The organism is Anaeromassilibacillus sp. Marseille-P3371, assembly GCF_900169665.1.
Taxonomy (GTDB): Bacteria; Bacillota; Clostridia; order Oscillospirales; family Acutalibacteraceae; genus Anaeromassilibacillus.
In genome coordinates, this window is record NZ_LT835157.1 from 167,786 (window position 1) to 225,456 (window position 57,671).

Sequence of the window (57,671 nt, forward strand, 5' to 3'; positions counted from 1 at the left end):
CGAAATAAGAGGGAAGGTTTCTTCCTGATAAACAAAGGACCTAATCCTGGGGATTCCCAGGATTAGGTCCTTCTATGTTTGATTCATCTATTTTACGCTATGGCAAGTTAGTGATGCCGGCCACTGTGAAGGCTTCTGCTTGCTCCTGTAGGACTTCCCCTGTGGAGCGGAGAGCAAACTCTTTGCAGTCTGCTTTCGTAGGGACGCGAAAGGCGCTGTGCGTCACCGTGCTAGAATACAGGCGTCTACATGACGCTGCCGGGCCAGAAAGTGGTGAAACACTGTACAGTAACGGTAGCATAAGGCCTCTGAAAAAAGAATATGGAATGACTCTGACGGATAGCTTTTCTACATGCAAATATAAACGTATATCCTAATCGCATGTAGATGATTTGCCCCTATAGGAGCGAACCCATAGGAAAGCTAAAGCAGAGATATTCCACCCATATGACCCAGTAGGGGAGTTCGCAAACGAGAATGCGAATAACTCCTACTGGGTCAAACTTTTTACAAGCATAGGAATGCATCGTATGATGACGATTCATGTAGTAGCGGTTGGAAGAACGTGGGTAACCTCTTGGAGATGGTATAAAGTTTGTTCCCACCGTAGAAATCCGGTAATAATCGATAAATACCGGAATCATATTGTACAAAGAGTGAAAGTAGCTCGTATCCGATCAGGGCCTGGCAGTCAATGGCAGGGAACTTCCGTAGACGTCAGCCATTCGATTTTAAGTAACCGCTGCTGGAAGAAAGACCGTGTAGGAAACACCGTAGGAGTGAAAGATGCTGTGTGTCTACTGGGTTAGAACATGGGCGTTTACACGATGCTGTCGGGGCAAAATGCGGTGAAACACTGACGGTGACCATTGGTTAAATGTCGGATACTTGCGAGAAACATAAGCCATTCGATCAAGCAACCGCTGCTGGAAGAGAACCAGCGTAGGAAACACCGAAGGCGCGAAAGGCGCTGCACCTGTGCGTCCACCGGGCCAGAGCACGGGTGTCTATACGGCACTGTCTGGTCAGAATGGGGCGAAACACTACACGATAACCGTTGGTTGAATATCGGGCACTAGCGAAGGGTATAAGCCATGTGATCAAGGAATCACGGATGGAAGAGAGCCAGCGTAGGAAATGCCGAAGGCGCGAAAGACGTTATATGTCCCAAATGGATAGGAAAACATTGAAATCGTGTTACGGAAAGAATGAAGGTAGCTCGCATTCGATCAGGTGTCTTGTACCCGATAACAGGGAATTTTCGTAGGAGGTACTTAAGATGTGAAAGATACAATGTGTTTGCCTATGATAGGAGAACATCGAAATCATTTGTGGAAGGAGCAAAAACAGCTGGTATCCAATCGAGTATCCGGTAACCGATAACAGGAAACTTACGTAGGGAATACCATAAGCACGAAAGATACTGTGCGTCCACCGGGCCAGAGCACAGGTGTCTATACGGCACTGCCTGGTCAGAATGGGGTGAAACACTGCACGGTGACTATTGGTTGAATATCGGACACTAGTGAAGGGTATAAGCCATGTGATCAAGAAATCACGGATGAAAGAGAGCCAGCATAGGAAACACCGAAGGCACAAAAAACGCTGTGCGCCCGACAAATGCCTTGTTGGTGGTAATCATATGAATGGATGAGAACAGAATAAAAAATACCTCTTTCGCAAAATAAAGGTCCCCACCCGGATAATTCCGAGTGGGGACCTTGCCCTTACAAGTTTTTGTAAAAATAGCCGCCAGAGATTCTATTAAGAGGTCTTTTAAAATGTAGTATGCTGAGTGGCATAGGAATAAGCCTCATAGAATAATAGAAAAAAGAACCGTATATTCAACCGGTTTATAAAAAGTTTGTTCATAAGGAAATACATACCGGTAGATGCCATACAAAGATTTTTCATGTGGTATTTAACATAATATTGATTGATTTGAGTGGTTGCCGATATGTTCTGAAGGTCTAATACAATGGATAGGCCCATATAATTTTAAAGATACACGAATTACATAAAGTGTACAAAACAGAATAAAAAATAATCAATTTGTATGATTTTATAAGAAAAATTCTCATATATCGACAAAATATTAATTAAAACTTTCTTTTAATATATATATATATATAAATTGTAATATATCAATAAAAAATAAATATTCATTAGATTTTAAATATTGATTTTTTATATTTTTATGATATACTAAAATCAAATCGCTGCAAGGGGGAGGAGCCTTGCATCAAAAATGCTTTTCAAAAAGAAAAGGAGGATATGTTATGCAAAAGACAAAAAAGAGTAGAGTCGTTTTGTCAGGAGTATCTGTATTAGTGGTATTAAGTTTATTAGCCGGAATGACGATGGCCTGGTTCACAGATACGGAAAAGGTCAGTGGGGATTTCGCTGCCGGCGTGCTGGACATCAGTGTAAAGCCAGGAGAGACAGGCGTGCAGGACCTTACATTTGAGAATTTACGCCCGATGCAGTTTGAAAATTTTGAAAAGGAACTGGCGGGCAACGGTAGCGGAAAATGGACCAACGACGTTACACAAGGGAATACAACGGGGTTACACGGGAGCGATTATATTCCTATTCCAGCCTATTTTAAGCCGGTAGTTATTAAAAACGAGGGTACACTTCCTACAAAAGTGCAGATTTCTCTGAATATGGTCAATGTCGACGATTTGGAACCTGTTTTGACCGAGGATGGTATTACCATCACGCAGGGCAAGACGGAGAAGTGTAAAAATGGCCTTCAGGATGTTCTGAAAGTATTTGTTTACAAGAATAAAAACAACTTAAATAGCGGCACTTGGAATCAGGTGAAAGATGTCAACCTGAACACCGAATATGATGCCGACATCGCTGGAACTGCAGACGAAAGCCAGGATACATATATGACGGTGATGATCCCAGCAGGTGAGAGTGTGCGCTATATGGTCGCGGGCTATCTGCCGGAAACAGTTGGAAACCTGTATCAGGGGAAACATTTCCATGCAAAATTGGTCTTGAATGCCTATCAGATGGATGTGACCGATGTCGGTGACCCCGATGGCGAGGAAATCGCGTCTGTAGATCGAGACGATCTGGAAAAGTTATACAATTCACTAAAAGGCCTGGCACAGGCCGGGGAAGGAAACTTCCTTCCGGAAGCTTGGGAGAAATTTGAGGATGCCTTTGATAAGGCAGGTACTATTTTGAACGATGAAGATGCCACCGAAGATGAGATTCTGGACGCTCTTTATGGTTTGATGGACAACGCCCTCAATTTGACAAATTCTGCTGCGTCCCCAACGGACATTTTGGATGCGGTGATCGCAAAAGCCGAAGCAGTCAATAGAGACATTGAAGCAGGTTTGTACCAAGAGACCGGTGTAGAAGCGTTCAAACAGGCTCTTGCCGAGGCGAAGGCGCTTGACAAGTATGCGACCCAGAAGCAAATTCAAGCGGCTGCATTGAAGCTGAATGAAGCCATGGCAAACCTGCGGCTGAAGTCTGTGTCGAATGCGATTATGGCGCCGTCGGCAACCAACAACGATGCGGTGGATGTAGAAATCGCTCTGTTCTTGACACAGTATGTGGCAGAGAGGGATCAGCTGGATACAATGGAAGCAATCGAAGTGTTCTACAGCTTCCTGGGTGAGTAAAGAAACTACACGATCGGTTTGAGATGCAATAACAAAGGGGCCCCGGATTTTTCCGGGGCCCCTTTTGTGCGCTTTGGCGCGGTTCCGGTGGGATAGACGCCGACGCCTTTGGCGGGAAGTTGGGGCGAAAACAGGAAAGTAATATACGGATATTTCAACGATTTTTAGTTGAAATGAACAAAATTAAAACCAATTTTTACCGAAAATATTCATGGTGATTTTGCTAGTTTATTCTTTCAAAGAATAAACCGGGGGGGTAGAATATTATACTATCTATAAGTAAAAATTTCCTATTTACATTCTCGTGTCGCTGTGGGTTGGTGTGAGTGGCCCAAAAGGGGATGTAAAAAAGAAATGGAGGAAAAACAATGAAAGCAAAAAAGAGTAGAGTCGTTCTGTCAAGCGTATCCGTACTGTTGGTACTGAGCTTGTTGGCAGGCATGACCATGGCCTGGTTTACGGATACGGAAAAGGTGAACGCGAATTTCACCGCGGGCGTGTTGGACATCAGCGTGAAGCCGGGTGAAACAGACGTAACGGATCTCACGTTCGAGAATCTGCGCCCGATGTTGTACGACAACTTCTACAAGGAGTTGGAACCCAATGGCAACGAAAAATGGGTCAACGATGTGACCCAGGATAAGACAACGGACCTGGACGACGAGGATTATGCGCCGGTGCCGGCATACTTTAAGCCGGTAACCATCACCAATGAAGGTACACTGCCTACAAAGGTAAAGCTTTCTTTGGAAATTGCACAGGATTATGCCTGCAAAGAGGGCGAAAAACAATTCGTCGCAGAGGATCTGGCCAACGGCACAATGACTGCCTCCCAGCCGGACAGCCCGATTTGTGAAAACAAGCTGGAAAAGGTTCTGAAGGTATTTGTCTATAAGCAGGTGGGCGAAACTTGGACAAAGGTTGAGGACGTCAACCTGAACACAGCGTACGACGAGGCTAAAGCAAATCCGGATGAAGCAGCGTCGGGCAACACAGCGAAAGAGACGAACAATACATACATGACGACGATGCTTCCGGCCCAGGGCACGGCGACTTATGTGATCGCAGGTTATCTGCCGGAGACAGTAGATAACGCCTACCAGGGCAAGCACTATCACAGCAAGCTGGTGCTCAATGCCTATCAGATGGATGACACCGATGCCGGTGTTCCCGATGAGGGCGGGTCAAGTTCGACCGACCCCGAGGAGGCTGTGGCCATCAACTCGGAAGAGGACTTGAAAAAGATCGGCCAGAATATGGACGGCGATTTCGTATTGAATGGCGATATTACGCTTACTTCGGATTGGACGCCTCTGGGTATGGACGGGGATTCGACAAAACCCTTTACGGGGACCTTCGATGGACAGGGCCATACGATTTCTGGTTTGAATGTGTCTAAGAGCGATAAAATTTCAGTCGGCCTGTTTGCCGTCAATAGCGGGACGATTCAAGATGTCAACATTGTGGCAGAGGAAATTTTAGGGAGTTCCTCTGTTGGAGCCGTTGCTGGTTCCAATGAAGCAGCAGGTACCCTTTTGAATGTCCATGTCACCGCTGAGGGCGTTCGCGGGCAGTCGAATGTAGGCGGACTGGTGGGAACAAACAGAGGAAACGTCTCCCGCTGCAGCGCTGATACAACGGTAACGGTCACCGCTACCCAAGGCGTTGGCGGTTTTGCAGGCGACAATTCGGGGGTTATTGAGGAATCTTGGGCTGTTACGGGAATCAATGTCGATCAACAGCAGAGTACGAATCTGGATGTAGGCGGTTTTGTAGGTTCTAACCAAAACAGTGGTACCATCCGCAACTGCTATGTGATTGCACGCGATACGATTGCCGGACTATTCAATGTTGGCGGCTTTGCAAGCCTCAACCAGTATGGCTCGACCATTGAGAACTGCTATGCGGTCACGACCGACAAAATTCAGTGCTCTGACACAGTTTCGGCCGGCGTTGCAGTGAATGAGAATGGAACCATAAAGAATTGTTATGCGGTTTCTACCGCTGCGGTAGGTAGCGGAGAGTTCCAGAAGGTCGAGGAGAGCGCGCTGAAGGGGACGCTCCCGCAGGGCTTTGACGCATCGGTTTGGACGGCCGCGGAAGGGGAATATCCGCAGCTGGCCAATAATCCGCAGGCGTAAAGGTTTGCATTTTTTCGGTTCATCTCATGGCTTTTTCGGAATGACTTCTATGACTTCTGAGGGCTGTACAAAATTGCAAATAGGATCGCGCGGGGTGTGAACCGTTCAGCGATCAAAAAGAGGATGTCTCAAAACGATGGATTTTTTGATTCATGGGAGGGGCGTCCTCTTTCTGTTTCAAAAAAGATCTGAGTTTCTAAAAAGCGAGGGTATCCGGAAGTCTTTTATGGCTTTTGGGATACCCTCGTTTTGTGTATAAGGGGATACAGCAACCTCTAAGAATGATTGCAGAAAATTACGGTTCGTTTAACTTTTCAAAAATCAGCCAGTTAGCCAGACGATGGGGTTGCGTTCGATCAGAAAGCGTAACGGACAAATGATAATCTTTTATAGGATAAGCCTCTAAAAATAGGAATGGACATATAAAATTTATAAAAAATATCTGGTTACTAATAAAAACCGTATAAAATAGTAAATTTATTTTTTCTATTATTAGATGGAGAGAAGAAAAAATGGTATAATGAATCCATAAAGAATGAAAAAATCATTCTTTATGGATCGTGGGCCAATGGAGGCCTAATGGAGGATATACGAAAAAGAAACGGAGGAAAAGCAATGAAGACAAAAAAGAGCAGAGTCGTTTTGTCGAGCGTTTCCGTGTTGCTGGTGCTGAGTCTGCTGGCAGGCATGACGATGGCCTGGTTTACGGACACGGAAAAGGTGAACGCGAATTTCACCGCGGGCGTGCTGGACATCAGTGTAAAGCCGGGTGAAACGGACAAAGGGGAACTCACGTTTGAGAACCTGCGCCCGATGTTGTACGACAACTTCTACAAGGAGTTGGAACCCAATGGCAACGAAAAATGGGTCAACGATGTGACCCAGGATAATACAACGGACCTGGACGACGAGGATTATGCGCCGGTGCCGGCATACTTTAAGCCGGTGGTTATCAAAAATGAAGGCACACTGCCGGCAAAGGTAAAGCTATCTTTGGAAGCAGGAGACGGCTGCGAAGCAGGGGAACCGATCCTGACAGAAGACAACATTACGATCAAGCAGGACCCCGAAAAGATGCAGGATTGTGCAAACCGTTTGGCGCCGGTCCTGAAAGTGTTTGTTTACAAGCTGGTGGGCGAAACCTGGACAAAGGTTGAGGATGTCAACCTGAACACAGCGTACGACGAGGCTAAGGCAAATCCGGACAAAGTAGCGTCGGACAACACAGCGAAAGAGACGAACAATACATACATGACGGCAATGCTTCCGGCCCAGGGCACAGCGACCTATGTGATCGCGGGCTATCTGCCGGAGACCGTGAACAACGCCTATCAGGGCCAGCATTTCCACGGCAAGCTGGTGCTGAATGCCTACCAGATGGACGACACCGGTGCTGGCAAGCCGGACGAGGGCGGTTCCAGCTCGACCGATCCGGAGGACCCGGACCGCTTCGAGGACAACGTGACCATCGAGTGGCGTGAAGGAACTGCGGAAGGTGACCTGGTAAAAAGCCAGAATGAGACGGTAAAGAGCGATACCACCATTGCAGCTGTGAACTATGATGCGCCGAATGGTTATGTGTATAGCCCCGAGGCGGCAGAACAGTCCACCGAGGTGACGGTCAATCATGAGACTGGCGAAGCAACGCCGGGCAAGGTTATTTTCACGGTGGTGCCGGAAGAGGCGAAGGCGATTGAGTATGTGCTGTATTATAGAAATACAGTAGACGGTCAATTGCTTACCCAAACCGAAACGGTTTCACTGGAATATCCAGGGGAATACACCATTGTAGCCCCCAATGCGCCGGCGTCAAGGACCAGGGCGACAGAGAAGGATCGGATTTCCGCTCCGATTCCGGCGGGCTATGTGTTTGATCCGGATACGCAGGCCTATGATGTAGCGGTCAATGCGGAGGGAACAGCCACGCCCACGAGGATTACCTTTGATGTAAAACCGGAGAGTACAGAACCGACCGATCCGGACCCGGAGGAGCATCCGGAAGCGTATCAGGTGCGCGTGGATTTCCGAAATCAGGAAACAGGCGTACTTTTGGATCAAAGTTATTCCAAAACATATAGCGGCCTCACAAAAGGAGTCCACAACTTTACTCCGGTTGGCGAAGCACAAAATGACACCGAGGTTCTACATTATGTAACGGCGCCGGAAGGCTATGAATACGACCCGGCGGGACAGAGCGCAAAATTTGTCACCATTCCGGCGGCGAAGGGACCGCAAGTCATTGAATTTACGGTTCAATACGTGGGTGGCGGAAGCACGGACCCGGAAGAGCCGGATAATCCAAATTGTGATCGTGACGACCATATTATCCGTGACGCAGAAGATCTGTACAACGTACGGCTGCATCCACACTGCAATTTTATTTTCGCCAATGATGTAGACCTCAGCGAGGCCTATCCGAATTGGGAGCCCATTGGAGTATTGGAGCAAAAGTATGATCCGTGGAATGGAACCTATTATGAGCCGTCTGAAAATGTGTTTACCGGGGATATAAACGGAAACGGGCATGTACTCACAGGCCTGAATGTCGGCACATTGAAGAGTTATAATGGCCTGTTCACCTATTCTGCCGGGACAATCCGCAATCTTACGGTGAACGATGCAAAAATCAACGCACACAGCAACTCCGGTATTTTGGTAGGTTGGAACGCCGGAAAAATTCAGAATTGTACGGTGAGCGGCAACGTAACAGCCGGGAATTCATTCGCAGATATTTGGGAAGTTGGGGGTATTACCGGCTGGAACGATACCACCGGTGTCATCAGCGGCTGTGCATCTCTTGCCAATGTCAGTGGAAACCCCGCAAACCTGCCGGTTAGTACTCCTACACATTACTATTACGGTGGGGTTGCAGGGACCAACAGTGGTACGGTGACAAATTGTTATTCGACAGGTACGGTCAAAGGAGCAAAGGCAGGCGGTCTGCTGGGGCGGAACCAGGGAACCATTTCAAATTGCTATACCACGAGCAGAGTGTATGCTTTGACCGACAGTTTCGGCAATGTGGATACTTCCACTCATCCGGTCATTGGATGGATGGAGGGAGGAACGGTTGGGAAGGAAACCATCTTCTTCCGGAAAGGAAACCTCTATCGCGGGGGCCGGCTTTATACAGGCTGGGATACTGATAAAGCCCGTGGCCAGGGGAAAACCGAAGAGGAAATGAAGACGGCTTCGACGTATACGGATGCCGGATGGGACACCGGCGTCTGGAACATTGTAGATGGCACTTATCCAACCCTTCAATAAGAAATGCGCAGGCCGCATGGCAACGGAAGGCCCCCGGTGAAAGCCGGGGCCTTCTCTTGTTTCCTTAAAGTAGCACATAGAAATTGAATTGAAAGGATAAATTTTTTAAAGAAAATATTATTGGAAAAAACAGAAGGAGATAGTAAACAAATTAGATAGATTTTAATCATATAAAAATAAAATTATATACAAATATTAAATATAATTGTCTTTTAGAAACAAATTGAAAGGACAACTATTATAATGTAATAAATAAGGATTTTTCAATAGAATCCTTATTGTCGTGGGCCGAATAGCGGCCTAATTGAGGATGTACGAAAAAGAAACGGAGGAAAAGCAATGAAGACAAAAAAGAGCAGAGTCGTTTTGTCGAGCGTTTCCGTGTTGCTGGTGCTGAGTCTGCTGGCAGGCATGACGATGGCCTGGTTTACGGACACGGAAAAGGTGAACGCGAATTTCACCGCGGGCGTGCTGGACATCAGTGTAAAGCCGGGTGAAACGGACAAAGGGGAACTCACGTTTGAGAACCTGCGCCCGATGTTGTACGACAACTTCTACAAGGAGTTGGAACCCAATGGCAACGAAAAATGGGTCAACGATGTGACCCAGGATAATACAACGGACCTGGACGACGAGGATTATGCGCCGGTGCCGGCATACTTTAAGCCGGTGGTTATCAAAAATGAAGGCACACTGCCGGCAAAGGTAAAGCTATCTTTGGAAGCAGGCGATGGCTGCGAAGCAGGGGAACCGATCCTGACGGAAGACAACATTACGATCAAGCAGGACCCCGAAAAGATGCAGGATTGTGCAAACCGTTTGGCGCCGGTCCTGAAAGTGTTTGTTTACAAGCTGGTGGGCGAAACCTGGACAAAGGTTGAGGATGTCAACCTGAACACAGCGTACGACGAGGCTAAGGCAAATCCGGACAAAGTAGCGTCGGACAACACAGCGAAAGAGACGAACAATACATACATGACGGCAATGCTTCCGGCCCAGGGCACAGCGACCTATGTGATCGCGGGCTATCTGCCGGAGACCGTGAACAACGCCTATCAGGGCCAGCATTTCCACGGCAAGCTGGTGCTGAATGCCTACCAGATGGACGACACCGGTGCTGGCAAGCCGGACGAGGGCGGTTCCAGCTCGACCGATCCGGAGGACCCGGACCGCTTCGAGGACAACGTGACCATCGAGTGGCGTGAAGGAACTGCGGAAGGTGACCTGGTAAAAAGCCAGAATGAGACGGTAAAGAGCGATACCACCATTGCAGCTGTGAACTATGATGCGCCGAATGGTTATGTGTATAGCCCCGAGGCGGCAGAACAGTCCACCGAGGTGACGGTCAATCATGAGACTGGCGAAGCAACGCCGGGCAAGGTTATTTTCACGGTGGTGCCGGAAGAGGCGAAGGCGATTGAGTATGTGCTGTATTATAGAAATACAGTAGACGGTCAATTGCTTACCCAAACCGAAACGGTTTCACTGGAATATCCAGGGGAATACACCATTGTAGCCCCCAATGCGCCGGCGTCAAGGACCAGGGCGACAGAGAAGGATCGGATTTCCGCTCCGATTCCGGCGGGCTATGTGTTTGATCCGGATACGCAGGCCTATGATGTAGCGGTCAATGCGGAGGGAACAGCCACGCCCACGAGGATTACCTTTGATGTAAAACCGGAGAGTACAGAACCGACCGATCCGGACCCGGAGGAGCATCCGGAAGCGTATCAGGTGCGCGTGGATTTCCGAAATCAGGAAACAGGCGTACTTTTGGATCAAAGTTATTCCAAAACATATAGCGGCCTCACAAAAGGAGTCCACAACTTTACTCCGGTTGGCGNTCTCACGTTTGAGAATCTGCGCCCGATGTTGTACGACAACTTCTACAAGGAGTTGGAACCCAATGGCAACGAAAAATGGGTCAACGATGTGACCCAGGATAATACAACGGACCTGGACGACGAGGATTATGCGCCGGTGCCGGCATACTTTAAGCCGGTGGTTATCAAAAATGAAGGCACACTGCCGGCAAAGGTAAAGCTATCTTTGGAAGCAGGAGACGGCTGCGAAGCAGGGGAACCGATCCTGACAGAAGACAACATTACGATCAAGCAGGACCCCGAAAAGATGCAGGATTGTGCAAACCGTTTGGCGCCGGTCCTGAAAGTGTTTGTTTACAAGCTGGTGGGCGAAACCTGGACAAAGGTTGAGGATGTCAACCTGAACACAGCGTACGACGAGGCTAAGGCAAATCCGGACAAAGTAGCGTCGGACAACACAGCGAAAGAGACGAACAATACATACATGACGGCGATGCTTCCGGCCCAGGGCACAGCGACCTATGTGATCGCAGGCTATCTGCCGGAGACCGTGAACAACGCCTATCAGGGGCAGCATTTCCACGGCAAGCTGGTGCTGAATGCCTATCAGATGGACGACACCGGCGCTGGCAAGCCGGACGAGGGCGGTTCCAGCTCGACCGATCCGGAGGACCCGGACCGCTTCGAGGACAACGTGACCATCGAGTGGCGTGAAGGAACTGCGGAAGGTGACCTGGTAAAAAGCCAGAATGAGACGGTAAAGAGCGATACCACCATTGCAGCTGTGAACTATGATGCGCCGGAAGGCTATGTGTACAGCCCCGAGGCGGCAGAACAGTCCACCGAGGTGACGGTCAATGATGAGACTGGCGAAGCGACACCGGGCAAGGTTATTTTCACGGTGGTGCCGGAAGAGGCGAAGGCGATTGAGTATGTGCTGTATTATAGAAATACAGTAGACGGTCAATTGCTTACCCAAACCGAAACGGTTTCACTGGAATATCCAGGGGAATACACCATTGTAGCCCCCAATGCGCCGGCGTCAAGAACCAGGGCGACAGAGAAGGATCGAATTTCCGCTCCGATTCCGGCGGGCTATGTGTTTGATCCGGATACGCAGGCCTATGATGTAGCGGTCAATGCGGAGGGAACAGCCACGCCCACGAGGATTACCTTTGATGTAAAACCGGAGAGTACAGAACCGACCGATCCGGACCCGGAGGAGCATCCGGAAGCGTATCAGGTGCGCGTGGATTTCCGAAATCAGGAAACAGGCGTACTTTTGGATCAAAGTTATTCCAAAACATATAGCGGCCTCACAAAAGGAGTCCACAACTTTACTCCGGTTGGCGAAGCACAAAATGACACCGAGGTTCTACATTATGTAACGGCGCCGGAAGGCTATGAATATGACCCGGCGGGACAGAGCGCAAAATTTGTCACCATTCCGGCGGCGAAGGGACCGCAAGTCATTGAATTTACGGTTCAATACGTGGGTGGCGGAAGCACGGACCCGGAAGAGCCGGATAATCCAAATTGTGATCGTGACGACCATATTATCCGTGACGCAGAAGATCTGTACAACGTACGGCTGCATCCACACTGCAATTTTATTTTCGCCAATGATGTAGACCTCAGCGAGGCCTATCCGAATTGGGAGCCCATTGGAGTATTGGAGCAAAAGTATGATCCGTGGAATGGAACCTATTATGAGCCGTCTGAAAATGTGTTTACCGGGGATATAAACGGAAACGGGCATGTACTCACAGGCCTGAATGTCGGCACATTGAAGAGTTATAATGGCCTGTTCACCTATTCTGCCGGGACAATCCGCAATCTTACGGTGAACGATGCAAAAATCAACGCACACAGCAACTCCGGTATTTTGGTAGGTTGGAACGCCGGAAAAATTCAGAATTGTACGGTGAGCGGCAACGTAACAGCCGGGAATTCATTCGCAGATATTTGGGAAGTTGGGGGTATTACCGGCTGGAACGATACCACCGGTGTCATCAGCGGCTGTGCATCTCTTGCCAATGTCAGTGGAAACCCCGCAAACCTGCCGGTTAGTACTCCTACACATTACTATTACGGTGGGGTTGCAGGGACCAACAGTGGTACGGTGACAAATTGTTATTCGACAGGTACGGTCAAAGGAGCAAAGGCAGGCGGTCTGCTGGGGCGGAACCAGGGAACCATTTCAAATTGCTATACCACGAGCAGAGTGTATGCTTTGACCGACAGTTTCGGCAATGTGGATACTTCCACTCATCCGGTCATTGGATGGATGGAGGGAGGAACGGTTGGGAAGGAAACCATCTTCTTCCGGAAAGGAAACCTCTATCGCGGGGGCCGGCTTTATACAGGCTGGGATACTGATAAAGCCCGTGGCCAGGGGAAAACCGAAGAGGAAATGAAGACGGCTTCGACGTATACGGATGCCGGATGGGACACCGGCGTCTGGAACATTGTAGATGGCACTTATCCAACCCTTCAATAAGAAATGCGCAGGCCGCATGGCAACGGAAGGCCCCCGGTGAAAGCCGGGGCCTTCTCTTGTTTCCTTAAAGTAGCACATAGAAATTGAATTGAAAGGATAAATTTTTTAAAGAAAATATTATTGGAAAAAACAGAAGGAGATAGTAAACAAATTAGATAGATTTTAATCATATAAAAATAAAATTATATACAAATATTAAATATAATTGTCTTTTAGAAACAAATTGAAAGGACAACTATTATAATGTAATAAATAAGGATTTTTCAATAGAATCCTTATTGTCGTGGGCCGAATAGCGGCCTAATTGAGGATGTACGAAAAAGAAACGGAGGAAAAGCAATGAAGACAAAAAAGAGCAGAGTCGTTTTGTCGAGCGTTTCCGTGTTGCTGGTGCTGAGTCTGCTGGCAGGCATGACGATGGCCTGGTTTACGGACACGGAAAAGGTGAACGCGAATTTCACCGCGGGCGTGCTGGACATCAGTGTAAAGCCGGGTGAAACGGACAAAGGGGATCTCACGTTTGAGAATCTGCGCCCGATGTTGTACGACAACTTCTACAAGGAGTTGGAACCCAATGGCAACGAAAAATGGGTCAACGATGTGACCCAGGATAATACAACGGGCCTGGACGACGAGGATTATGCGCCGGTGCCGGCATACTTTAAGCCGGTGGTTATCAAAAATGAAGGCACACTGCCGGCAAAGGTAAAGCTTTCTTTGGAAGCAGGCGATGGCTGCGAAGCAGGGGAGCCGATCCTGACGGAAGACAACATTACGATCAAGCAGGACCCCGAAAAGATGCAGGATTGTGCAAACCGTTTGGCGCCGGTCCTGAAAGTGTTTGTTTACAAGCTGGTGGGCGAAACCTGGACAAAGGTTGAGGATGTCAACCTGAACACAGCGTACGACGAGGCTAAGGCAAATCCGGACAAAGTAGCGTCGGACAACACAGCGAAAGAGACGAACAATACATACATGACGGCAATGCTTCCGGCCCAGGGCACAGCGACCTATGTGATCGCGGGCTATCTGCCGGAGACCGTGAACAACGCCTATCAGGGCCAGCATTTCCACGGCAAGCTGGTGCTGAATGCCTACCAGATGGACGACACCGGTGCTGGCAAGCCGGACGAGGGCGGTTCCAGCTCGACCGATCCGGAGGACCCGGACCGCTTCGAGGACAACGTGACCATCGAGTGGCGTGAAGGAACTGCGGAAGGTGACCTGGTAAAAAGCCAGAATGAGACGGTAAAGAGCGATACCACCATTGCAGCTGTGAACTATGATGCGCCGAATGGTTATGTGTATAGCCCCGAGGCGGCAGAACAGTCCACCGAGGTGACGGTCAATCATGAGACTGGCGAAGCAACGCCGGGCAAGGTTATTTTCACGGTGGTGCCGGAAGAGGCGAAGGCGATTGAGTATGTGCTGTATTATAGAAATACAGTAGACGGTCAATTGCTTACCCAAACCGAAACGGTTTCACTGGAATATCCAGGGGAATACACCATTGTAGCCCCCAATGCGCCGGCGTCAAGAACCAGGGCGACAGAGAAGGATCGAATTTCCGCTCCGATTCCGGCGGGCTATGTGTTTGATCCGGATACGCAGGCCTATGATGTAGCGGTCAATGCGGAGGGAACAGCCACGCCCACGAGGATTACCTTTGATGTAAAACCGGAGAGTACAGAACCGACCGATCCGGACCCGGAGGAGCATCCGGAAGCGTATCAGGTGCGCGTGGATTTCCGAAATCAGGAAACAGGCGTACTTTTGGATCAAAGTTATTCCAAAACATATAGCGGCCTCACAAAAGGAGTCCACAACTTTACTCCGGTTGGCGAAGCACAAAATGACACCGAGGTTCTACATTATGTAACGGCGCCGGAAGGCTATGAATATGACCCGGCGGGACAGAGCGCAAAATTTGTCACCATTCCGGCGGCGAAGGGACCGCAAGTCATTGAATTTACGGTTCAATACGTGGGTGGCGGAAGCACGGACCCGGAAGAGCCGGATAATCCAAATTGTGATCGTGACGACCATATTATCCGTGACGCAGAAGATCTGTACAACGTACGGCTGCATCCACACTGCAATTTTATTTTCGCCAATGATGTAGACCTCAGCGAGGCCTATCCGAATTGGGAGCCCATTGGAGTATTGGAGCAAAAGTATGATCCGTGGAATGGAACCTATTATGAGCCGTCTGAAAATGTGTTTACCGGGGATATAAACGGAAACGGGCATGTACTCACAGGCCTGAATGTCGGCACATTGAAGAGTTATAATGGCCTGTTCACCTATTCTGCCGGGACAATCCGCAATCTTACGGTGAACGATGCAAAAATCAACGCACACAGCAACTCCGGTATTTTGGTAGGTTGGAACGCCGGAAAAATTCAGAATTGTACGGTGAGCGGCAACGTAACAGCCGGGAATTCATTCGCAGATATTTGGGAAGTTGGGGGTATTACCGGCTGGAACGATACCACCGGTGTCATCAGCGGCTGTGCATCTCTTGCCAATGTCAGTGGAAACCCCGCAAACCTGCCGGTTAGTACTCCTACACATTACTATTACGGTGGGGTTGCAGGGACCAACAGTGGTACGGTGACAAATTGTTATTCGACAGGTACGGTCAAAGGAGCAAAGGCAGGCGGTCTGCTGGGGCGGAACCAGGGAACCATTTCAAATTGCTATACCACGAGCAGAGTGTATGCTTTGACCGACAGTTTCGGCAATGTGGATACTTCCACTCATCCGGTCATTGGATGGATGGAGGGAGGAACGGTTGGGAAGGAAACCATCTTCTTCCGGAAAGGAAACCTCTATCGCGGGGGCCGGCTTTATACAGGCTGGGATACTGATAAAGCCCGTGGCCAGGGGAAAACCGAAGAGGAAATGAAGACGGCTTCGACGTATACGGATGCCGGATGGGACACCGGCGTCTGGAACATTGTAGATGGCACTTATCCAACCCTTCAATAAGAAATGCGCAGGCCGCATGGCAACGGAAGGCCCCCGGTGAAAGCCGGGGCCTTCTCTTGTTTCCTTAAAGTAGCACATAGAAATTGAATTGAAAGGATAAATTTTTTAAAGAAAATATTATTGGAAAAAACAGAAGGAGATAGTAAACAAATTAGATAGATTTTAATCATATAAAAATAAAATTATATACAAATATTAAATATAATTGTCTTTTAGAAACAAATTGAAAGGACAACTATTATAATGTAATAAATAAGGATTTTTCAATAGAATCCTTATTGTCGTGGGCCGAATAGCGGCCTAATTGAGGATGTACGAAAAAGAAACGGAGGAAAAGCAATGAAGACAAAAAAGAGCAGAGTCGTTTTGTCGAGCGTTTCCGTGTTGCTGGTGCTGAGTCTGCTGGCAGGCATGACGATGGCCTGGTTTACGGACACGGAAAAGGTGAACGCGAATTTCACCGCGGGCGTGCTGGACATCAGTGTAAAGCCGGGTGAAACGGACAAAGGGGAACTCACGTTTGAGAACCTGCGCCCGATGTTGTACGACAACTTCTACAAGGAGTTGGAACCCAATGGCAACGAAAAATGGGTCAACGATGTGACCCAGGATAATACAACGGGCCTGGACGACGAGGATTATGCGCCGGTGCCGGCATACTTTAAGCCGGTGGTTATCAAAAATGAAGGCACACTGCCGGCAAAGGTAAAGCTTTCTTTGGAAGCAGGCGATGGCTGCGAAGCAGGGGAGCCGATCCTGACGGAAGACAACATTACGATCAAGCAGGACCCCGAAAAGATGCAGGATTGTGCAAACCGTTTGGCGCCGGTCCTGAAAGTGTTTGTTTACAAGCTGGTGGGCGAAACCTGGACAAAGGTTGAGGATGTCAACCTGAACACAGCGTACGACGAGGCTAAGGCAAATCCGGACAAAGTAGCGTCGGACAACACAGCGAAAGAGACGAACAATACATACATGACGGCAATGCTTCCGGCCCAGGGCACAGCGACCTATGTGATCGCGGGCTATCTGCCGGAGACCGTGAACAACGCCTATCAGGGCCAGCATTTCCACGGCAAGCTGGTGCTGAATGCCTACCAGATGGACGACACCGGTGCTGGCAAGCCGGACGAGGGCGGTTCCAGCTCGACCGATCCGGAGGACCCGGACCGCTTCGAGGACAACGTGACCATCGAGTGGCGTGAAGGAACTGCGGAAGGTGACCTGGTAAAAAGCCAGAATGAGACGGTAAAGAGCGATACCACCATTGCAGCTGTGAACTATGATGCGCCGGAAGGCTATGTGTACAGCCCCGAGGCGGCAGAACAGTCCACCGAGGTGACGGTCAATGATGAGACTGGCGAAGCGACACCGGGCAAGGTTATTTTCACGGTGGTGCCGGAAGAGGCGAAGGCGATTGAGTATGTGCTGTATTATAGAAATACAGTAGACGGTCAATTGCTTACCCAAACCGAAACGGTTTCACTGGAATATCCAGGGGAATACACCATTGTAGCCCCCAATGCGCCGGCGTCAAGAACCAGGGCGACAGAGAAGGATCGAATTTCCGCTCCGATTCCGGCGGGCTATGTGTTTGATCCGGATACGCAGGCCTATGATGTAGCGGTCAATGCGGAGGGAACAGCCACGCCCACGAGGATTACCTTTGATGTAAAACCGGAGAGTACAGAACCGACCGATCCGGACCCGGAGGAGCATCCGGAAGCGTATCAGGTGCGCGTGGATTTCCGAAATCAGGAAACAGGCGTACTTTTGGATCAAAGTTATTCCAAAACATATAGCGGCCTCACAAAAGGAGTCCACAACTTTACTCCGGTTGGCGAAGCACAAAATGACACCGAGGTTCTACATTATGTAACGGCGCCGGAAGGCTATGAATACGACCCGGCGGGACAGAGCGCAAAATTTGTTACCATTCCGGCGGCGAAGGGACCAGAGGTGATTGAATTCACGGTAAAAGAGGTTGGCGGCGAAGAGCCTGAGCCGGAGGAAAAGGAAGTTGTCATCCAGTGGTGGTGTGTTGACCCAAGCCATGAGTATAATTATAACCCGGATAATCCTGCTGCACATAAGAACGATCATGAAGCAGGCTCTGCCAACTACACTGTGACTCTCAAAGAGGGAGAGACGAAGACGATCTCTACAGCGGATGTTGGGCAGCCGGGAGGTAGATATTATATTGACCCAGATCCGCAAAGCGTCTCTGTGACGCTGAAAGACGGGGTTTTGCTTGATACGGAGACTCAGGAGCCCATTACAGATGTGCGGTTTACGGTAAAAGTAAGACGCGACGCAGATTACCTGTTAGGAGGAGACGGTTCAAGCCTTCATCCGTTTATGGTTTCCAACAGGAGTGAGTTGAGTAGAATTGAGGACCATATGTCTTCCCATTTCCGTTTGGTGAAAGATATCGATTTGAGCGGTTCCAATTGGATGCCGATTCACACGACTGTGAGCACTGGTGGGGTGAGCACTGGCTTCAGTGGGGAGATTGATGGACAAGACCATACGATCAAAAATATGAACGTTATGTTGGATTCTAGAACAGCGGGCGCCGGCCTGGTAGCCTATAATCGGGGCGGAACGATCAAGAATTTGAAACTTACCAATGCTTATGTACAAGCAGGCGCTATAATTGGTACAATTGCTGGACAGAATACCGGACTGATTGAAAATTGCAGTGTAGATACCTATATTTTTGCAACGAGTATAGCAAATACGAATTTTGGACAGGGCGTATTCGCAGGTGGAATCGTCGGGATCAACGGTGGTACCATTCGCGGATGTACAGCGGACGGGGAACTATATGCAAACTATTCCGGCTACACAGGCGATATTGCAGGATGTAATGTAGGAACAATTGTTTAATTACATGGGAAATCTAGGTTACCAGTTCGGGAACGCGCGTTAGTGATTTGACTGAATCTATATTTATGGAGCAAATTACCCCGGCAGGGATTTCCTGCCGGGGTTTTTGTGCTGCTTGAGATTAGGGATTGAGAACATCAACAGTGGAGAAGGAAAGTAAGGGCAGTCATTCTGATTTTTAACTCACCTTTTTGAAGATAAAGATAGGAAACATATGTATTTCCCAAACTTTATGGGAAATAGAGGGCGTTCCTTGTTTTGATGCCGGGCGGCCGGTATCATGGGGCTGGCACCTAAAATAGAAGAGGAGGGGCAGAAGTTTATAAAAAAAAATGGGAACTTTTTATGTTGGGTGATACCTTTAGAGGTTTTTAAAGAGAATTGTGCCTATTGAAGTGGGAGAGGAGATCAAGGGCCTTTTCGTTGGACACGGCCGCTGGATGCCGGATGGGACACCAGCGTCTGGAACATTGTGGACGGCGCTTATCCAACCCTTCGACAAGAAACGCACAGGCCGCATGGCAGCAGAAGGCCCTCGGTGAAAGCCGGGGCCTTCTTTGGTTGATTAAAGCAGCACATAGAAATGGAAAGGATAAGTTTCTTAAAAAATATTGTTAGAAAAAATAGAAGGAGATGATGAACAGGTTCGATAGTTTTCAATCTAGTTGTGTCCAAAAAAGTGGCCGTGAAGAGCGACACCACCATTACGGCGGAAGACTTCGATGCACCAGAGGGAAGCATTTACCAACCAGAGTAGCCCGTTTACCATATCACGGCGGATAGAAAAACAGGCAAAGCGGAATCCGCCGTAATTATTTTCACGGTGCTGCAAGATGTAGAGGTGTATCCGCCTGTTGGATAAGGTACCGGAGTCTGGAACATCGTGGACGGTGCTTATCCAACCCTTCGATAAGAAACGCACAGGCCACATGGCAGCAGAAGGCCCCCGGTGAAAGCCGGGGCCTTCTTGCACCTGGTGGGAAAAGTACGTATAATAAGAAGCATGAATTCAGAACAAAGGAGATTCACAATGCCAGATATGAAAATGGTTGAGGTCCGTCCAGAACAGGTGGACGAGTTGGCTGCATTGGCCAAACCAATCTGGACCGACCACTTTACGCCAATCATTGGCGCGGAACAGACGGCCTATATGATCGAAAAATTCCAGTCCGCACCGGCCATGCGCGCGCAGATGGAGCATGATGGGTATCACTATTACTTTTTCCTGTATGATGGGCAGAAAGCGGGGTATACAGGCATCCGCCGTGATGGGGACAGCCTGTTCCTCAGCAAAATTTATGTCGAAAAGTCCTTCCGCCGCAGGGGGCTTGCTTCTTTAGGAATTGCATTTATGGAGGATTTGTGCCGCCGCGAGGGTTTACGGAAGATTTGGCTTACAGTCAATAAAAACAACGACGGTTCCATTGCTTGTTACCGGGCGCGCGGCTTTGTTACAGCTTACCCGCTTGTGACAGATATTGGAAATGGGTTTGTCATGGACGATTATGTGATGGAAAAATGGATTTCTCCCCGGACGCTTTTGTATGTGGATACTTGTCTAAGGCCCCACAGCCGTACGCGCGAGCTGGCGGACGCTTTCCTGAAAGCCTATCAGAAGGCACACCCGAAGGACACATTGGATATAGTCCGCCTGGCGGAGGCAGACGTCCACTGTGTCCGTGGGGAGGAATTGGAACATCGGGAAGCATTGAAACGTGCGGGCAAGGTGGATGCACCGGAGTTCGCCGAGGCACGCCGGTTTGCGGCAGCCGATGGGATTGTCATTGCCGCGCCGATGTGGGAACTGAGTTTTCCAGCAATGCTCAAAGCGTATATTGAGACGGTCTCCGTACCAGGCGTTACGTTCCGCTATGGAGAAGGCGATACCGGCTGTGCCGGCTGCTGTAAGGCGAGCCGCCTGCTCTACCTGACGACACGTGGAGGAATCTATACCAAGGCGGCCGCCAGTCTGGAACTCGGTGAAAAGGAGCTGAAGGCCCTTTCGCAATTCTTTGGGATACCAGGTTTCGATTGCCTTTTTGTGGAGGGAACGGATCTGCTTCCGAAGGAAGAAGTAGCCGCACGGATGGACCAGGCAAAAAGTATGGCGGCACAGTTAGCGAAAGCGTGGTGAGCCGATGAACTTTGTAAGTGTTCTTTCCGAACAATTTCATCTGAAAAATTGGCAAGTCGAAAAGGTCATCGAACTGATCGACGAGGGAAACACCATCCCGTTTATTGCGCGTTACCGCAAGGAGGCGCACGGTTCCTTAGACGACCAAACGCTGCGAGAGATTGCAGAACGTTTGGACTATCTGCGCGGTTTGGAGAAACGCAGGCAAGAGGTTTCCGACCTCATTGCGACTGCGGGCAGCATGACGGACGAAGTAGCGGCAGCATTGGCAAGTGCGGTGACCCTGTCCGAGATTGAGGATATTTATCGCCCATTCCGGCCCAAACGCAAGACGCGCGCCTCTGTGGCACGACAGAAGGGGTTGGAACCCTTGGCCCAGGAAATCTACAGGCAAGATCCGAACGCCGCCTACCCTATCGACCTGGCGCAAGCTTATATTCACCCGGAGCTCGGTGTGGAGACGCCGGAGGATGCACTCGCTGGGGCGAAAGACATCATTGCGGAATGGGTATCGGATGACGCGGGAATCCGCAAACGCCTGCGTGTTGTGACGCTGGCCCAAGGAGTGCTGGTAAGCAAGGCCGCCAAACCGGATGAGGAATCCGTCTATGAACCGTATTATGATTTCCGACAGCCTGTACGCCAATTGGCCGGGCACCGCATCCTGGCGATGGACCGGGGTGAGCGCGAAGGGTTCCTCAAGGTCAGTGTGGAATTGGACCCATCCCGCGGGTTGAATATTGTCTATTCGGTCAGCGTCAAAGAGGGGTCTGCCTGTACCGACGCGGTGCGGGAGGCGGCGGAAGATGCATACAGCCGTTTGATCTTCCCGGCAATTGAGCGCGAGATCCGCAATACCTTGACGGAAAATGCGGATGAAGCGGCGATCAAGGTTTTTTCAGTCAACCTGCGCCAGTTGTTGATGCAGCCGCCGGTGAAGGGGCGTGTGGCGATGGGATTGGACCCGGGGTACCGCACGGGCTGTAAGGTGGCTGTAGTGGACGAGACAGGCCGCGTGTTGGACACCGGCGTGATCTATCCCACCCATTCCAAGGCGAAGGTGGAGGAGGCCAAACAGGTGGTCTCTGCCCTCATCCGGAAGCATGGGGTCCAGGTAATCGCCATTGGAAATGGGACAGCCAGCAAGGAGACCGAGCTGTTTACGGCAGAGGTCATTCACGAGTTGGGAACAGGCGTTTCCTATATGGTGGTGAGCGAAGCAGGAGCTTCCGTTTATTCGGCTAGCAAGCTGGCGGCCCAGGAGTTTCCGGACTTCGACGTAACCTTGCGCAGTGCGGTTTCGATTGCACGGCGTTTACAGGACCCGCTTGCCGAGTTGGTCAAAATCGATCCAAAGGCGATTGGCGTGGGGCAATACCAGCATGACATGCCGCCCAAACGCCTGAATGAAGCGCTCTCTGGCGTCGTGGAGGACTGTGTGAATACCGTTGGCGTGGATTTAAATACAGCTTCGCCCGCCCTTTTGGAGAAGGTATCCGGTGTTTCGGCGGCGGTATCGAAAAACATTGTCCAGTATCGTGAGGAAAACGGCGCATTTCAGAGCCGGGCAGAACTGAAAAAGGTGCCGAAGCTGGGGCCCAAGGCGTTTGAACAGTGTGCAGGATTTTTGCGCGTGAGTGAGAGTAAAAATGTACTGGACAATACCGCCGTCCACCCGGAAAGCTATGCGGCGGCAAGGGCCTTGTTGGAGCACTGCGGATACAGCCTGCCGGATGTGCGTGCGGGAAAGCTGGGGGGATTGCGCGAAAAGGTATCGGAACTCGGCGAAGAGGCCGTGGCGCAATCTCTGGGAATTGGCGTTCCTACATTGCAGGATATTGTGACAGAATTGCTTCGTCCTGGACGTGATCCGCGCGACGAACTGCCGCCGCCCTTGCTGCGGACGGACGTACTGAGTATGGAGGATCTCAAACCCGGTATGGAGCTGATGGGAACGGTGCGCAATGTGATCGATTTTGGCGCATTTGTGGACGTCGGAGTCCATCAAGATGGGCTGGTACATATCTCACAGATCTGTGACCGCTATATCAAGCATCCGAGTGAGGTACTGAAAGTGGGGGATATCGTGAAAGTATGGGTGCTTTCCGTGGATATGAAAAAGAAACGGATTTCCCTCACGATGCGCCAGGCGGAAAATAGGGTGTGAATTTGACGATGTTGGACCCCTGAAAAGAGCGCTGTAAGAAGTGAAATCGGAACCGTTGTATGTTAGAATAGTGAAAATTCTATGAAAACAAATTAATGCGTTTTTCGGATGAAACCAAAGTTCGTATGATCTGTAGAAGTTTTAAAAGTTTTTTTGCATTTCGTTGCTGTAGTTGACAAATTTGCACAATGGGGGTTCCTTTTTATGACTACACATGGTATAATTATGAACAAATTATGAAAAGGAGTAGTCACCATGGAATTCTTTCAGCCTTATATCAACATGTTCAAAAACTATGCGACTTTTTCTGGTCGTACCCGCCGCAAAGACTTCTGGATGGCCGTCCTCGTGAACTTTCTGATTAGCTTGATTCTGAGCATTCTCACTGGGATTGCTTCGTTCTTTGGCATTATCCAGATGATTTATAGCCTGGCAATTTTGATTCCATTCCTCGCAATGTGGGCAAGAAGATTGCACGATACCAGCAAGAGCGCATGGTTCCTTCTGTTGGCGTTGATCCCCGGCATAGGTGCGATCATTCTTCTGATTTTTGCTTGCATGGACAGCCAGCCCGGCGCAAACCAGTATGGTCCCAACCCGAAGGGAATGTAATGCTTCATACATAAGCAGATAAAAACAAATGCGTCTCGACCCGCCCGCAGGTGGGTTGAGACGCATTTTTGTTTCTGTATGGCGCCGGTTAAGGCTCTTCCTCCGGCTGTGGAGCAGGCTTCGTTACAGTCACCAGCTCAGCAAGGTGCTCTGCAGAGAGACCCTTTTGGAAACGGTCTTGGATGGTCAGCTCGTATTCGTTTTGCTCTTTGCTGAGATCGCCTGCATAAAAGGACAAGGTGAAAAGAGAGAAGTCCCCGGAATCCAGCCGGCTGGTGATTTCTTTGCAGCGCTGCGCAAAGGACTGCGCGCTGCCATCCTGTCCGAGCAGCCGGATATGGATGGACACATAGTCGTAGGGATGGAGCTCCTGGTAACTCTGCGGGATGTCGTTGACAGCTCCATTGAGGGAAACCTGTACCGACAGGGAAGAAATATCTTGGATGTCCCGCAGCTGTTCATAGCATTGGTCGCTGATCTGTTGCGAGATCGAAGCTTCTGCCTCATAGCGCCCCTGCCCATACGCATAGGCCACGGAACCAGTGGAAATCAGCAAACTCCCACCGACAATGCATAGGCNGCAGCATTTCCACGGCAAGCTGGTGCTGAATGCCTATCAGATGGACGACACCGGCGCTGGCAAGCCGGACGAGGGCGGTTCCAGCTCGACCGATCCGGAGGACCCGGACCGCTTCGAGGACAACGTGACCATCGAGTGGCGTGAAGGAACTGCGGAAGGTGACCTGGTAAAAAGCCAGAATGAGACGGTAAAGAGCGATACCACCATTGCAGCTGTGAACTATGATGCGCCGAATGGTTATGTGTATAGCCCCGAGGCGGCAGAACAGTCCACCGAGGTGACGGTCAATCATGAGACTGGCGAAGCAACGCCGGGCAAGGTTATTTTCACGGTGGTGCCGGAAGAGGCGAAGGCGATTGAGTATGTGCTGTATTATAGAAATACAGTAGACGGTCAATTGCTTACCCAAACCGAAACGGTTTCACTGGAATATCCAGGGGAATACACCATTGTAGCCCCCAATGCGCCGGCGTCAAGGACCAGGGCGACAGAGAAGGATCGGATTTCCGCTCCGATTCCGGCGGGCTATGTGTTTGATCCGGATACGCAGGCCTATGATGTAGCGGTCAATGCGGAGGGAACAGCCACGCCCACGAGGATTACCTTTGATGTAAAACCGGAGAGTACAGAACCGACCGATCCGGACCCGGAGGAGCATCCGGAAGCGTATCAGGTGCGCGTGGATTTCCGAAATCAGGAAACAGGCGTACTTTTGGATCAAAGTTATTCCAAAACATATAGCGGCCTCACAAAAGGAGTCCACAACTTTACTCCGGTTGGCGAAGCACAAAATGACACCGAGGTTCTACATTATGTAACGGCGCCGGAAGGCTATGAATATGACCCGGCGGGACAGAGCGCAAAATTTGTCACCATTCCGGCGGCGAAGGGACCGCAAGTCATTGAATTTACGGTTCAATACGTGGGTGGCGGAAGCACGGACCCGGAAGAGCCGGATAATCCAAATTGTGATCGTGACGACCATATTATCCGTGACGCAGAAGATCTGTACAACGTACGGCTGCATCCACACTGCAATTTTATTTTCGCCAATGATGTAGACCTCAGCGAGGCCTATCCGAATTGGGAGCCCATTGGAGTATTGGAGCAAAAGTATGATCCGTGGAATGGAACCTATTATGAGCCGTCTGAAAATGTGTTTACCGGGGATATAAACGGAAACGGGCATGTACTCACAGGCCTGAATGTCGGCACATTGAAGAGTTATAATGGCCTGTTCACCTATTCTGCCGGGACAATCCGCAATCTTACGGTGAACGATGCAAAAATCAACGCACACAGCAACTCCGGTATTTTGGTAGGTTGGAACGCCGGAAAAATTCAGAATTGTACGGTGAGCGGCAACGTAACAGCCGGGAATTCATTCGCAGATATTTGGGAAGTTGGGGGTATTACCGGCTGGAACGATACCACCGGTGTCATCAGCGGCTGTGCATCTCTTGCCAATGTCAGTGGAAACCCCGCAAACCTGCCGGTTAGTACTCCTACACATTACTATTACGGTGGGGTTGCAGGGACCAACAGTGGTACGGTGACAAATTGTTATTCGACAGGTACGGTCAAAGGAGCAAAGGCAGGCGGTCTGCTGGGGCGGAACCAGGGAACCATTTCAAATTGCTATACCACGAGCAGAGTGTATGCTTTGACCGACAGTTTCGGCAATGTGGATACTTCCACTCATCCGGTCATTGGATGGATGGAGGGAGGAACGGTTGGGAAGGAAACCATCTTCTTCCGGAAAGGAAACCTCTATCGCGGGGGCCGGCTTTATACAGGCTGGGATACTGATAAAGCCCGTGGCCAGGGGAAAACCGAAGAGGAAATGAAGACGGCTTCGACGTATACGGATGCCGGATGGGACACCGGCGTCTGGAACATTGTAGATGGCACTTATCCAACCCTTCAATAAGAAATGCGCAGGCCGCATGGCAACGGAAGGCCCCCGGTGAAAGCCGGGGCCTTCTCTTGTTTCCTTAAAGTAGCACATAGAAATTGAATTGAAAGGATAAATTTTTTAAAGAAAATATTATTGGAAAAAACAGAAGGAGATAGTAAACAAATTAGATAGATTTTAATCATATAAAAATAAAATTATATACAAATATTAAATATAATTGTCTTTTAGAAACAAATTGAAAGGACAACTATTATAATGTAATAAATAAGGATTTTTCAATAGAATCCTTATTGTCGTGGGCCGAATAGCGGCCTAATTGAGGATGTACGAAAAAGAAACGGAGGAAAAGCAATGAAGACAAAAAAGAGCAGAGTCGTTTTGTCGAGCGTTTCCGTGTTGCTGGTGCTGAGTCTGCTGGCAGGCATGACGATGGCCTGGTTTACGGACACGGAAAAGGTGAACGCGAATTTCACCGCGGGCGTGCTGGACATCAGTGTAAAGCCGGGTGAAACGGACAAAGGGGAACTCACGTTTGAGAACCTGCGCCCGATGTTGTACGACAACTTCTACAAGGAGTTGGAACCCAATGGCAACGAAAAATGGGTCAACGATGTGACCCAGGATAATACAACGGGCCTGGACGACGAGGATTATGCGCCGGTGCCGGCATACTTTAAGCCGGTGGTTATCAAAAATGAAGGCACACTGCCGGCAAAGGTAAAGCTTTCTTTGGAAGCAGGCGATGGCTGCGAAGCAGGGGAGCCGATCCTGACGGAAGACAACATTACGATCAAGCAGGACCCCGAAAAGATGCAGGATTGTGCAAACCGTTTGGCGCCGGTCCTGAAAGTGTTTGTTTACAAGCTGGTGGGCGAAACCTGGACAAAGGTTGAGGATGTCAACCTGAACACAGCGTACGACGAGGCTAAGGCAAATCCGGACAAAGTAGCGTCGGACAACACAGCGAAAGAGACGAACAATACATACATGACGGCAATGCTTCCGGCCCAGGGCACAGCGACCTATGTGATCGCGGGCTATCTGCCGGAGACCGTGAACAACGCCTATCAGGGCCAGCATTTCCACGGCAAGCTGGTGCTGAATGCCTACCAGATGGACGACACCGGTGCTGGCAAGCCGGACGAGGGCGGTTCCAGCTCGACCGATCCGGAGGACCCGGACCGCTTCGAGGACAACGTGACCATCGAGTGGCGTGAAGGAACTGCGGAAGGTGACCTGGTAAAAAGCCAGAATGAGACGGTAAAGAGCGATACCACCATTGCAGCTGTGAACTATGATGCGCCGAATGGTTATGTGTATAGCCCCGAGGCGGCAGAACAGTCCACCGAGGTGACGGTCAATCATGAGACTGGCGAAGCAACGCCGGGCAAGGTTATTTTCACGGTGGTGCCGGAAGAGGCGAAGGCGATTGAGTATGTGCTGTATTATAGAAATACAGTAGACGGTCAATTGCTTACCCAAACCGAAACGGTTTCACTGGAATATCCAGGGGAATACACCATTGTAGCCCCCAATGCGCCGGCGTCAAGGACCAGGGCGACAGAGAAGGATCGGATTTCCGCTCCGATTCCGGCGGGCTATGTGTTTGATCCGGATACGCAGGCCTATGATGTAGCGGTCAATGCGGAGGGAACAGCCACGCCCACGAGGATTACCTTTGATGTAAAACCGGAGAGTACAGAACCGACCGATCCGGACCCGGAGGAGCATCCGGAAGCGTATCAGGTGCGCGTGGATTTCCGAAATCAGGAAACAGGCGTACTTTTGGATCAAAGTTATTCCAAAACATATAGCGGCCTCACAAAAGGAGTCCACAACTTTACTCCGGTTGGCGAAGCACAAAATGACACCGAGGTTCTACATTATGTAACGGCGCCGGAAGGCTATGAATACGACCCGGCGGGACAGAGCGCAAAATTTGTTACCATTCCGGCGGCGAAGGGACCAGAGGTGATTGAATTCACGGTAAAAGAGGTTGGCGGCGAAGAGCCTGAGCCGGAGGAAAAGGAAGTTGTCATCCAGTGGTGGTGTGTTGACCCAAGCCATGAGTATAATTATAACCCGGATAATCCTGCTGCACATAAGAACGATCATGAAGCAGGCTCTGCCAACTACACTGTGACTCTCAAAGAGGGAGAGACGAAGACGATCTCTACAGCGGATGTTGGGCAGCCGGGAGGTAGATATTATATTGACCCAGATCCGCAAAGCGTCTCTGTGACGCTGAAAGACGGGGTTTTGCTTGATACGGAGACTCAGGAGCCCATTACAGATGTGCGGTTTACGGTAAAAGTAAGACGCGACGCAGATTACCTGTTAGGAGGAGACGGTTCAAGCCTTCATCCGTTTATGGTTTCCAACAGGAGTGAGTTGAGTAGAATTGAGGACCATATGTCTTCCCATTTCCGTTTGGTGAAAGATATCGATTTGAGCGGTTCCAATTGGATGCCGATTCACACGACTGTGAGCACTGGTGGGGTGAGCACTGGCTTCAGTGGGGAGATTGATGGACAAGACCATACGATCAAAAATATGAACGTTATGTTGGATTCTAGAACAGCGGGCGCCGGCCTGGTAGCCTATAATCGGGGCGGAACGATCAAGAATTTGAAACTTACCAATGCTTATGTACAAGCAGGCGCTATAATTGGTACAATTGCTGGACAGAATACCGGACTGATTGAAAATTGCAGTGTAGATACCTATATTTTTGCAACGAGTATAGCAAATACGAATTTTGGACAGGGCGTATTCGCAGGTGGAATCGTCGGGATCAACGGTGGTACCATTCGCGGATGTACAGCGGACGGGGAACTATATGCAAACTATTCCGGCTACACAGGCGATATTGCAGGATGTAATGTAGGAACAATTGTTTAATTACATGGGAAATCTAGGTTACCAGTTCGGGAACGCGCGTTAGTGATTTGACTGAATCTATATTTATGGAGCAAATTACCCCGGCAGGGATTTCCTGCCGGGGTTTTTGTGCTGCTTGAGATTAGGGATTGAGAACATCAACAGTGGAGAAGGAAAGTAAGGGCAGTCATTCTGATTTTTAACTCACCTTTTTGAAGATAAAGATAGGAAACATATGTATTTCCCAAACTTTATGGGAAATAGAGGGCGTTCCTTGTTTTGATGCCGGGCGGCCGGTATCATGGGGCTGGCACCTAAAATAGAAGAGGAGGGGCAGAAGTTTATAAAAAAAAATGGGAACTTTTTATGTTGGGTGATACCTTTAGAGGTTTTTAAAGAGAATTGTGCCTATTGAAGTGGGAGAGGAGATCAAGGGCCTTTTCGTTGGACACGGCCGCTGGATGCCGGATGGGACACCAGCGTCTGGAACATTGTGGACGGCGCTTATCCAACCCTTCGACAAGAAACGCACAGGCCGCATGGCAGCAGAAGGCCCTCGGTGAAAGCCGGGGCCTTCTTTGGTTGATTAAAGCAGCACATAGAAATGGAAAGGATAAGTTTCTTAAAAAATATTGTTAGAAAAAATAGAAGGAGATGATGAACAGGTTCGATAGTTTTCAATCTAGTTGTGTCCAAAAAAGTGGCCGTGAAGAGCGACACCACCATTACGGCGGAAGACTTCGATGCACCAGAGGGAAGCATTTACCAACCAGAGTAGCCCGTTTACCATATCACGGCGGATAGAAAAACAGGCAAAGCGGAATCCGCCGTAATTATTTTCACGGTGCTGCAAGATGTAGAGGTGTATCCGCCTGTTGGATAAGGTACCGGAGTCTGGAACATCGTGGACGGTGCTTATCCAACCCTTCGATAAGAAACGCACAGGCCACATGGCAGCAGAAGGCCCCCGGTGAAAGCCGGGGCCTTCTTGCACCTGGTGGGAAAAGTACGTATAATAAGAAGCATGAATTCAGAACAAAGGAGATTCACAATGCCAGATATGAAAATGGTTGAGGTCCGTCCAGAACAGGTGGACGAGTTGGCTGCATTGGCCAAACCAATCTGGACCGACCACTTTACGCCAATCATTGGCGCGGAACAGACGGCCTATATGATCGAAAAATTCCAGTCCGCACCGGCCATGCGCGCGCAGATGGAGCATGATGGGTATCACTATTACTTTTTCCTGTATGATGGGCAGAAAGCGGGGTATACAGGCATCCGCCGTGATGGGGACAGCCTGTTCCTCAGCAAAATTTATGTCGAAAAGTCCTTCCGCCGCAGGGGGCTTGCTTCTTTAGGAATTGCATTTATGGAGGATTTGTGCCGCCGCGAGGGTTTACGGAAGATTTGGCTTACAGTCAATAAAAACAACGACGGTTCCATTGCTTGTTACCGGGCGCGCGGCTTTGTTACAGCTTACCCGCTTGTGACAGATATTGGAAATGGGTTTGTCATGGACGATTATGTGATGGAAAAATGGATTTCTCCCCGGACGCTTTTGTATGTGGATACTTGTCTAAGGCCCCACAGCCGTACGCGCGAGCTGGCGGACGCTTTCCTGAAAGCCTATCAGAAGGCACACCCGAAGGACACATTGGATATAGTCCGCCTGGCGGAGGCAGACGTCCACTGTGTCCGTGGGGAGGAATTGGAACATCGGGAAGCATTGAAACGTGCGGGCAAGGTGGATGCACCGGAGTTCGCCGAGGCACGCCGGTTTGCGGCAGCCGATGGGATTGTCATTGCCGCGCCGATGTGGGAACTGAGTTTTCCAGCAATGCTCAAAGCGTATATTGAGACGGTCTCCGTACCAGGCGTTACGTTCCGCTATGGAGAAGGCGATACCGGCTGTGCCGGCTGCTGTAAGGCGAGCCGCCTGCTCTACCTGACGACACGTGGAGGAATCTATACCAAGGCGGCCGCCAGTCTGGAACTCGGTGAAAAGGAGCTGAAGGCCCTTTCGCAATTCTTTGGGATACCAGGTTTCGATTGCCTTTTTGTGGAGGGAACGGATCTGCTTCCGAAGGAAGAAGTAGCCGCACGGATGGACCAGGCAAAAAGTATGGCGGCACAGTTAGCGAAAGCGTGGTGAGCCGATGAACTTTGTAAGTGTTCTTTCCGAACAATTTCATCTGAAAAATTGGCAAGTCGAAAAGGTCATCGAACTGATCGACGAGGGAAACACCATCCCGTTTATTGCGCGTTACCGCAAGGAGGCGCACGGTTCCTTAGACGACCAAACGCTGCGAGAGATTGCAGAACGTTTGGACTATCTGCGCGGTTTGGAGAAACGCAGGCAAGAGGTTTCCGACCTCATTGCGACTGCGGGCAGCATGACGGACGAAGTAGCGGCAGCATTGGCAAGTGCGGTGACCCTGTCCGAGATTGAGGATATTTATCGCCCATTCCGGCCCAAACGCAAGACGCGCGCCTCTGTGGCACGACAGAAGGGGTTGGAACCCTTGGCCCAGGAAATCTACAGGCAAGATCCGAACGCCGCCTACCCTATCGACCTGGCGCAAGCTTATATTCACCCGGAGCTCGGTGTGGAGACGCCGGAGGATGCACTCGCTGGGGCGAAAGACATCATTGCGGAATGGGTATCGGATGACGCGGGAATCCGCAAACGCCTGCGTGTTGTGACGCTGGCCCAAGGAGTGCTGGTAAGCAAGGCCGCCAAACCGGATGAGGAATCCGTCTATGAACCGTATTATGATTTCCGACAGCCTGTACGCCAATTGGCCGGGCACCGCATCCTGGCGATGGACCGGGGTGAGCGCGAAGGGTTCCTCAAGGTCAGTGTGGAATTGGACCCATCCCGCGGGTTGAATATTGTCTATTCGGTCAGCGTCAAAGAGGGGTCTGCCTGTACCGACGCGGTGCGGGAGGCGGCGGAAGATGCATACAGCCGTTTGATCTTCCCGGCAATTGAGCGCGAGATCCGCAATACCTTGACGGAAAATGCGGATGAAGCGGCGATCAAGGTTTTTTCAGTCAACCTGCGCCAGTTGTTGATGCAGCCGCCGGTGAAGGGGCGTGTGGCGATGGGATTGGACCCGGGGTACCGCACGGGCTGTAAGGTGGCTGTAGTGGACGAGACAGGCCGCGTGTTGGACACCGGCGTGATCTATCCCACCCATTCCAAGGCGAAGGTGGAGGAGGCCAAACAGGTGGTCTCTGCCCTCATCCGGAAGCATGGGGTCCAGGTAATCGCCATTGGAAATGGGACAGCCAGCAAGGAGACCGAGCTGTTTACGGCAGAGGTCATTCACGAGTTGGGAACAGGCGTTTCCTATATGGTGGTGAGCGAAGCAGGAGCTTCCGTTTATTCGGCTAGCAAGCTGGCGGCCCAGGAGTTTCCGGACTTCGACGTAACCTTGCGCAGTGCGGTTTCGATTGCACGGCGTTTACAGGACCCGCTTGCCGAGTTGGTCAAAATCGATCCAAAGGCGATTGGCGTGGGGCAATACCAGCATGACATGCCGCCCAAACGCCTGAATGAAGCGCTCTCTGGCGTCGTGGAGGACTGTGTGAATACCGTTGGCGTGGATTTAAATACAGCTTCGCCCGCCCTTTTGGAGAAGGTATCCGGTGTTTCGGCGGCGGTATCGAAAAACATTGTCCAGTATCGTGAGGAAAACGGCGCATTTCAGAGCCGGGCAGAACTGAAAAAGGTGCCGAAGCTGGGGCCCAAGGCGTTTGAACAGTGTGCAGGATTTTTGCGCGTGAGTGAGAGTAAAAATGTACTGGACAATACCGCCGTCCACCCGGAAAGCTATGCGGCGGCAAGGGCCTTGTTGGAGCACTGCGGATACAGCCTGCCGGATGTGCGTGCGGGAAAGCTGGGGGGATTGCGCGAAAAGGTATCGGAACTCGGCGAAGAGGCCGTGGCGCAATCTCTGGGAATTGGCGTTCCTACATTGCAGGATATTGTGACAGAATTGCTTCGTCCTGGACGTGATCCGCGCGACGAACTGCCGCCGCCCTTGCTGCGGACGGACGTACTGAGTATGGAGGATCTCAAACCCGGTATGGAGCTGATGGGAACGGTGCGCAATGTGATCGATTTTGGCGCATTTGTGGACGTCGGAGTCCATCAAGATGGGCTGGTACATATCTCACAGATCTGTGACCGCTATATCAAGCATCCGAGTGAGGTACTGAAAGTGGGGGATATCGTGAAAGTATGGGTGCTTTCCGTGGATATGAAAAAGAAACGGATTTCCCTCACGATGCGCCAGGCGGAAAATAGGGTGTGAATTTGACGATGTTGGACCCCTGAAAAGAGCGCTGTAAGAAGTGAAATCGGAACCGTTGTATGTTAGAATAGTGAAAATTCTATGAAAACAAATTAATGCGTTTTTCGGATGAAACCAAAGTTCGTATGATCTGTAGAAGTTTTAAAAGTTTTTTTGCATTTCGTTGCTGTAGTTGACAAATTTGCACAATGGGGGTTCCTTTTTATGACTACACATGGTATAATTATGAACAAATTATGAAAAGGAGTAGTCACCATGGAATTCTTTCAGCCTTATATCAACATGTTCAAAAACTATGCGACTTTTTCTGGTCGTACCCGCCGCAAAGACTTCTGGATGGCCGTCCTCGTGAACTTTCTGATTAGCTTGATTCTGAGCATTCTCACTGGGATTGCTTCGTTCTTTGGCATTATCCAGATGATTTATAGCCTGGCAATTTTGATTCCATTCCTCGCAATGTGGGCAAGAAGATTGCACGATACCAGCAAGAGCGCATGGTTCCTTCTGTTGGCGTTGATCCCCGGCATAGGTGCGATCATTCTTCTGATTTTTGCTTGCATGGACAGCCAGCCCGGCGCAAACCAGTATGGTCCCAACCCGAAGGGAATGTAATGCTTCATACATAAGCAGATAAAAACAAATGCGTCTCGACCCGCCCGCAGGTGGGTTGAGACGCATTTTTGTTTCTGTATGGCGCCGGTTAAGGCTCTTCCTCCGGCTGTGGAGCAGGCTTCGTTACAGTCACCAGCTCAGCAAGGTGCTCTGCAGAGAGACCCTTTTGGAAACGGTCTTGGATGGTCAGCTCGTATTCGTTTTGCTCTTTGCTGAGATCGCCTGCATAAAAGGACAAGGTGAAAAGAGAGAAGTCCCCGGAATCCAGCCGGCTGGTGATTTCTTTGCAGCGCTGCGCAAAGGACTGCGCGCTGCCATCCTGTCCGAGCAGCCGGATATGGATGGACACATAGTCGTAGGGATGGAGCTCCTGGTAACTCTGCGGGATGTCGTTGACAGCTCCATTGAGGGAAACCTGTACCGACAGGGAAGAAATATCTTGGATGTCCCGCAGCTGTTCATAGCATTGGTCGCTGATCTGTTGCGAGATCGAAGCTTCTGCCTCATAGCGCCCCTGCCCATACGCATAGGCCACGGAACCAGTGGAAATCAGCAAACTCCCACCGACAATGCATAGGCAGAAGAATCCACTGAGAAAATCGTATTTTAACCGATCCTTTCGAAACAGAAAATTGCTCAAAAGAACCTCCACACCCAACAGAATCAATAGGACGGGGGACCATTTGGCGGCGGTGGTCACCATCTCTATGTTATGAAAGAGGAGAAATAGCAGAACTAGGATACCACAGGCAATGAGGGCAATTCCCATTGTAAAGCTGCCCACCCGCCGTACTCGCTGTGGCTTCTCCGGGGGATGGATGGGATATTCAGGGACACTGTTCTCCGGAGGAGCCGGCGGCTCGGAAGAGGGGGCTTTATTTGTGTCCCAATCGATGACAGGATCTTCAGAGGAGGGTTGGGCAACCCCGGAGGAAATATCCATCCAGGTTTCATTCTCCATCATGGCCGTCACCTCCATATTCCACATAGTCCTGTTCGGGAAGGGTGTACTTCTTTTTCCCACCGGTCACCAGATACACGCCCAGCACAATGATTGCAGTGGCTACCAGGATAGTCGGCAGATTGTTTATCAGGTGATAGAGCCAAGGCATGGCATCTGAAATCCAGTACAGATAAGGCCCCATGACATTCTGGAAAAGAATCCACGCGCCAAGAAAAATACAGATGATTCCCACCAGCAAATGGCGCTTTTTTAGGACCTGCAGCCAGTCCTTTTTGAGAAGGCCGCCCATGTCGAACAGGAAGTGGTCTTCCTGAGCCAGCCGGTCTTCGTAAGGGATATGACGCAGGTTCATCGCATCGAAAAAGGAATAGAACCAAATGACAGGAAGGAACATCATTAAGAACGTGAGGTTAAAAAATCCAGAGAGGGCAAATACGAAACAAAAGAGCAGCATCAGGGAGGCCCCTTTTTTCATCAACCCTAAGTACATGTGTCCCGCCCCCGGGAATAAAGAGAATACAAAGGTCCAAAAACTACTTTTTTTCATTGCCGGTATCTCCTTTCAATTGGAAACTGTGAAAAAATTGTTGGATGCCGTCCGTCATCCGGTCGCCGATCTCCTTGGTTTTTTCAGAAAACTGTTGTGAAAAGGAGGTCAGATTTTGGAAGGGGTCCGGCGTTTGCGAGCTGGATGGAACGCTGAACGCGCCTCCTAGCCAGAGGAGCATGGTGAGACAAGCCGCTACGCCTGCCGCCACATAGCGGTTTATAAAAAGTTGCCGCGCTCTCTGCCGGATACTGCGCATCACCGAAGGCTGGAGCGTGTCCGGAGCGGGGAGCAGTTCGTCCCCGCAAAGACGCTCCGTATACCGTTCGGTACAATGGTCGCAAAAGGCCAAATGCTCTGCAATCTCCAGCCGGGCGAGCTCATCCGGTTCGCCGTGAAGGAGATCGTCAAACGCACAATCGGTCAAGTGGCCATCTGGGTCAAAATAGGCTTTCATCGGTCAAGCTCCTTTCCCAGCTGTTCGCGCAAAATTTGTTTGGCGCGATAGAGCTGTGTTTGTACGGTTTTTTTGGGCCGGTTGAGAAGTTTTGCAATCTCTTCAACCGGCTTTTCTTCGAAAAAATAAAGGATGGAGACTTTGTGATAGGGTTCCGGCAGCGCCCGGATACGCTCTTGGATACAGGTTTCTCCCTCTTCCGCGAGAAGCCATTCCTCGGGGCTGCCTTGCGCCGGCAAGGCGTCCATCGCTTCCTCGCCCGGAGCGGATACGCGGCGCGCATAGGCGCTTTTTAAATGGTCTTTGGCCTTATTGGTTGCGATACGGCAAAGCCATGGTTTATAGTGCTCGGGCGGACAGCGGTCAATGTTGCGAAAGGCGGAGAGAAAGGTCTCTTGCGAGAGATTCTGCGCCTCCTGATAGTCCCGTACCATCTGGAAGCAGACGGTGAACACCAGCTTTTCGTACTGTCCAACAAACTGCGAAAAAGATTCATTTGTCATAGTTGCCTGTGTCCACCCCCTCGTTTCCGCATATCCTTCACGGCCGTTCAGTGTATAAAACGAGGCTCTGGGCCGTTTGACTTCAACAGGAATTAAAAATATTTTATATAAATTTTACGGCGAATTTTTACAAAAATAAAAATATTAGTATTATTTTTATTTTATTTGAAAAATATGTGAAAATAATTGTCCAATATTAATCTTTATATTTGTTCTATTTAGGATTATAATAAAGAAAAATAAGCATGAAGGAGGAACTTTTAATGAGAACAACGTGGATAAAAAGAGGGGTATCATTACTTATGTCTGGAGTGATGTTTATTTCCTATAGTACAGTAGGAGGTGTAGTTACTGCATTTGCAGAAGAGCGCGATCTTTCGGCTAATCCCCAGGTACATGTGCAGAGTGGAAAAACATATGGACCATGGTTTGGGTCCAGCGATGTTGCTTATAGCAATGATATGAAAGGTTTTTCGACCATTGCAGCAGCAATTTCAAGCGCAGTAGGACAATGGAGCCCCGAACCGGTTTCAAAGGCTGTAGGTCAAGCTTTAGGGCCGCTCTTCGGAGTTATAGCCGCAATTGCACCCGATGACTATGTATATGGAAATATCCATAAAAGGTATAGGGAAGTCTATATAAACGGCGTATTCTCTTATTACCAGACCGAGTATACAGTGACGGCGTGGTTACACCACGATGGAAAAGACATCTACGGTGGAGAAACCACAGAGTATTATGAGGGTACTTCTCCCATGCGCCTGGAAGCGTAATAGATTCCTGTTTGATGAATGTGGGAGGTGAGATTCCAATGCAGAGAGGGAAAAAACTCATCTCCGTCTGGTTTCGTCTATTGAGCGCTATATTGCTGGCAGGTGCGTTCTATATTGCACTTACAGGAGCATTTGGTCTTAGCCGGGCAGCGAGATGCGTGCTGCTTCTGCTGGTTGGAGCTTTTGCGTGCAAAGAGCAGCTTCGCCTTCTATGGAATCACTGGCGAAAGGGGACGGCGATCGATTGGAAGGACCCCTGGATACTGTTTCAGTTCTTTTTAGTGATCCTGTGGCTGGCGATCTTCCTGGGGGTCTGGTTTTGAGGATAAGAAGAGGAAGCCGGCCAGCCGGCCGAGGGGGGCGTTGTTCCGCCCGAACGAATGGCTGGAACCTCCTGCCGTTTTCGGTGGAATAGGGTTCCGAAAATGCGCTTGTAAACCGAATCCATACGGAAGAAGGGGCGGCTGCAACCCCCATTCCCAACAGCGGCCTACCCAAGCCGCCTTAAAATAAATAAATGCGCCCTGGAACAGTCGGAAGCCGCTGTTTCAGGGCGCATGTTTGTAAAGGGTCCGTTCGAGCAGTCTTTACTTTGCCGGGCTGATTGCGTCGATGGCCCGAAGTTCTTCTTCGGTAAAGGCTGTATGGCCGATAATTTTGAGATTTTCGAGAATCTGTTCCGGCTTTGATGCGCCGATCAACACGCTGGTTACCTCGCCGTCGCGCAGAATCCAACTCAAGGCCATCTGCGCCAGGCTTTGGCCACGGCTTTTGGCCAACTCGTTCAGTGCGGTAATCTGCGCAAGCTTTTCTGAAGTCAGTTGTTCTGCATGCAGGAAACGCCCATCGGTTTTGATGCGGCTGTCCTCCGGGATTCCTTTTAAATACTTGTCCGTCAGAAGCCCCTGCGCCAGGGGACTGAACGCAATAATCCCACATCCATTTTGTGCAGCAAAGGCCTTTAAACCGTCTGTTTCAATATGCCGGTCGAAGATGGAATACCGGCTTTGATTGATGATAAACGGGCATTTGAGGTCCTTTAGAATCTCCATCGCCCGTTGCGTATGCTCCCGGTCATAGTTGGAGATCCCGGCATACAAGGCCTTTCCGCTTTTGACCGCTGTGTCGAGGGCCATCATGCTCTCTTCCAGTGGGGTATTGGGGTCCATGCGATGGTGATAAAAAATATCTACATAGTCCAATCCCATTCGGTGAAGACTCTGATCCAAACTGGCCAGCAGGTATTTCCGGCTGCCCCAGTCCCCGTAAGGGCCATCCCACATTGTATATCCAGCCTTGGTGCTGATGACCAGCTCGTCCCGGTAGGCGGACAGTTCTTCCCGTAAAATCCGGCCGAAATTGCGTTCTGCGCTGCCGGGTTCAGGGCCATAATTGTTGGCCAAATCAAAATGGGTGATTCCATGGTCAAAGGCTGTGAAACACATGGCCTTCATGTTCTCATAGTCGCCATTGGAGCCAAAATTATGCCAAAGCCCCAACGAGAGGGCGGGGAGCTTCAATCCGCTATTCCCACTGCGGGGGTAAGGCATGGTTGTGTATCGGTTATTACTAGCTGTATAAGACATACAAAATCCTCCTGCTTGTTTTATTATAGGTGAAAATCTGAACTTCTAATCGAAATTGTACAGCTTCAAGTACACTTGAAGTCAAGAGGAATTTTGTAAAGAATCCCTTTCTTTTTATGTTGTTTGTTGATGGACGAGGCCTTTCGATTGATCCATCGTGTGGGGATACAGCTGGATAACGGGCAATGGCATCTTGACAGCCATCCTTGTACGGAGCAAGAACACATTTGAATTTTCAACAACGAATTGTTGAAACAGTGGAAAACATTACGATTCGTAATGAGAAAGAGGTTCCTGAGAGAAAAGCGTTGTACTTTCCAGAGGGTGAAAGGCCAGTCCTGTAAACAGTTTGGGATAAAACCAGGTTGATTTCTGCGGCATTTTTTCGCCAGCGTCCGCGACTTCACAGATTTCCTTGATGCGAGCAGGATTGACAAAGAACGCGCACTGGCATGCGCCCGACCGGGCAGAGGCCAATGCCTCGGAAAAATCGTGCGTATAGGTTAAATGCGTCTGCTTGGCAAGCTTCTCTGCGTCGATGCCAAGCATTCCCTCTAAAATCACCTTGTGGAGAAGGGATATATTCAGGTTTCGAGTGGCCGGGCTCTCCTTTGGACAAAGGCGATCCATCAGGGTTTCGTCCTTTAAAAGCAGCAAATGCCAGGTTTTTCCGCCGGAGTAATAGGCAAAAGCCTTTTTGCCCTGCCGGTGGAGGGCATCCATGTTCGTCTCGATGTATTCCGGGGGTGTGTCCATCTCATATACCTGAAAAACGGTGGCACAGCGCTTGAGCAGTTCTTTCTCGTCGAAGGAGTTCAGTCCGTGAACTAGGCGATGGATGGGTAAGACCGCCAGGCCGGAATGGTTCAGGTCAGCTAACCCAATCAGTACGTATTCTGCTTCGGGCAATCCCTGTTCCCGACACCAGTTCCGGTAACGCAGTGCGGTTTCATAGCGATGATGCCCGTCGGCGATATAGATCTTCCGATTGCGGAAATCCTCGCACAAGGCGCCGATGGCTAAGCGGTCATTTATGACCCAAAGGCGGTGTGTAACGCCGTCCACAGTGCAGGTACTGCGTGGGGTATCCGAGGAAAGGCGTTCTATACGCTCGCGCGTTTCCCGTTCCGGGTCCGCATAGAGTCCATAAATAGGGCTGATATTGCAGCCGGTCGCCTGCATCAGACGGAATCGATCGAGTTTTGCCTCATCAAGCGTATTTTCGTGGGGCAATACGATTTTCTCAGAAAAGTCCGAGAGCTTCATCCGGCACAGGAGAAGTTTATTCCGCAGCGTTTCCCCCCGCACTTGAAATTCTTCCTCATAAAGAAACATCGCAGGGGCGGAGTCCTGTTTGAGAATGCCCTGCTTCATCCAATCTCTCAAGAGTTCTGCTGCATGCGGATAGGTATCTGGGACTTCTAGGTGCATACTGTTATATGGGCTGCGGGAGAGGTATGCTTCCCGGTCGCCGGGAGCGAGTACGTCATAGGGAGGACAGATCAGGTCCTCCAGACTGCCGGCCTTGCTTGTATAGCGCAAAGCGCGCAGGGGTGCAATTTCTGCCATGGATACCGCCTTTCTGGCCTCAAACGGAGCCATTCTGTTCCATATGGGAATTTTTAGGAGCTGGGATTCGTATGACCGCAAAAACGGGAGAAACATGAGCAGATAACAGCAGGCAAACATACCGATATCCAGCGCCTTTTTCTATATTCTGTTATTTATTATAAAAAAGCTCCCTTTGTTTGTCAAAAGGATGAACGGTACCTACGGAGGTCGAGGATCTCTCCGTTCTCTGCTTTTGGTTCTAGTAGCGCCGGCCAGTGTGATGGTCGAAAAAAACTTTCCTGGGGGAATGGATCGAAAAACAACCTGTTGTATCCCGTTTTATGGGATACAACAGGTTGCTTTATAGTATATACGATATTTGGATGGGTTTCCCGGATTCAACGGCTGCATTGCGATCCTTAAAAACACTTGTACAGAGAACTCCGTTTTAAACAGCAAATGAGCGGTATCCATTCAGCTGCCCGCTATCAGTCGTTAAAGGCGGATGGAAATAGATGCCCGTCTAGCTCGCGTGGGGGACGGGATGGTCGTCGCGGCGGAACAGCATACTGATACACCACAGAGCGCACAGCGCCACCACTACATAGATAATACGGCTGATAATCCCGGCCTGTCCACCACCGATCCAGGCCACGAGGTCAAATTGGAAAAGGCCCACAAGGCCCCAGTTGAGGCCGCCGATAATCAGCAGCGTCAAAGCGATTTTATCCAACATATTTTTTCTCTCCTTTGGCCCGTCGGGGCCCTGAACTTTTGCGGAAAACTCCGCTTGTCCCCATTTTTCCCGCAGAAGAGAAAAATATACGAAGTACGTTATTGGAAAGGGAAGCGGCTTCCAATTGATCCAGTTCTTTACAAATCAGAACAGCCTTTCAAATCAAATAGAGAATTTTCATAATCTTTTACATAATACCGTATATTTTTGCGGCCTTTTTGAATAATGGTGTGTCCCTCTGTTTCTAACTTCTCTTTCTGTGCTTCAATCCCGCCGGGATATTTGGCATTTAGCTCTCCGTTTGCTTTCAATGTTCTCCAATAAGGCGTTTCATCTTCGGAACGCTGATCGCTTGCCCACGCTACAATCGAAACAAAAATTCCTGCTGTAATAGGCTCTGTAAAATCTGCACCGCTTAACTCTGCAAAGTATTCCCGTATTTTCCCAACAGTAATTACTTTGCCATAAGGAATTTTTTTCATTATTTTGTCATAGTCTGTAGGTGGGGCAAAATACATTTTGTTTCCACCATATTTTTCAATACTTTTCTGGTCTGTAATCGTTTGAAACTTTGGCATATCCGAATGGTTGTGTAACATAGCGTTAAAATCTTTTTTCTCTTCATTTGCCATTTCAGCCACCTCCTACTTTCAGGATAATGGGTTCAATCCTTTTATGCAATGAGACGGTTTAAAAAATCTCAACAATCAAAGATTTATTCGTCACTGAAAGCTGGGATTTGCCTGCTCTTACAGCCGGAAACAAGCGCCTACCTTTCCTTTATTATCATGTAAGATTGTAGGCTCTTTTGGCAGCCATTCTTTTCATAAAATTTCTCTACGTCTGGTTGCGAACCAAAGTATAACATGGTAGGGGTATTGTCCTTTGCCAGTTGCAGAAGTTTGCTTCCAACACCCTGTTTTTGATATTGTGGAAGAACCAGCAATTCTGTAATGGTTCCAAAATAATAGCCGTCAGAAAGAATACGCAAACATCCAACAAGCTCCTTCTGGTCATAGGCTGTTATATTGAGTGTTTTGGATAATGCGCTCTTTGTCCGTTCCATATCATAATCACCCGGCCATACTTGATGAACAAAAGAAATAAACATGGATGCATTGAGTTCTTTATCGTCTACTTTGTAGTCCATTACGGTTCCTCCACAACTTTCAAATGATTTTTAGTTATATTAGAACATCCAAAAGAACGAAATGAAAAAATCCCCCGCAAGGCTTCCACAGCCCCTTATCCGGATGTTTCAATGCTCTCTCAGCCGTCGGAAATCTCTGATTTCCACTTACGGCGTGAGGTTATCTATAACATCCAAAAGAATGAATTGAAAAAATTCCCCGCAAGGCTTCCACAGCCCCTTATCCGGATGTTTCAATGCTCTCCCAACCGTCAGAAATCTCTGATTTCCGCTTACGGCGTGAGGTTATCTATAACATCCAAAAGAACGAATTGAAAAAATTTCCCGCAAGGCTTCCACGGCCCCTTATCCGGATGTTTCAATGCTCTCTCAGCCGTCGGAAATCTCTGATTTCCACTTACGGCGTGAGGTTATCTATAACATCGAAAAGAACGAATTGAAAAAATTCCCCGCAGGGCTTCCACAGCCCCTTATCCGGATGTTTCAATGCTCTCTCAGCCGTCGGAAATCTCTGATTCCCGCTTACGGCGTGAGGTTATCTATAACATCCAAAAGAACGAAATGAAAAAATCCCCTGCAAGGCTTCCACAGCCCCTTATCCGGATGTTTCAATGCTCTCTCAGCCGTCAGAAATCTCTGATTTCCGCTTACGGCGTGAGGTTATCTATAACATCCGAAAGAACGAAATGAAAAAATCCCCTGCAAGGCTTCCACAACCTCTTATCCGGATGTTTCAATGCTCTCTCAGCCGTCGGAAATCTCTGATTTCCGTTTACGGCGTGAGGTTATTATAACATGATACTCCTAACAAACGGTGGATTCTTGGCTCCTAACGCCATATAAGGGAATCGTTTTCGCATATGTGCCAGCAGTTCTATAGAATAGAGCGCACCCTTTCATGGCCATAATTTCTTTTCTACTTTTGACCCGTTACGGATCAGCCGATGATTTGTAAACGGCATTCCTCCATACTGCTCCTATGTCAACCCTTTGACAAACTATAAACAAATAAGTTCTGGGCGAGTCAAACAGAAATGAGATCGTAGGGTGTTTCAAGTGTGGAAAAGGATCCTCTATTTCAAGGGCATCCTTTCACAGAGATTCATTTCTTGGAATAAACCATTCTATATGGCTCTTTCATTTGTCGGAACTTGGTTGCAAATGATTTGTTTTTCTTTTTTCCACTTCGTTTACCAATCCTCTGTTTATGCGGATATTCTCAATTTTTAACCATTTCTTGAGAAAAAGCGGCCTTGCAATTGCAAGGCCGCTTTTCGTTTCTTAGAAATCTCAAATGTCTGAGTGGTTACTCCTCCTCGGCGATGTACAGCTCGATTCCATGGTCCCGGATATTCTGCCGCCATTCCTCAGACAGACCGCTGTCGGTGACAATGGCATGAATCTCCTTTAAATCGCAAAAATAAGCGGGACGGACCTTGCCAAACTTGTTGGAATCCGCGACTAACACGCGAACGAGCGATGATTTCAGGATTGCCTGCTTGGTGGGAACCTCATAGCTGTTGACACAGGTGACCCCCAACTGCTCGTGGATGCCCGCAGCAGAGACAAAAACCTTCCTGGCCCGGATGCCACAGATGAAAGCAATGCCCTCTTTGCTCTCGAACATCTGGGTATTGGAATGGTAATTTCCTCCGGCAAACAGCATTTTGACCCCAACCTTGCGGTGTAATTCCATCAGAATATTGATGTTGTAGCACAATGCAGTGATGTCCATATTGTTGGGAATATGCGGTACGATCTGTTCCGTGGTGGTTCCCGTGTCGAGAATGATGATGTCGCCCGGTTCAATCAAGGAAGCTGCCAGTTTACCGATCGCTCCCTTTTGCTTATCCTGCTTGCCCACTTCCGACAAAAGGTTATAACCTGCGTCGGTCTTATGGATTCCATGGGCCGGGTTGTATACGGTGGTGCCGTGAATATTTTCTGCCACCTTATTGGCTTCTAAAATACGCAGGTCCCGCCGCACCGTCATTTCTGACACGCCGAGTAGGGAGGCGAGCTCCTTGATGGATACGAAGCTTCGGATCTTCAGGATCTCGATCAAACGGTTCAGGCGTTCGGTCTTTTTGTTCATGATTCGCCTCCGTAAAAAAGATAACTTTTGTTATAAGTGTAACATTTTTATGTAAATGTGTAAAGTGTCGAACGCAAAAGTGAAAATATTGGTAAACAATAGAACGAGAAGACACGAAATGGATCAAAATAAAATATGGCTTCCTTTCACGAATAGCCTTTGTTTAAGCGCAATTTTATAAAATTCAATCAAAATATGGATAATTGTTGCGAAAATATGTATTTTTATCTTAATTTCTTTGAAGCATTAAAGATGCTTGATGTAAATGTTAGTATAAAAATGAAAATTGGTGAGAAGGATTTTTATATAATTTATCAAATTAGTGTGTCAAACTAGGGCTTTTGTTAAGATGTGGAGGCGGTCCAGCAGCCGCTTTTACATAAAGTTTGCAGGGATTTGATAACCTGTAATTTCTTAAGAAGGAGAGAGAAACGTGAAGAGAGTAAAAGCACTGGTAAGTCTTCTGCTCTGTGCAGCGCTGATGGCTCCGGCGTCGTCAACTGCATTCGCAGCAGCTGACTACACCGAGCAGCCTCAGCAGGCGTTCCAACTGACGACTCTGCCCTCTGCGGCGACAAGCGTTTTGCAGAAGGTACTTACGGCGCCTTCTGCCGCACAGGCAAAGACTTCCGGAGAGACAGCGGAAAGCGCCAAAGAGAAGGAGGAAATCCTGGAGGAACAGGAAGCGGCTGCAGCAGGGAAGCTGCCACCGCAGATGGGTTGGTCCACTTGGAACTTCTTCCGTGAGAAGATCAATGAAGAGAAGGCAATGGATGCTGCCAAAGCCTTGGTAAACACCAATCTGAACGATCATGGCTATGTCTATTTTAACTTGGACGACTGCTGGCAGTCCAATATGCGCGATGAAAACGGTCGGATGCAGTTCGATTTGACGGGCTTCCCCAGCGGACCGGATTTCATCAAGCAGATTAATGCATTGGACCCTGAAAATCCGTTGAAGGTCGGTTTGTACAGCTCCAGCGGCGAGCTGACCTGTGAGGATTTGCCCGGCGCTGCGGGTAACGAAGAACTTGATGCCCAGACTTTTGCAGAGTGGGGCGTCGAATATTTGAAATACGACTACTGCCATGTAGTCGATATGGGCCCCGATATTGGCTATACCAGCTATACAAAGGCCCCGGATGTGGACTACATTACAGTTGCTAAAGCCGGCACGCCGGAGGGCGAACAGCTTCAGGCGGAGGATGCGATTCTGGAGGGAAACGCATCCGTTGTCAAGGGCGGCGGTTGCTATGGTACCGGCTATGTGACGGGACTGAGCGCAAACGGCGGTTCTATTACCTTTAAAAAGACCGTCGACGAGCCCGGACGGTGTGGATCACGAGGTACATAATGGTGCGTATGATGTTATTACCAACGATAAGGTCATTGCACTGAACCAGGACCCGCTCCTTCTGCAGGCAAAGCGCATTTCTACCGCAAACGGCATTGACATCCTTGTCAAACCGCTTGAAAATGGCGAAGCGGCAGTTTGCTTCTTCAACAAGAGCGGCGCAAATAACGCGACCGCAAGTGTAGATTTGGCGAATCTGTCCGATGAAGACGAGCGTATCACCTTGGCCTCCACTTCGCTCTATATGGTCGAAGATCTCTGGGAGGAGAACAGCGAGGATGTTTGTGGAGAAATCCTGAATTCCGGCGAAATCCCGACCCACGGCGTGAAGCTCTATCGTGTGAAGGCCGCAGAGCCGGGCAGCATCGACAAGATGGGAGTCGTAAGCCTCAGTTCCGAATACGGCGTTTACAATGCAGGCGAGACCGCAGAGTTCACCGTAGAAGTGGAAAATGTCGGCCGTGAGACCATGAAAAACGTGGTCGTATCCCTCGATGCTCCGGAAAGCTTCCAGGTCACCGGAGGGGAAGAGATCGCAGAACTGGCATTGGGCGAGAAAAAAGAAGTGACCTTCCAGGTTACCATGCCAGAGGACGCATCTTGTTCCATTGCAAAGCCGGCAGACGATTATATCTTGTCTGCAACAGCGACCTATACCTATGATGGCGATGAAGAGAATACAACCAAATTGGCGACGGAACCGGTGAAGGTTTCCAAGGCGCCGGTCAATACCGTTACCAAGCTGGGCGATTATCCGTGGCTGAGTGCAACGGTTGGCTGGGGCACCGCGCCGGGGCGCAACAAGTCCATCGATGGCAATGCGCTGCGGCTGGGCGGTAAGACCTATACGTCCGGTATCGGTACCCATGCAAATTCCGACATCCAGATCTATCTGGGCGGCGGTTCCTACAAGTTCCATTCCATCATTGGCGTGGACCAGGAGATGCAGGTTGCCACTTCCAGCATCCAGTTTGAGGTGTTGGCAGATGGACAGAGCATCTACAAGTCCGACGTATTGAAGAAGGATTCCAGCGAAGAAATCAACCTGACTATCACGGATTGCCGCGTACTGACTCTTCGTGTGACAGATGCAGGCGATGGCAACGGCTCCGACCACGGCGACTGGGCGGATGCAACGCTGACCAAGCTGGACGATGTCAAGGAGTATGAGATCCATATCGCAGAAACAGCGAATGGCACGATTACAACCGATCCGGAGGGTTCCGTTTTAGACGGCCTGCCGGTCGAGATCACCTTTACTCCGAACGAGGGTTATAAGACCTACAAGGCAGTTGTCAACAATGAGATCGTTGTCCCTGTGGACAACAAATATACCCTGGAGAACATCACAAGCGATGTGGAGATTTCCGCAGAGTTCCTTGCAACCGAGGAAACCGGCACGCCGTTGGAAATCGAGTCCGCAGAAAATCCGGCGGATCAGGATGTAGAGTATGGCACAGAGTCCGGCGTGTTGAACTTGCCGGAGACGATTACGTTGACTCTGAAGGGCGGCATGCGTGCAACGGTTCCTGTTACTTGGAACCTAGAAAATTATGACCCGAACGCTGCTGGCAAGCAGGTCATCACAGGTACTTTGACTCTGCCGGAATGCATTGCGAACACCGCTGAGATTCAGGTGACCGCAGTGGTCAATGTTGCAGAGGAAGATGTGCATAACATCGCTCCGGACGGAACGGCGTTTGCTCCGAGTACAGCTCTGGCAAGCGGAAAGCAGGCTTCCTTTGTCAATGACGGCATTTTTGACGACCAGGCAGAGGGTGCAGGCGGCAAGGGCGTATTCGGAATGAAGAAGCTCGACCAGATTCCAGAAGATGACCGTTATGTGCAGATCACTTGGGATACGCCAAAGGACGTGGAGAGCCTCATCCTGTGGAGCTATTTTGCAAAGGATCAGGGACCGAAGAACTTTGACGTACTTGTAACAAAGGATGGAGACGCCTGGGAAAAGGTCGCCAATTCGGGCGACATCACCTGGAAGTCGAATGCAGCAGACCGCGAGCAGGAGCAGAAGGAGATCGTATTTGACGCCGTGCAGGAAGGAATCACGGGCGTACGCATCTATGTGAACAGCTCTTACAGCACTTGGAGCACCAACGCGGTCATCACGGAGCTTCAGATATTTGGAAGGAATAGCGCAGAAGAAAAGGTAAACGTAAATTTTACAGAGCCCGTTAACGGTAAGATTTCGGCGGCTACAGACAGTGGCGAAATCGTTGCGGGCCAAACCGTAGCCGTCGGAACAACAGTCACCTTTACCTTTACCCCGGACGAAGGGTATCATGTGAGCCGCGCGCTGATTAATGGCGAAGAAGTGGAACTCACAGCAGAAAATACCTATACCATGGTCGTGAACCAAGACGTCACTGCGGATGCAGAGTTTGAAGCGGACGTTCCCGCCGAACACAGCCTGTCGATCCTGTATGATGGCAGCAAAGTCAACCTGACGGTGAACGGTGAGAGCGATAAGATTGCAGACCTGCTGGGCAAATATGAGGAGGATGTCCTCTCTGGCACCGAGCTGGAACTGGGCTTTGTGCCGGCCGTGGACGGCAGAGAGATTGCAGGTGTAACCATCAATGGAGAGCCGGAAGAATTCGACGATCCGTCTGGTTATCTCTACAACTATGAAATGCCGAACAAGGATGTGGAGCTGAGCTTCGTATTCACAGTGGTTAACAAACTGACTCTGCGCCAGACCATTGCGATTGCAGAAGATCTGCAGAAGGGCGAGGAATATGCCGACTTGATCCAGAAGGTCAAGGAACGCTACGACGCAGCATTGGAAAAGGCAAACGAGGTTGCAGGGAATCCGACGGCAACGCAGGCAGAGATCGACAAGGCCTGGAGCGACCTGATGGATATGATCCACATGTTGCGCTTTGCCCCGGGCGACAAGACCGAGCTCGATCTGTTGCTGGAAATTGCCCGTGAGCTGCACGAGGAAGACTTTACAGCGGACAGTTGGGCAGAGTATCTGCCGGCCTATGAGGCAGCAGAAAAAGTCGCGGCAGATGAAGAGGCTTTGGCCGGAGATATTGAGAAAGCCTGTGAAGATCTGAAGGAAGCCTTTGATAAACTGGTTCGCGGAGCAGACTTCTCTGTCCTGCAAACAGCTGTAGATCAGGCTAACAGCCTGGACTTGAATACGTTCCTGGATGGTCCAGAAAAGGATGCCTTTGTAAAAATTCGCGGTCTGGCAATCGACATGCTGAACGAAAAGAAGGCGACACAGGAAGCCGTAAATCAGATGGCGAACGATCTTGTCAAAGCCATGGCGGATCTGCGCAAGATCCCGAGCAGAGACGAGCTGGATAAGCTCATCGCCGAAATGGAAGCGATGGATTTGAGCGGCTATACTTCCCGCAGCGTGGCGAATTTCAAGGCGGCGCTGAATGTGGCCAAGGCAGCAGCGGCAAATCCGGATGCAACCGATGAAGAGTTGGCGACTGCCTATTACAATGGCAAGGATGCAATCGACGGTCTTGTAAAGGCTGATTCATCGAAGCCCAACAGCAGCAAGGGCGCTACATCGGCCAATACTTCCAATATTTATGGCGCATCCGGTGTTGTCTCAGCAGCACAGACGGTTTCTACACAGAAGGCCTATGTGGTTTCTGATACAACTGTAAACTTTGCGTTGAAGCATGGCCAGGCCTATTGCTTCAAGATGACTGTCGTCAACGGCAACAGCCAGATGCCGAGCTTTACAGTCGGCAACGGCAATGTGCTCAAGACGCAGTTTGTAGCAAAAGTTGGAAGCGATTACTACTATCGCGTGTATGCAATCGGTACGCCGGGCCAGAGCACGGGCGTGTATACCACACTCCCGGGTGGTGCGCCAGTGAAACATTGTACGGTGACCATTGCCGGATAATCGCATCATTCAAAGACTTTTTTGCAGAAGGTCATCCCCTCTTGCATAATGAAAGGGCTTCCGCTCCGGTGAAAACCGGTGCGGAAGCCCTTTGTTTGGCTTGACAGAATAACAGATCGTATGCTATAGTGACAGCAAATAAGACGATGGGAGTTGAAAGCGTGCGCACTTTTTCTTGCTAAGATTGGAACAATCGGGTATTGAAACGAGGAACCATGGGTTCCTTTTGTTCGTTGTACCCTGCAAGAAAGTGACACGCTCCTGAATACACTTAACCGGTGTGGATAGCCCTGTTTGCCGAAAGGAAAACAGGGACAGAATACTGGGTTCATTGTATACGCCTGCGGGATTGCCGTTGTGCGTCTCTGAAACAATGGATAAAAGGGCTGCGGGAAAGGATCGCTTTCTTGCGGCCCTATTTTTGTTGTGGAGGCGATGACAATGGCTTTGATACAGGTCAAAAATTTAACGTTTGGATATGAGGGAAACCCGGAGTGGGTCTTTGATCAAGCGTCGTTTCAATTGGACACCAATTGGAAGACCGGTTTGATCGGCCGGAACGGCCGGGGAAAGACCACCCTTTTACGCCTGTTATTAGGGGAGTACCCCCATCAAGGGGTGATTTCCTGTCCAGTCCCAATGGTATACTTTCCTTTTTCGGTTTCTAATTTAGAGAAGAGTACGGCTATGGTGGTGCAATCCATCGCCCCGGAGTGCGACCGATGGCAAATTGAACGGGAATTGTCCCTTCTTCGGGTGGATTGCGACGTGTTGGATCGTTCGTTCAACACTTTAAGCAATGGCGAGCAGACCAAAGTGTTGTTGGCAACCCTGTTCCTACATGAGAACCGGTTCCTTTTGATCGATGAACCCACAAACCACTTGGATGAGGAAGCGCGTGACGCTGTGTGCCGGTATCTAAGCGGAAAGAAAGGGTTTATCCTGGTTTCTCACGACCGTGTATTGCTTGACGGCTGTGTGGACCATATCCTTTCGATCAATCGTGCGGACATCGAAGTACAGGCGGGAAATTTTCAATCCTGGCAGGAAAATCGGAACCGGCAAGATCAATTTGAGCGGTCAGAGCAGGAAAAACTTCGCAAGGAGGTTGACCGGCTGGACCGGGCGGCCCACCGGGCTGCGGATTGGAGCGATAAAACCGAAAAAAGCAAGTATGACACACGCAATTCCGGCTTGCGTCCAGACCGCGGATTCGTGGGGCATAAGGCGGCCAAAATGATGAAACGCTCCAAAACCATTGAGGCTCGACGGGAGGCCGCGGTAGAGGAGAAAGCTAAGTTGCTGAAAAATTTGGAGCAGGCGGAACCTCTTCGGTTATCGCCGCTCCATTATCCCAAGCGCGTATTGGTGGAAGCAGAACACCTCTCAGCCTTTTATGGAGAAAAGGAGGTCTTTTCAGACGTACGCTTTTCGATTCAACAGGGAGACCGTGTAGCCGTGTGTGGAAAAAATGGCTGTGGTAAATCCACCCTGTTAAATTTGCTTCTTGGGAAGCCCATTGCCTTCGAGGGGAACCTCCGGATAGGTGGAAATCTGGTGGTTTCCTGTGTCCCGCAGGAGACTTCGGGGCTATGTGGCTCTTTGCGCTCGCTTGCCGAAAAGGAGGGGTTGGAAGAATCCCTCCTGAAAACCATTCTGCGAAAGCTGGGCTTTTCCAGGGAACAATTTTCCAGAAACATAGAGGCGTACAGTGAAGGCCAAAAGAAGAAGGTGTTGTTGGCGAAAAGTCTTTGTAAACCGGCGCATCTGTATATTTGGGATGAGCCGCTGAACTTTATTGATGTACTTTCACGTGTACAGATCGAGGATTTACTCCTTACCAGCAAACCCACGCTGTTGTTTGTGGAACACGATCGCACGTTTCGGATGCGGATCGCGACAAAACAGATTGATCTGTAAAGAACCCGAGTGTTTTGAGAGAGAATGCTGCAAAAGCGTGAATAGCGAACATCGGTCTAATGAAAAAGAAGGTGTCCCAAAAGTCGTGAAAGGACGGAAGGATCTCCTCGTTTTTTAGAAACGCAGATGTTTTTCCAAACAGAAAGAGGATGCCCCTTTCCTATGAATCCAAAGATTCGTAGTTTGGGGACACCCTCTTGAAGGGATAAACAAGAGTGCATTCCAATCCACACAGCAACCATACAGCCTCGACAACGCACGGACACTCATCTTCTCCCGGAAGCTCAGTGGCTTGGCCGGGCACATGTTGCACGGTGGTTTGAACATCCGGCTGCCTGGACCGATGAGATCAGAAAACGTCAGGGAACTTACAATTGGATTCGCCATTGGATGATCTCATGCGAAGGGACTGCAATCGGCTTTTGTCAATATGATCCGTATGAGAAAAGCGGCGAAATCTGGCATGGGACGGTGAAAACAGCTGGAACATAACAGCATCGATGATCTCATCGGGAAAACGGCATATGTAGGCTAAGGCTTGGGAAAGGCTGCCGTCTGTGAGTTGCCTCAACAGATTGTCCAAGAAACCGATGCCCGCCGGGTGATTGTGCAACCCGACGCAAAGAATAGAGGCTCCTGCCAGACCTTGCTCTCCGTTGGCTTTTCTTATGATTCGGAAAAGCACCGATACCGGTTGGACTGGTAGGCCATAAGCAAATTTATTTTGTCTGATTGGAATATAAAACGCCGGATCAGTCACAGGGAGAACCGTCCAAATGGAGATTACGGAGCGATACACTCCAACGGCATAGAGGAAAGAGGTTGTTGTGCAGAGGCCTCTTGGATCAATTTTCCTGGATCGGAGAGAACGGATTCAGCCGCGAAAGCCGCTGCTCCTAGCAGAACGGGACTTCCCGGAAGGCGATTGACTTCAATGGTTACTTCACCGGAAGTCAGCGCATTGACACTTTCGCCGACGCGCGCTCGAACGGTCTTGAGCATTCGATCCGGTGCAATCTCTGCGAGTTCATCACCAATAACGATCAGGCCAGGGTTGAATTGGTTGATGAGATTTGTGATGCCGATGGAGAGGAAATCACACACACGATCGTACTCCTCACAGGCGACCGGGTCTTCTTGAGCAACCGCATGTGCCAAAGCCTCTGTCGTTAGAGCATCGGCACGCAACTTGGAGGTCTCCCCAACTGCCAGACGATTTCGGATGCGGTTGCGCAACGCCAACGTAGAACAGTATTTCTCCAAACAGCCGCGGTTTCCACACTCGCAGGGCAGACCATTAAAATCAATCGAATTGTGGCCGAATTCCCCAGCAAGCCCACGCTGTCCTACCACCAAATGGCCTTCGGAGATAATACCGCATCCTACCCCCTGCCCGGCGAGCACATACAGCATATTCTGTGTGGCCGGCTCTTGACCATGGTACCAAAGTTGTGCAAATGCACTGGCGTTGGCATCGTTTACAATCAGGAAGGGAAGTTCCAATCCTTCCGTCAGAGTTGCCCGAATGGGATAGTTCTGCCAACCAGCCAACTCTGTGACAAAGAACAGACAATCGCGATCCTCATGGTAAGGGCCGGGCATAGCCATACATGCGGCGGCAATTTTGGAATCTGCCTCAGCAAGCGTTTCCTCCACAGCGCGGCGAATACGCGGTAGGGTTATTTGCACAGGCTCCCCCGGTGCAATCGGGTATTCCTGTATGCGGTGGGGTTTTCCAGAAAGACCGGCCAGACAAAGATAAAACGCGCTGCGTGTCATACGGATTCCGATGACATGGCAGTGCTCTTCATTGAGCGTAATTCCTATGGAACGCCGGCCCTTGCTGCCGCTCATCAACCCTGTTTCCACCACAAGCCCACTTGCAATGCATTCTGCAATGATATTGGTGATCGTGGCCTGCTTAAGACCAGAGAGGTGCGCCAGTGTCGCGCGGGAACAGACCCCCTGTTGCCGGAGGAGGTCAATAATCAAGGCACGATTGATGGCCTGACTTTTCTCCTGGTTGATACTTTTTTGATTTGAAGCGTTCATATTGCAATCTCCAGTGTGTCTTTTGTAGCGGATTTGCCCGTTCTCCTCCATGATGGAGGAGAACGGGCCTTCTTTTTTACAATATACACGATTTTCTACAAAATATAATTTTTTATAGGAAATATTTATGCTTTGAAAAAATATATTTACCGGTTAAATATCAAAGAATTTTTAGAACTATAAAATAGAAATCATAAACAATTTAAAAAATTATCATTCAAATCAGGTATATAATCATTTTAAATTATATAATTGTTCCGAACAATCAGACTTTGTCTGTGGAAACTTTAATAGAAAATTGTCCATATTATTGGGCAGAACATAGATGAACGGAAACGGGGCAGTTATTCAGTGAAAGAATTTTCAAAGGCTTTTTTTCAAGTGTTTTTGACTTTTCATTGAGAAAATGGTTTATAAAAATTGTTTAAAATTTGCTCATAGAGCGATTATTAAATTAGGCGATATGCTATCATGTAAAAGAAAAGAATGGGAGAAAAGGAGGGAAGTATTCAAAAACAACGGTATTGAAGAGGGGGTGCAAAAAAATCGGAGGAAAGATACGTGTCGCACGTATCACAGATGTGGATAAAATAGGAGGAGAAGTATGAAAAGGAAACTGACAGCATTGTTCTTATCCCTGGCATTGGCGACGACAAACATTGGAATCGTTCCAATAGCCGACGCCGCACAGAATGACCCGGTATCCCCATCGGATGTCCAAAGGACCACCGCGCCAGAAAAAGACCTACAGATTAATTTTTGGCTGGATGAAGGGGTCCCCTATTATAATGTTGTTTTGAACGGAACAGCTTTGTTGCAGGATGGAACGTTGGGGCTAGAGACCACAGCGGGTTCTTTTCAGAACAACCTGACATTGGTTTCGACAGAGACCTCTCAGGGGGACCAAAGCTGGAATACACTTGTGGGGGATAAAGCGGTGATTGAAGACCGGTTCCAGGAGACGGCCGTCACCCTGTCCAATACAGAGGGAAAAACCATCACCATCGAGATGCGTGCGTATGACACAGGTGTTGCATTCCGATACCTTTTACCGGAGATGGACATGGATTACCAGATCACGGACGAATATACGCAATTTGCTTTTCCAGAAGGTGCGGTTGCGCAGATTCACGAGGACATCAACCAAATCGTGCCCCAGACCATTCCGGTAGAAGAGTTTGAAGGCCGGCATTACTGCCGTCCAATGACTGTAGAGTATGCAGACGGGGCGGTGGTCTCTATTTGTGAGGCAAACCTGGACGATTATGCTGTCCTGTATATGACAAAGTGTGCAGACCGCACATTACAGGCAAAGTACGACGGCGATGTGGTCCATGTCGCTGCCAACACAGAGAAGAGCAGCCCTTGGCGTACCCTGGTAGTAGCGGAAGAACTGGCTCGGTTGCCGGAAAATGAGGATATTATTCTAAATTTGAATGAACCCGCAGATGAAGAGATGTACAAGTTCTCCGAGTGGGTCAAGCCCGGACGCAATCTGATGTTGGGGGCGGGTAGCGAGACCACAGAAACCCTCAAAAATTGGATTGATACCGCGAAAGCAGAAAATTTTGAGTATGTCCTTTTGGATTATGGCTGGTATGGGCCAGAGTTGGACGATCGATGTGACCCTCGCTTGGACCCATCCAAGTTGGAACCCGAACCAGGGGATTCTGAAGAACTGGCGCAGGTCAAACGCATTATGAAGGAGTTTATCCCTGCGGACGGCGTATTTGACGCTGGCGAGGGCTTCCCGCCGTATGGATTGATTACCGGCGAACCGGTTCCCGGCTGGCCGGAGGGCGGCCTCTTTCAGCCTCATTTGGATATGCGCGAGATCTGCGAATATGCAAACTCCCAAGGGGTAGGGATGATTCTATACGTCAACAACCGCCATATGTTTGACAAGTATGGACGGTATACGGTGGACGAACTGTTTGCACGCTTTGAAGATTGGGGCGCTGCAGGGGTAAAACCCGGCTTTATGATGGAGGGAAACCAGGAGTATGAAGCGAGGAACGAAGAGATGATCGAGGCGGCGGCCCGCCACCATTTGGTTCTAACCATCCATGACGAGTATGTAACCAGCGGCATCGAACGTACCTATCCGAATTTACTTACAACCGAAGGCATCTTGGGCGACGAGGGGATTAAGGGCGGCCAGATTGCAGAGGATATTTCTACCCTGTTTACCCGCGCCATACAAGGCCCGACGGATCATACCTTCTGTTATCCAGGAAAGGCAACCAAGGGATATGCCTTAGCCTCCTCCCTTTTGTTCCGCACCGGTATGCATTCCCTGTATTGGTATGGAAATCCGACGACGATTCCACAGATTCCGGAGCAGGAGCGGCAGTTCTGGAAAAATTTGCCCAGCAATTGGGATGAACTGCGCGTGCTGGAAGCCTCTATGTCGGAGTATGCCACCTACGCGAGAAAGACGCGGGACAAGGGCGAATGGTATGTGGGAAGCGTTTCTGCAATCGAGCGAGAGATGCAACTACCACTTTCTTTCCTGACAGAGGGGCAAACCTATGTAGCGGAAGTCTATGCAGATGCGATCGGCCTGACCGGAACTTCTTCCAATAAGGACAGCAGCGCCTTGCTCTGTAACCGTTACTTGGTGGACAACCGTGAGACGATGTATTATCCTATGGCATATGGTACCGGCTTCGCCGTCCGTTTCCGTCCGGCGACAACAGAGGACCAAGGACTACCTGTTTATAACGGCAATATGGAACGCCTGAAAAATCACCTGTCCGGGCTGGATTCTCTCCAGGAGAGCGATTACACGGTTGCAACATGGCAACGTCTCGAAGAGGCAGTCGCTGCAGCCAACGCCCTATTGGAAATGGGGGATGAACTGACCAGTCAGCAGGTACAAGAAGCGATTCAAGCTTTGGATGCCGCTAAGGAGGGGTTGCGTTCCGTCAATGTACTGCTAGAGCAGATGAACCAGGCAAAATGTTTACCCGAGGCCCATTATACCCCGGAGAGCTGGGCGCCGTTGGCAGAAGCCATGCAGAAAGCGAGAGATCTGTTGGCCAGCGTAGAAGATGTTTCCCAAGACCAGCTGGATGCAGCGGCTGAGGAGATGCAGTCGGCTCTGGAGGGGTTGGTGAAAAAGGCATTGGAGTTGGACGCCACCGTCTACTTGAGCGACTTAGAATTTGAGGCCAACTCCTATAGTGCGTATGGACCGATTCAGAAAGACCGGTCCCATGAGAATCCCAAATTGGAGCTGATCGTTGACGGGGTACGTACGACTTTTGAAAAAGGACTTGGTACCCACGCGACCTCCGAGGTTTATTATAACATCGAGGGAAAGGACTACGAGGTGTTTGAGGCATATGTGGGGGTTGATGCGCTTAAGTCCGATATGGGCGATGTGATTTTCCGCGTGTATTCCGACGATGTGTTGATCTATGAGAGTCAGCCTTCCGGGACAGGTGCGCGAGAAGCGCAGAAAATTTCAATACCGGTGGCCAATACGAAGATTCTTCGCTTGGAGGCCGATACCAATGGCCCGGATACAGGCGATCATGCAGACTGGGCGGATGCAAAGTTCTTAACGATGAAAGAGATCGACCCGATCAGTACCATTACGG

32 protein-coding genes (1 of these 32 cut by a window edge) are annotated in these 57,671 nt (G+C 49.7%); 20 read left to right on the forward strand and 12 right to left on the reverse strand.

Annotated features, from left to right (window positions below; translation table 11 throughout):
* Positions 1-2,279 precede the first annotated feature (2,279 nt).
* From B9Y59_RS00485 to B9Y59_RS00525, 9 genes are all read left to right on the forward strand, one after another.
* Positions 2,280-3,647 carry a TasA family protein gene (locus tag B9Y59_RS00485; RefSeq protein WP_085531088.1) on the forward strand — a complete coding sequence of 456 codons (1,368 nt, stop codon included), beginning with the start codon at positions 2,280-2,282 and terminating at the stop codon, positions 3,645-3,647.
* Positions 3,648-4,015: 368 nt separating this feature from the next.
* Positions 4,016-5,788, forward strand: coding sequence for a TasA family protein (locus tag B9Y59_RS00490; RefSeq protein WP_085531090.1), 1,773 nt, complete (start codon positions 4,016-4,018; stop codon positions 5,786-5,788).
* Positions 5,789-6,403: 615 nt separating this feature from the next.
* Complete coding sequence (locus tag B9Y59_RS00495; protein ID WP_158088896.1) at positions 6,404-9,055, forward strand: TasA family protein; 2,652 nt, start codon at positions 6,404-6,406, stop codon at positions 9,053-9,055.
* Positions 9,056-9,394: 339 nt separating this feature from the next.
* Positions 9,395-13,378 (forward strand): TasA family protein, encoded by a 3,984-nt coding sequence (locus tag B9Y59_RS00500; protein WP_085531094.1) that lies wholly within the window; start codon positions 9,395-9,397, stop codon positions 13,376-13,378.
* Positions 13,379-13,717: 339 nt separating this feature from the next.
* Positions 13,718-16,369 carry a TasA family protein gene (locus B9Y59_RS00505; RefSeq protein WP_085531097.1) on the forward strand — a complete coding sequence of 884 codons (2,652 nt, stop codon included), beginning with the start codon at positions 13,718-13,720 and terminating at the stop codon, positions 16,367-16,369.
* 339 nt (positions 16,370-16,708) lie between these two features.
* Positions 16,709-19,258 (forward strand): TasA family protein, encoded by a 2,550-nt coding sequence (locus B9Y59_RS00510; protein WP_085531099.1) that lies wholly within the window; start codon positions 16,709-16,711, stop codon positions 19,256-19,258.
* A 1,030-nt stretch (positions 19,259-20,288) separates the two neighbouring features.
* Positions 20,289-21,392 carry a GNAT family N-acetyltransferase gene (locus B9Y59_RS15545; RefSeq protein WP_158088897.1) on the forward strand — a complete coding sequence of 368 codons (1,104 nt, stop codon included), beginning with the start codon at positions 20,289-20,291 and terminating at the stop codon, positions 21,390-21,392.
* Positions 21,393-21,396: 4 nt separating this feature from the next.
* The gene (locus B9Y59_RS00520; protein WP_085531101.1) at positions 21,397-23,559 is read left to right on the forward strand and encodes a Tex family protein; all 2,163 of its coding nucleotides are present in this window, start codon (positions 21,397-21,399) and stop codon (positions 23,557-23,559) included.
* A gap of 255 nt (positions 23,560-23,814) precedes the next feature.
* On the forward strand, positions 23,815-24,171 hold the full coding sequence (locus B9Y59_RS00525) for a DUF805 domain-containing protein (protein ID WP_085531103.1): 357 nt from the start codon (positions 23,815-23,817) through the stop codon (positions 24,169-24,171).
* An 88-nt stretch (positions 24,172-24,259) separates the two neighbouring features.
* On the opposite strand, the gene B9Y59_RS00530 is transcribed toward B9Y59_RS00525, so the two are convergent.
* Positions 24,260-24,727: a hypothetical protein gene (locus tag B9Y59_RS00530; RefSeq protein WP_085531105.1), complete on the reverse strand. Its 468-nt coding sequence runs from the start codon at positions 24,725-24,727 to the stop codon at positions 24,260-24,262.
* Between the two features lie 64 nt (positions 24,728-24,791).
* Here B9Y59_RS00530 and B9Y59_RS00535 point away from each other — a divergent pair, with 64 nt between their 5' ends.
* The 5 genes from B9Y59_RS00535 (at position 24,792) to B9Y59_RS00555 (ending at position 34,483) form a co-directional block, all read left to right on the forward strand.
* Complete coding sequence (locus B9Y59_RS00535; protein ID WP_442856166.1) at positions 24,792-26,681, forward strand: GLUG motif-containing protein; 1,890 nt, start codon at positions 24,792-24,794, stop codon at positions 26,679-26,681.
* 339 nt (positions 26,682-27,020) lie between these two features.
* Complete coding sequence (locus tag B9Y59_RS00540) at positions 27,021-29,570, forward strand: TasA family protein (protein ID WP_085531109.1); 2,550 nt, start codon at positions 27,021-27,023, stop codon at positions 29,568-29,570.
* 1,030 nt (positions 29,571-30,600) lie between these two features.
* A complete protein-coding gene (locus B9Y59_RS15550) occupies positions 30,601-31,704 on the forward strand; it encodes a GNAT family N-acetyltransferase (protein WP_158088897.1) in 1,104 nt (367 codons plus the stop codon).
* 4 nt (positions 31,705-31,708) lie between these two features.
* Positions 31,709-33,871, forward strand: a complete 2,163-nt coding sequence (locus B9Y59_RS00550) for a Tex family protein (protein ID WP_085531101.1) — start codon at positions 31,709-31,711, stop codon at positions 33,869-33,871.
* Between the two features lie 255 nt (positions 33,872-34,126).
* Positions 34,127-34,483, forward strand: a complete 357-nt coding sequence (locus B9Y59_RS00555) for a DUF805 domain-containing protein (RefSeq protein WP_085531103.1) — start codon at positions 34,127-34,129, stop codon at positions 34,481-34,483.
* 88 nt (positions 34,484-34,571) lie between these two features.
* Here B9Y59_RS00555 and B9Y59_RS00560 read toward each other — a convergent pair whose 3' ends face one another.
* The 4 genes from B9Y59_RS00560 to B9Y59_RS00575 are packed head-to-tail and all read right to left on the reverse strand — an operon-like array spanning position 34,572 to position 36,954.
* The gene (locus tag B9Y59_RS00560) at positions 34,572-35,447 is read right to left on the reverse strand and encodes a DUF308 domain-containing protein (protein WP_085531112.1); all 876 of its coding nucleotides are present in this window, start codon (positions 35,445-35,447) and stop codon (positions 34,572-34,574) included.
* A complete protein-coding gene (locus tag B9Y59_RS00565; protein ID WP_085531114.1) occupies positions 35,434-35,994 on the reverse strand; it encodes a hypothetical protein in 561 nt (186 codons plus the stop codon). Before B9Y59_RS00565 ends, B9Y59_RS00560 begins: the two co-directional genes overlap by 14 nt.
* Positions 35,981-36,451, reverse strand: a complete 471-nt coding sequence (locus B9Y59_RS00570) for an anti-sigma factor family protein (RefSeq protein ID WP_085531116.1) — start codon at positions 36,449-36,451, stop codon at positions 35,981-35,983. The genes B9Y59_RS00565 and B9Y59_RS00570 overlap by 14 nt, the downstream gene beginning before the upstream one ends.
* Positions 36,448-36,954, reverse strand: a complete 507-nt coding sequence (locus tag B9Y59_RS00575; RefSeq protein ID WP_085531118.1) for an RNA polymerase sigma factor — start codon at positions 36,952-36,954, stop codon at positions 36,448-36,450. The genes B9Y59_RS00570 and B9Y59_RS00575 overlap by 4 nt, the downstream gene beginning before the upstream one ends.
* Before the next feature lie 263 nt (positions 36,955-37,217).
* On the opposite strand from B9Y59_RS00575, the gene B9Y59_RS00580 reads away from it, so the two are divergent.
* Together B9Y59_RS00580 and B9Y59_RS00585 are read left to right on the forward strand one after the other, a co-directional pair.
* Complete coding sequence (locus B9Y59_RS00580; protein WP_158088898.1) at positions 37,218-37,727, forward strand: hypothetical protein; 510 nt, start codon at positions 37,218-37,220, stop codon at positions 37,725-37,727.
* A gap of 38 nt (positions 37,728-37,765) precedes the next feature.
* On the forward strand, positions 37,766-38,050 hold the full coding sequence (locus B9Y59_RS00585; RefSeq protein WP_085531122.1) for a hypothetical protein: 285 nt from the start codon (positions 37,766-37,768) through the stop codon (positions 38,048-38,050).
* Positions 38,051-38,314: 264 nt separating this feature from the next.
* Here B9Y59_RS00585 and mgrA read toward each other — a convergent pair whose 3' ends face one another.
* From mgrA to B9Y59_RS00615, 6 genes are all read right to left on the reverse strand, one after another.
* A complete protein-coding gene (gene mgrA, locus B9Y59_RS00590; protein ID WP_085531125.1) occupies positions 38,315-39,313 on the reverse strand; it encodes an L-glyceraldehyde 3-phosphate reductase in 999 nt (332 codons plus the stop codon).
* Positions 39,314-39,580: 267 nt separating this feature from the next.
* The gene (locus tag B9Y59_RS00595; protein WP_085534429.1) at positions 39,581-40,882 is read right to left on the reverse strand and encodes a DUF1015 domain-containing protein; all 1,302 of its coding nucleotides are present in this window, start codon (positions 40,880-40,882) and stop codon (positions 39,581-39,583) included.
* A gap of 505 nt (positions 40,883-41,387) precedes the next feature.
* A complete protein-coding gene (locus B9Y59_RS00600; protein ID WP_054325037.1) occupies positions 41,388-41,600 on the reverse strand; it encodes a DUF378 domain-containing protein in 213 nt (70 codons plus the stop codon).
* Between the two features lie 137 nt (positions 41,601-41,737).
* The gene (locus B9Y59_RS00605; protein ID WP_054325038.1) at positions 41,738-42,232 is read right to left on the reverse strand and encodes an MGMT family protein; all 495 of its coding nucleotides are present in this window, start codon (positions 42,230-42,232) and stop codon (positions 41,738-41,740) included.
* Between the two features lie 137 nt (positions 42,233-42,369).
* On the reverse strand, positions 42,370-42,750 hold the full coding sequence (locus tag B9Y59_RS00610) for a GNAT family N-acetyltransferase (protein ID WP_085531127.1): 381 nt from the start codon (positions 42,748-42,750) through the stop codon (positions 42,370-42,372).
* A gap of 1,306 nt (positions 42,751-44,056) precedes the next feature.
* Positions 44,057-44,845, reverse strand: coding sequence for a DeoR/GlpR family DNA-binding transcription regulator (locus tag B9Y59_RS00615; protein ID WP_085531130.1), 789 nt, complete (start codon positions 44,843-44,845; stop codon positions 44,057-44,059).
* A gap of 433 nt (positions 44,846-45,278) precedes the next feature.
* Here B9Y59_RS00615 and B9Y59_RS00620 point away from each other — a divergent pair, with 433 nt between their 5' ends.
* From B9Y59_RS00620 to abc-f, 3 genes are all read left to right on the forward strand, one after another.
* Positions 45,279-46,199, forward strand: coding sequence for a hypothetical protein (locus tag B9Y59_RS00620; protein WP_085531132.1), 921 nt, complete (start codon positions 45,279-45,281; stop codon positions 46,197-46,199).
* Positions 46,180-50,094, forward strand: coding sequence for an NPCBM/NEW2 domain-containing protein (locus B9Y59_RS00625; protein WP_085531134.1), 3,915 nt, complete (start codon positions 46,180-46,182; stop codon positions 50,092-50,094). The genes B9Y59_RS00620 and B9Y59_RS00625 overlap by 20 nt, the downstream gene beginning before the upstream one ends.
* A gap of 441 nt (positions 50,095-50,535) precedes the next feature.
* Complete coding sequence (gene abc-f, locus B9Y59_RS00630; protein WP_085531136.1) at positions 50,536-52,014, forward strand: ribosomal protection-like ABC-F family protein; 1,479 nt, start codon at positions 50,536-50,538, stop codon at positions 52,012-52,014.
* Between the two features lie 783 nt (positions 52,015-52,797).
* Here the strand turns inward: abc-f and B9Y59_RS00635 are convergent.
* Positions 52,798-54,066 carry an ROK family protein gene (locus B9Y59_RS00635; RefSeq protein WP_054324921.1) on the reverse strand — a complete coding sequence of 423 codons (1,269 nt, stop codon included), beginning with the start codon at positions 54,064-54,066 and terminating at the stop codon, positions 52,798-52,800.
* Positions 54,067-54,670: 604 nt separating this feature from the next.
* On the opposite strand from B9Y59_RS00635, the gene B9Y59_RS00640 reads away from it, so the two are divergent.
* Positions 54,671-57,671: the 5' portion of an NPCBM/NEW2 domain-containing protein gene (locus B9Y59_RS00640; protein ID WP_085531141.1), read on the forward strand. 1,514 nt of this gene lie beyond the right edge of the window; the window shows 3,001 of its 4,515 coding nt (coding positions 1-3,001); it begins with the start codon at positions 54,671-54,673; its stop codon lies off the right edge, out of view.

What these genes read in the sequence shown, in the direction of transcription:
- B9Y59_RS00535 (WP_442856166.1), top strand. Translation starts at nt 24,792, where the DNA reads ATGGACGACACCGGCGCTGGCAAGCCGGACGAGGGCGGTTCCAGCTCG.
- B9Y59_RS15550 (WP_158088897.1), top strand. Translation starts at nt 30,601, where the DNA reads ATGCCAGATATGAAAATGGTTGAGGTCCGTCCAGAACAGGTGGACGAG.
- B9Y59_RS00570 (WP_085531116.1), bottom strand. Translation starts at nt 36,451, where the DNA reads ATGAAAGCCTATTTTGACCCAGATGGCCACTTGACCGATTGTGCGTTT.
- B9Y59_RS00595 (WP_085534429.1), bottom strand. Translation starts at nt 40,882, where the DNA reads ATGGCAGAAATTGCACCCCTGCGCGCTTTGCGCTATACAAGCAAGGCC.
- B9Y59_RS00550 (WP_085531101.1), top strand. Translation starts at nt 31,709, where the DNA reads ATGAACTTTGTAAGTGTTCTTTCCGAACAATTTCATCTGAAAAATTGG.
- B9Y59_RS00540 (WP_085531109.1), top strand. Translation starts at nt 27,021, where the DNA reads ATGAAGACAAAAAAGAGCAGAGTCGTTTTGTCGAGCGTTTCCGTGTTG.
- B9Y59_RS00580 (WP_158088898.1), top strand. Translation starts at nt 37,218, where the DNA reads ATGAGAACAACGTGGATAAAAAGAGGGGTATCATTACTTATGTCTGGA.
- B9Y59_RS00560 (WP_085531112.1), bottom strand. Translation starts at nt 35,447, where the DNA reads ATGATGGAGAATGAAACCTGGATGGATATTTCCTCCGGGGTTGCCCAA.
- B9Y59_RS00565 (WP_085531114.1), bottom strand. Translation starts at nt 35,994, where the DNA reads ATGAAAAAAAGTAGTTTTTGGACCTTTGTATTCTCTTTATTCCCGGGG.
- B9Y59_RS00490 (WP_085531090.1), top strand. Translation starts at nt 4,016, where the DNA reads ATGAAAGCAAAAAAGAGTAGAGTCGTTCTGTCAAGCGTATCCGTACTG.
- B9Y59_RS15545 (WP_158088897.1), top strand. Translation starts at nt 20,289, where the DNA reads ATGCCAGATATGAAAATGGTTGAGGTCCGTCCAGAACAGGTGGACGAG.
- B9Y59_RS00485 (WP_085531088.1), top strand. Translation starts at nt 2,280, where the DNA reads ATGCAAAAGACAAAAAAGAGTAGAGTCGTTTTGTCAGGAGTATCTGTA.
- B9Y59_RS00525 (WP_085531103.1), top strand. Translation starts at nt 23,815, where the DNA reads ATGGAATTCTTTCAGCCTTATATCAACATGTTCAAAAACTATGCGACT.
- B9Y59_RS00575 (WP_085531118.1), bottom strand. Translation starts at nt 36,954, where the DNA reads ATGACAAATGAATCTTTTTCGCAGTTTGTTGGACAGTACGAAAAGCTG.
- B9Y59_RS00495 (WP_158088896.1), top strand. Translation starts at nt 6,404, where the DNA reads ATGAAGACAAAAAAGAGCAGAGTCGTTTTGTCGAGCGTTTCCGTGTTG.
- B9Y59_RS00555 (WP_085531103.1), top strand. Translation starts at nt 34,127, where the DNA reads ATGGAATTCTTTCAGCCTTATATCAACATGTTCAAAAACTATGCGACT.
- B9Y59_RS00615 (WP_085531130.1), bottom strand. Translation starts at nt 44,845, where the DNA reads ATGAACAAAAAGACCGAACGCCTGAACCGTTTGATCGAGATCCTGAAG.
- B9Y59_RS00520 (WP_085531101.1), top strand. Translation starts at nt 21,397, where the DNA reads ATGAACTTTGTAAGTGTTCTTTCCGAACAATTTCATCTGAAAAATTGG.
- B9Y59_RS00635 (WP_054324921.1), bottom strand. Translation starts at nt 54,066, where the DNA reads ATGAACGCTTCAAATCAAAAAAGTATCAACCAGGAGAAAAGTCAGGCC.
- B9Y59_RS00505 (WP_085531097.1), top strand. Translation starts at nt 13,718, where the DNA reads ATGAAGACAAAAAAGAGCAGAGTCGTTTTGTCGAGCGTTTCCGTGTTG.
- B9Y59_RS00600 (WP_054325037.1), bottom strand. Translation starts at nt 41,600, where the DNA reads ATGTTGGATAAAATCGCTTTGACGCTGCTGATTATCGGCGGCCTCAAC.
- mgrA (WP_085531125.1), bottom strand. Translation starts at nt 39,313, where the DNA reads ATGTCTTATACAGCTAGTAATAACCGATACACAACCATGCCTTACCCC.
- B9Y59_RS00605 (WP_054325038.1), bottom strand. Translation starts at nt 42,232, where the DNA reads ATGGCAAATGAAGAGAAAAAAGATTTTAACGCTATGTTACACAACCAT.
- B9Y59_RS00510 (WP_085531099.1), top strand. Translation starts at nt 16,709, where the DNA reads ATGAAGACAAAAAAGAGCAGAGTCGTTTTGTCGAGCGTTTCCGTGTTG.
- B9Y59_RS00585 (WP_085531122.1), top strand. Translation starts at nt 37,766, where the DNA reads ATGCAGAGAGGGAAAAAACTCATCTCCGTCTGGTTTCGTCTATTGAGC.
- abc-f (WP_085531136.1), top strand. Translation starts at nt 50,536, where the DNA reads ATGGCTTTGATACAGGTCAAAAATTTAACGTTTGGATATGAGGGAAAC.
- B9Y59_RS00610 (WP_085531127.1), bottom strand. Translation starts at nt 42,750, where the DNA reads ATGGACTACAAAGTAGACGATAAAGAACTCAATGCATCCATGTTTATT.